The following is a 56,602-nucleotide window of genomic DNA, read 5'->3' as shown; positions in this document are numbered from 1 at the left end:
CCGACAGCTCGTACATGCAGCCCAGGTCCAGGTCGACGTTGACCATGCCCTGGGTGTGCGCCTGGACCACGTCCGGCTTGAAGAGCTTCATCGGCCGCAGCAGCCGGCCGCTCTGCTGCGGCCGTCCGCCGATGTCCGAAGTCCGCATCCGCCACGACAGGTTGACGCGCAGATTGCCTGACAGCGCGCCCTGCTTGGTCAGCGAGACCGTCGCGTTGCGCTTGGAGAGCACGATCGAGCTCGTCGCGGAGTTACCCGACTCGAACTGCGTCGCCCGCCGCGGAAACAGGCCGTCCCAGAAGGCCATCCCAACCCCCACACGTATCGGTAGTACCGTCCGGCCCCGCACATACGGCCCACACGTCACTGCGGGGCAGCCGTCGGGCCGGGTCCGGGTGTTCCCGGAGAACCGCCACCGTGGGCCGCCCCGCAGAGAGAGCGTTCCGCAATCCCTACCGGGTCACACCCCGGAGGACACTTCTGCCTTGGAATCGGAGCCGCCGCCGCCCTCGCCGCCTGCCGCCGCGATGGCCTTGTTGCGCCGCACGGAGGACCAGAAGGACCAGGCGATCAGGATGACCCCGACGGAACCGGTGATCAGCTCGTGGATCTCGTACTGGATGGTGACGAGCAGGATGATCGACAGGGCGCCGATCGCGTAGTGCGCGCCGTGCTCCAGGTAGACGTAGTCGTCCAGGGTGCCCTGGCGGACCAGGTACACGGTGAGCGAACGGACGTACATGGCGCCGATACCGAGGCCGAGGGCCATCAGGACGATCTCGTTGGTGATGGCGAAGGCGCCGATGACGCCGTCGAACGAGAAGGACGCGTCGAGTACCTCGAGGTAGAGGAACATGAAGAACGCGGCCTTGCCCGCGAGGACCACCGAGGAGACCGACTTCCCGGACTTCTTGGCCTCTTCCTCGGCCTCGTGCTCGCGCTCCTCCTCCTCTTCGAGCTTGTTCTCGAAGAATCCGGAGAGACCGCCGACCACGAGATAGGTGATCAGACCCGCGATACCGGAGAGCATGACGGTCGACGCCTTGTCGGCGTGCGCGCCACCGTGCTGGTGTGCGTGAGTGGCGAACGTCATGGCCGAGATCAGCAGGACGATCAGCGCAACGCAGACCGACAGCATGTCGATCTTGCCGAGCTTGGCGAGCGGACGCTCGATCCAGCGCAGCCACTGGATGTCACGGTCCTCGAAGATGAAGTCGAGGAAGATCATGAGCAGGAACATGCCACCGAAGGCGGCGATCGACGGATGGGCGTCCGTCACCAGTTCCTTGTACCTGTCAGGGTCGTTGAACGAGAGGTCGATGGCCTCGATCGGACCCAGCTGGGCGCTGATGGCCACGATCACGACGGGGAACACCAGCCGCATGCCGAAGACCGCGATGAGCACGCCGACGGTGAGGAAGATCTTCTGCCAGAAGGCACTCATCTTCTTCAGGATCCCGGCGTTGATCACCGCGTTGTCGAAGGACAGCGAGATCTCCAGGATCGACAGGATCGCGACGATGCCGAATGCCTGCCACCCCCCGTAGAGCACCGCTGCGACCAGGCCGACCGCGGTAACCGCGAACGACCAGCCGAAGGTTTTCAGAAGCACTGGCTACCCCATTGTGTATGTACGGGTCTCCCCCGACTGAGTACGGGGCTCCCCCGCGCCGAGCGCGGCTTTACGAAACGTTGACCCCGAAGTCTAGAGCGATGCCCCGGAGCCCTGACGCGTACCCCTGCCCGACTGCACGGAATTTCCACTCACCGCCATAGCGGTAGAGCTCACCGAAGATCATCGCGGTCTCCGTGGACGCGTCCTCACTGAGGTCGTACCGCGCCAGCTCCTGGCCGTCCGCCTGGTTCACCACCCGGATGAAGGCATTGGCCACCTGGCCGAAGGTCTGACCGCGGTTGTCGGCCTCATGGATCGAGACCGGGAAAACGATCTTGTCGCAGTGCGCCGGCACCTGCGTGAGGTTCACGATGACGGACTCGTCGTCGCCATCCCCCTCGCCCGTGAGGTTGTCGCCGGTGTGCTCGACGGAGCCGTCCGGGCTGGTGAGGTTGTTGTAGAACACGAACCACTCGTCGCCGAGCACCCGGCCCGACTGGCACAGCAGCGCGCTGGCGTCGAGGTCGAAGTCGGCTCCGGTCGTGGATCGTGCGTCCCAGCCGAGCCCGACCAGCACCTGAGTGAGATTGGGTGCGGCCTTGGAGAGGGAGACATTGCCTCCCTTGGCGAGCGTGACGCCCATGGTGTGTCCTCCCCGAGTCGATGGACGGTCGTTCGGCCCGGCAGCGGCGCCGATGGACGCGGGGTGCCCTGCCGAGCGCGTCCGGCGCCGCACAGGGTGCGACGCCGGACGCGGTGGAGCTGAGAGTGTCCGGGGGGTCCCCCGGACCGGCTCAGACGTTGACGCCGAAGTCCTGCGCGATGCCGCGCAGACCGGAGGCGTACCCCTGGCCGATGGCACGGAACTTCCACTCCGCGCCGTTGCGGTAGAGCTCGCCGAAGACCATGGCGGTCTCCGTCGAGGCGTCCTCACTCAGGTCGTAGCGGGCGAGCTCGCTGTTGTCCGCCTCGTTCACCACGCGGATGTACGCGTTGCGCACCTGGCCGAAGCTCTGCTGGCGTCCCTCGGCCTCGTAGATCGAGACCGGGAAGACGATCTTGTCGACGTCGGCCGGGACGCCGGCCAGGTTGACCTTGATGACCTCGTCGTCGCCCTCGCCCTCACCGGTGAGGTTGTCACCGGTGTGCTCGACCGAGCCGTCGGGGCTCTTGAGGTTGTTGAAGAAGACGAAATTCCCGTCACTGCCGACCTTGCCCTCGGCGTTCGTCAGCAGCGCGCTGGCGTCGAGGTCGAAGTCACCGCCGGTAGTCGTCCGGGCATCCCAGCCCAGACCGACGATGACCGCCGTCAGGTTCGGTGCGGCCTTGGTCAGCGAGACGTTGCCGCCCTTGCTGAGGCTGACTCCCACGAGTCCTCCAAAAGTTTTGAGAGGGCCGGCAGACACCAGCGCCCCCGTCGTGCGTTGGCATAGGATCAACGTTTGGATCCTAGTGACCGGTTCCCGGCCAAAACAGGCTTTTGGCCGGTCGCCGCCAGGAGATCCCCGGATCCGGTGGTTCGCAAACCCCGGACCTGCCCGATCCCACCGGATCCCACCGGATCAGATCGAGTCGAGCGCCTTGATGTAGTCGTTCAGGTCGCGCGCGTCCGGCAGCCCGTTGACGACGGTCCAGCGGACCACGCCCTCCTTGTCGATGATGAACGTGCCGCGCACCGCGCAGCCCTTGTCCTCGTCGAAGACGCCGTACGCCCGCGAGGTCTCGCCGTGCGGCCAGAAGTCCGAGAGCAGCGGGTACTCCAGGCCCTCCTGCTCGGCGAAGACACGCAGGGTGTGGATGGAGTCGTTGGAGACGGCGAGCAGCTGGGTGTCGTCGTTCTCGAACCTGGGCAGCTCGTCGCGGAGCGCGCAGAGCTCTCCCGTGCAGACACCGGTGAAGGCGAAGGGGTAGAAGAGCAGCACCACGTTCTTCTCACCACGGAGGTCAGAGAGCTTCACGGTGCGTCCGTGGTTGTCCTTGAGCTCGAAATCCGGAGCCTTGGTGCCGACCTCGATCGCCATGTACACGCATCCCTTCACGAACGTCACACTTCCCCGGCCTGGGCCGTCCGGGTGACACCCACCCTACGCAGCGCCGCCCGGAGGCCCCGGGCAGGCCCGCGCCGGCGCATACGAAGGCCCCCGCCGGCAGGATGCCGTCGGGGGCCCGGGTCGTGATGTAAAGAGCTCAGCGCTTGGCCGGGGCCCCCTTGGGGGTGACCAGACGGCTGCCCGTCCAGTCCTTGCCCGCGTTGATGCTCTTGGTCTGGGCAAGACCAGCTGTCTGGGCAGCCTCGTTGATGTCGCTCGGCTCGACGTATCCGTCGCGGCCTGTCTTGGGCGTCAGCAGCCAGACCGCCCCGCCGTCCTCGATCAGACCAATGGCATCCACCAGCGCGTCCGTAAGGTCGCCGTCCTCGTCGCGGAACCAGAGCAGGACGACGTCAGCGACGTCGTCGTAGTCCTCGTCGACGAGTTCCTGGCCGATTGTGGCCTCAATGCCCTCACGGAGCTCCTGCTCGACGTCGTCGTCGTAGCCGATCTCCTGGACCACCTGTCCGGGTTCGAACCCAAGCCTTACGGCCGTGTTGGTCCGTTCCTCCGCGTGGTCCGCGGTCGCGCTCACGGGTTGCCTCCTGATCATGTTTCGGAAAATGCTTCAGCCACGCGCGTGCGCGGGGCATTGGCCGTAGTCCACACGGGCTCGGCGAATCGCGCAAGTACCCGGCGTCCGAGACCGCCTAAACGGTGACGTTCCCTGCCACGTCGCCGCAACGTCCGGCATGTCTCCTGCGGGGCCGGAAATGGTGTCCGGACCCTTTGGACCGACCAGCGTCCTTCATCAGCTTATGCCGTTTCGCTCCGACATTCGGATTCGAACGGGCTTTGGGAACGCTTGGCCGGGTTGAGCGTATGGTTGCGGTTTGGGCAGGACCGCCCTCGCGCCGCTGGTACTCGTGCCCGGACACGGCGTCCGGGAACCTTGCGTTACCCCACGGTAGAGATGACGTTTGGGTACGCGCGGTACACGATGGAGGCGGCGTACAGCCGCCACACCGGGGTACGTTCCCCGCAACCAAGCAGCGAAGAGCAGCACCGAACAGCGAAGGAACAGCGTGGCTTCCGCATCCGATCGCAACCCGATCATCATTGGCGGCCTTCCGAGCCAGGTCCCGGACTTCGATCCTGAAGAGACCCAGGAATGGCTCGACTCCCTCGACGCCGCCGTCGACGAGCGCGGGCGTGAGCGGGCCCGCTATCTGATGCTCCGGCTCATCGAGCGCGCGCGGGAGAAGCGCGTGGCCGTGCCCGAGATGCGCAGCACGGACTACGTCAACACGATCGCCACGAAGGACGAGCCGTTCTTCCCCGGCGACGAGGAGATCGAGCGCAAGGTCCTCAACGCGACCCGGTGGAACGCCGCGGTGATGGTCTCCCGCGCCCAGCGTCCCGGGATCGGTGTCGGCGGTCACATCGCCACCTTCGCCTCCTCCGCCTCGCTGTACGACGTGGGCTTCAACCACTTCTTCCGGGGCAAGGACGACGGCCTCGGCGGCGACCAGATCTTCTTCCAGGGACACGCCTCCCCCGGCATCTACGCCCGCGCCTTCCTGCTCGACCGGCTGAGCGAGGAGCAGCTCGACGGCTTCCGCCAGGAGAAGTCCAAGGCGGGTCACGCGCTGTCCAGCTACCCGCACCCGCGGTCGATGCCGGACTTCTGGGAGTTCCCGACCGTCTCGATGGGCCTCGGCCCGCTCGGCGCGATCTACCAGGCACGGATGAACCGCTACATGGAGGCGCGCGGCATCGCCGACACCTCCAAGTCGCACGTCTGGGCCTATCTCGGCGACGGCGAGATGGACGAGCCGGAGTCGCTCGGCCAGCTCTCCATCGCCGCCCGCGAGGGCCTGGACAACCTCACCTTCGTGGTGAACTGCAACCTCCAGCGCCTCGACGGCCCGGTGCGCGGCAACGGCAAGATCATCCAGGAGCTGGAGTCGCAGTTCCGCGGCGCCGGCTGGAACGTCATCAAGCTGGTCTGGGACCGCACCTGGGACCCGCTGCTCGCCCAGGACCGCACGGGCATCCTGGTCAACAAGCTGAACACCACCCCGGACGGCCAGTTCCAGACCTACGCGACCGAGACCGGGGCGTACATCCGCGACCACTTCTTCGGTGACGACCCGCGGCTGCGCGACATGGTCAAGGACATGTCCGACGACCAGATCCTGCACCTGGGCCGCGGCGGGCACGACCACCGCAAGGTCTTCGCGGCGTATGCGGCGGCCAAGGCGCACAAGGGCCAGCCGACGGTGATCCTGGCGCAGACGGTCAAGGGCTGGACGCTCGGACCGAACTTCGAGGGCCGCAACGCGACCCACCAGATGAAGAAGCTCACGGCCGACGACCTCAAGCGCTTCCGTGACCGCCTGCACATCCCGATCGCGGACAAGCAGCTGGAGGACGGCAACCCGCCGTACTACCACCCGGGCCGGGACTCGGAAGAGATCCAGTACATGCACGACCGCCGCCAGGGTCTGGGCGGTTACGTCCCGACGCGTGTGGTGCGGGCGAAGCCGCTGCCCCTCCCCGACGACAAGGCGTACGCGACCGCGAAGAAGGGTTCGGGTCAGCAGTCGATCGCCACGACCATGGCGTTCGTCCGTGTCCTGAAGGACCTCATGCGGGACAAGGAGATCGGCAAGCGCTTCGTGCTGATCGCGCCCGATGAGTACCGCACCTTCGGTATGGACGCGTTCTTCCCGAGTGCGAAGATCTACAACCCGCTCGGTCAGCAGTACGAGTCGGTGGACCGTGAGCTCCTCCTCGCGTACAAGGAGTCGCCGACCGGCCAGATGCTGCACGACGGCATCTCGGAGGCCGGCTGCACGGCCTCGCTGATCGCCGCGGGTTCGGCGTACGCCACGCACGGCGAGCCGCTCATCCCGGTCTACGTCTTCTACTCGATGTTCGGTTTCCAGCGCACGGGAGACCAGTTCTGGCAGATGGCCGACCAGCTCGCGCGCGGTTTCGTGCTGGGTGCGACCGCCGGACGTACGACGCTGACCGGTGAGGGTCTCCAGCACGCGGACGGCCACTCGCAGCTGCTCGCGTCGACGAACCCGGCCTGTGTCGCCTACGACCCGGCGTTCGGGTTCGAGATCGCGCACATCGTGAAGGACGGTCTGCGCAGGATGTACGGCGGGTCTCCCGAGGAGAACGAGGATGTCTTCTACTACCTCACCGTCTACAACGAGCCGATCCAGCACCCCGCCGAGCCCGAGGACGTCGATGTCGAGGGCATCCTGAAGGGTGTGCACCGCTACCGCAGGGGCGAGCAGGGCCAGATCCCGGCGCAGATCATGGCGTCCGGTGTGGCGGTCCCGTGGGCGGTCGAGGCCCAGCGGATCCTCGCCGACGAGTGGAACGTGAAGGCGGACGTCTGGTCGGCGACCTCCTGGAACGAGCTGCGCCGCGAGGCCGTGGAGGTGGAGCGGCACAATCTCCTCCACCCGGAGGAGGAGCAGCTCACCCCGTATGTGACGCGGAAGCTGTCCGGCTCCGACGGCCCGTTCGTGGCGGTCTCGGACTGGATGCGTTCCGTGCCCGATCAGATCGCGCGCTGGGTGCCCGGCCCGTACCAGTCGCTGGGTGCGGACGGCTTCGGCTTCGCCGACACCCGGGGTGCGGCCCGCCGCTTCTTCCACATCGACGCGCAGTCGATCGTGCTGGCGGTGCTGACCGAGCTGGCGAAGGAAGGCAAGATCGACCGTTCGGCGCTGAAGACGGCGCTCGACCGCTACGAGCTGCTGGACGTGGCCGCCGCGGGCCCCGGCCCGGCGGGCGGCGACGCGTAAGAAGCACGACGCACGAGGACCACGACGCGTAGGAACACGGTTCGCCTGAGGGCGGCGGGGCTTCACGGCTCCGCCGCCCTCCGGCGTTCGCCGGTCGCTCAGTTCTCCCAGATCTTGAAGGCGCGGACGGTATACGGCGACCTGGGCACCCAGGTGCCGCCGCCCGGGTACGTCTCGAACTCGCCGGTCTCAGCGCACTCGGCCGACTGGTAGGTGGTGACGGGACGCCCGGTGCGGTTGACGAGCGCCTGGGCCCGGCCGCCGGCCGGCAGCGGGACACAGCTCTCGATGTCCACGGTGGACAGCTCGTGGGCCTGCCTGGCCCCGGTGAAGTCGGGCTTCGCCCAGAGGCAGAGCTGTCCCGCTCCGCAGGGCGCGAGCCCCGCAGGAGCGGCCTGCGGGGCACTGCGGGTGCGCTGGAGTCCGGTGGGTTCGTGACGGGTGGCCGGTGCGGCGCCGGAGGACGGGGCCGTGGCCGGGACGAGTGCGGTGGCCGCCAGGGTGGCGGCGAGAACGGTCGTGCGCATGGTGGATCAACCCCCGTGGTCGAGCGAGCCGGGCGGCTCGCATGTCCGCACTCTGACCCGCGCGCGTACGGGCCGGAAAGGGGCCGGGCGGCGGACCACCCTGATAGGCGACAGCCCCGCCGGAAGGGTCCGGCGGGGCTGTCGGATGCGCTGTGTTGACGCCTGGGGCCCCGGAGCTGAAGGGGCGGGACCAGGTGTCCATCGAGGGATCAGATGTGGCCTGCGCCCGCTCCGGCCTCGGCGTTCGCACCGCGCTTGGTGAGCGTGGCGACGAGGGCGGCGATCACCGCGACGATGCCGGCGACCATGAAGGCGGTGCTCATGCCCGACACGAACGTGTCATGGGCGACGCCGGTGATCTTCGCCGCGACCTCCGGCGGGGTGCCGGGCGGGACCGGCGGCATGCCGACCTTGATGGCGGCCGACGCCTGGTCGAGCTGCGCCGGGTCGGTGGGCGGAAGCTTCGCGGCCGCCCAGTTGTCTTCGAGCTTCGCGTCGACCCTGGCCGCCATGACAGCGCCCAGGACGGCCGTCCCGAGGCTTCCGCCGACCTGCATGGCGGACTGCTGGAGTCCACCCGCGACGCCGGAGAGCTCCATCGGGGCGTTGCCCACGATGACCTCGGTGGCGCCGACCATGACCGGTGCGAGGCCGAATCCGAGCAGCGCGAACCAGAGCGACATGGTGAGCGTGCCGGTGCCGATGGTCAGCTGCGACATGCCGAACATGGCGATGGCGACGGAGACCATGCCGCCGACCAGCGGCACACGCGGGCCGAACCGGGTGATCGCGGCGCCGGCGAGCGGCGAGCCGACGATCATCATTCCGGTCAGCGGCAGCAGGTGAAGACCGCTGTCGACCGGGCTCATGCCGTGGACGTTCTGCAGGTAGAAGGTGACGAAGAACAGACCGCCCATGAAGGCGAACGCCATCAGCACCATCAGCACCACACCGGCCGACAGCGGCACGGAACGGAACATGGCCAGCGGGATCAGCGGCTCCCTGACCTTCGTCTGGGTGAACGCGAACAGGGCGAACAGCACGATGGCGCCGACGAGGAAGCCGATCGTCTTCGGGTCGCCCCAGCCCCACTCGGAGCCCTTGATCAGCGCCCAGATCAGGCAGAACATGGCCAGCGACAGCAGGACGATGCCGCCGATGTCGAAGGACCTCGGCGCGTTCTTGGCGCGGTGGTCCTTGAGGATCACCAGACCGAAGACGAGCGCGAGCACGCCGACGGGCACATTGATGAAGAAGACGGACTGCCAGCTGACGTGCTCCACGAGCAGGCCGCCGACGATGGGGCCGCCCGCGGTCGAGGCGCCGATCACCATGCCCCAGATGCCGATCGCCATGTTCAGCTTCTCGGCGGGGAAGGTGGCGCGCAGCAGACCGAGCGCCGCCGGCATCAGCAGTGCGCCGAAGATGCCCTGGAGCACCCGGAAGACGATGACCAGGGTGACGCTGCCGGAGAGGCCGATGGCCGCCGAAGCGGCGGCGAATCCCGCGATGCCGATCAGGAAGGTCTGGCGGTGGCCGAAGCGGTCACCGAGCTTGCCCGCGGTGATCAGCGAGACCGCGAGGGCGAGCATGTAGCCGTTGGTGATCCACTGGACGTCGGCCAGCGAGGCGCCGAGGTCCTTCTGGATGGCCGGGTTGGCGATCGCGACGATCGTGCCGTCGAGCGCCACCATCATCACGCCGATGGCGACGGAGAAGAGCGTCAGCCACGGGTGGCCGCGCAGCCCTTTCGCCGGTGCGGGAGCAAGGTCGTCTTCAGGCTCCCGCGGCGCCTTGTCGACAGTGGTCTGACTAGTCATACGACAGGACGTTATGGCAGCTACTGACAGTTGACAAACCAATTCACCGACCAGTAACTGTCACGTAGCTCACAGGCATTCCGAACAGGTGAAAGCAGGGAAATGGAGTCCGGTACGTGACACGCAGGCAGACATCCGGGGCCCCCGCGCCGGAGGCTCCGTACGGATTGCGCGAGCGCAAGAAGCGGCGCACCCGTGAGGCCCTGCTGCACGCCGCGCTCAGGCTCTTCACCACCCAGGGCTACGAGCGGACCACGATCGACGAGATCGTCGGCGCCGTCGACGTCTCCCAGCGCACCTTCTTCCGCTACTTCGCCAACAAGGAGGCCGTCGCCTTCGCCGCCCAGGAGGAGGTGGACGCGCGCTTCCTCACGGAGCTGCGTCAACGTCCCGCCACGGAGACCCCTTTCGAGGCATTGCGCCGGGCCGTTCTGAACGCCTGGACCGCACGTGCCGAAGCCGACGACGACGACATCACCGCCGAACTCCAGATGCGCGCCTACCGGATGATCGAATCGACCCCCGCGCTCCACGCCGCGCACATGCGGCGCCATATCGACCTGGAGCGGCAGACCGCCCTCCTGATCGCGGAGCGTGAGGGGCTTGACCCGGAGGCGGATCCGCGTCCCCTGGTGGCCGTCGCCGCGTTCTCCGGGGTGATCCGGATGACCGGACAGCTGTGGGGCCGGCGGAACGACCCCGGGGTCGACGCGCTCCGGGAGCTCACCGAACTCCACCTGGACCAGCTCGGACCTGCGCTCTCCGGAAGCTGGCACGCCGCCTGAGGCGCTTGTTCACGGGAACCTGACAGGTGTGCCGCAGCCCTCATCGGCCACGCATGGCCGAAGTCACAATGGCCCGGCATCGCGGGCGGATTCGAGTGCCCCGCGGGCTCCGGCCGCGCCTGATCGTGGATCCGGAGCTCACGGAGCGTAAGAGACGGACAGTCAATTCCCCGTGGTCGAGTGATCCCTGTCACCCCTCCCCCGACGTCACGTGCGCGTCTCCTAGGGTGGGGCGCAGTGACTTCCTTCGATTCGTCCCCCACTCTCACCGCATGGCGCGCGCTGCTCGCCATCGCGGTCGTGTTCGTGATGCTGGCGACCACCGGCTGGACCGCCGTGCGTCAGCAGCACTCCAGCTCGCCGCGCGAGACCGCGCTCGCTTCCTGGGCGAAGGACCGCATAGCCGGTCACGCCCTCCCGGACGCGAGTGCTCCCGCGTACCGGCTGGCGCACTTCTTCGCGACGCTCACGGCGGGCCAGCGGGTCGCCCTGGCCGACAAGTACCCACTGGTGGTGGGCAATCTGAACGGCGCGCCGGTCACCCTTCGCTACCGGGCCAACCGGCATGCCCTGGCGCAGGCCGAATCGGCCGAGGAACAGCGGACGAAGGACCCACGACTCTCGCCTGACGGGCGCCATGAGGCCACGCTCCGGCTGGAACGCTTCCGTTCGATGCTCGCCGGTGACCGCCAGATCCTCGCCTTCGACCCGTCGGGCCGTGGCCGGGCGGCCGAGGTGCTCGGCGACCTGGACCGGGCCGAGCGGGTCTCGGTCGTGGTGCCCGGGGTCGACACGAACCTTCTGACACTGGAGCGCACCGGCTCCAAGAAGAACGCCGCGCCCGTCGGCATGGCGCAGTCACTGTACGAGGCCGAGCGCTCGGCGAGCCCCGGTTCGCGTACAGCGGTCATCGCGTGGGCCGACTACACGGCGCCCGCCGGGATCGGGATGGACTCCGCGCTGGGCGGTCTCGCGTCGGAGGGCGCGGTCCGGCTGAACTCCCTGCTGGAATCGCTGCCCGGCTCGTCGGACGTCTCGCTGTTCTGCCACAGCTACGGCTCCGTGCTGTGCGGTGTCGCCGCGCAGGGCCTGCCGTCCAGGGTGTCCGACATCGCGGTCGCCGGCAGTCCCGGGATGCGGGCGGACAATGCCGGCGCCCTGCACACCGGGGCCAGGGTGTGGGCGATGCGGGACAGCGACGACTGGATCGCGGACGTGCCGAACATGGCGCTCGGCGGGCTCGGCCACGGCGCCGACCCGGTCGACCCGTCCTTCGGCGCGCGGATCGTGTCGGCGAGCGGCGCGATCGGGCACAGCGGCTATTTCGAGCCGGGCACGGAGAGTCTCAGCAACTTCGCCGCGATCGGCGTGGGCGCCTACGACTCGGTCAGTTGTGCGAGTTCCGGCAGCGCGTGCAATGGCCGCGGGGAGTTTTCCGGCGAGTCGGAGAACTGACGCGCGTAGAGAGACGTCTTACGCGCGAGGAGAGCGGCGAACGACCTGTCTGCCTGGTCGTGATTCCGCCTGTACCGAAGGGGGACGTGCGGGCCTGTGCCACATACGATGAGGCACATGGGTGATGCGCTGGCTGGAATTCATGCCACCTGGGAGTTCGACACCGACTCCGTGCTCATCCGCTTCGAACGGGGAATCCGCACGCCGAGGCTCTTCCAGAGCCTGCGTGAACGCCGCATTCCGTACGCGGCGTTGTCGTCGGTGACGCTGACCCCTGGCAAGCGGGGCACGGTGGTGCTGCGTGCCGTACCGAGACCGGGTGCCGATCCGCTGCTGGAGGCCGCCGCCGGTCAGCTCAAGGAGAGCCTCGACCCCTACCGTCTGGTGCTGCCCGCCGAGCGCGGGACGCTCGCGGAGTACTACGCCGACGAGCTGCGCACTCTACTCGGATCCGATGCCTCGCTGCCCGCCGAACGCTTCCTGGTGACGGCCCCCGAAACACCGATGCACTTCAAGGCGTACGACGGCAGGGCCGGTTTCGACGGCACCCTGGTCTCCTTCCGGTGGTTCTGGACGGGGGCGTCGAGCGCCAAGTGGAAGGCCGGCGACCAGACGTTTCCCGTGGCGGACCTGGGCGGGATCGAGTGGCGTTCGCCCGAGGCCTTCGAGGGGTATCTCCGGCTGCTGCCCCGTGGCGCTGCGGCGGACTCCGACGCGGACGGTCCGGGGCCGGAAACCGTCCCCGGTGGCGGACAGACGTCCGCGGGGCAGATCCAGCCGGACCAGGATCCCTCCGCCGTCGTGTTCGGCCTGGGCTACGGGCCGGTGCACGAGTCGCTGCCCTTCGCCGCCGCGGTCCTGGAGTCCGTCCGCCGGACCCAGTCGGTGCCGGTCGCGACCGCTCCGGTCCCGGTGGGTGGCGCGCGGCGCGACCCGGCGGACATCGCGGAGCGGATACGCCACCTCGGGGACCTGCACCAGGCGGGCCTGGTGACGGACGCGGAGTACAGCGCGAAGAAGGCGGAGCTCCTCGCCGAGCTGTAGGGCGGGCGGGGAACGCTGAGTTGCAGGGCGGGCGGGGAGCGTCGAGTCGCAGGGCGGGCCCGGGCGCCGGACTGCGGGGCGGGCCGCCCCCCATCGGTATGACGCCGCCCCGCCCGTTCCCCGCCTACGCTGGCCCGATCATGCCCCCGTCTCCCGCCGGGCTCCCGCCCGTCGACGGTCTGCTGAGCGCCGCCCGCCGCAACCTGCGCGAGCTCGCCCACGGGCTGTCCCACGCGTCCCACCCGCCGACCCCGCTGTTCGCCGAGTCCCGGAGGCTCTGGCTGCGGCTGCTGCCGTACGCGGTCGTGCTCGCCCTCGCCGCGATCTTCATCCCGGTCACGATCCAGGTGCTGACCGGCGACTACGGGGTGCCCGGCGGACCGGCCGGAGCCCTGGCCGTGTGCCAGGCCGCCCCCTTGCTGATGCTGGCGCACCGGCCACTACAGGCCTGGTGGATCGTCCTGGTCGCCGACATCGTGGGCGCGCTGGTGGTGCTGGGGCAGGACGGGCGGACGAACACCATCTGGCCGTGGACCGCGCCGGGCATGGTCGGCTATCTCTTCGTGCTGCTCGCCCTCGGCTTGCGGGAGAGCCGGCGGACCGTCATCGGCGTCTGGTTGGTGACGGGCGCGGCCGGGCTCGCGCTGCATCTGGTCTCGCCCTCGCACAGCGACGGCAGCGCCCTCCTGCTGTTCATCCTCGGCGGCCTGGTGCTGGTGATCGGGGCGGCGGTACGGGAGCGGAGCGAGGCCCAGCGCCGGCTCGTCGAGCAGGAGACGATCAGCGAGGCCGAGCGGGCGCAGCGCACACTGCTCGAAGAGCGCACCCGGATCGCCCGTGAGCTCCACGACGTGGTCGCGCACCACATGTCGGTGATCACGGTGCAGGCCGACTCCGCGCCGTACCGGGTCGGCGGGCTGTCCGAGGAGGCACAGGCGGAGTTCACCTCGATCGCGGCCGCGGCCCGGGAGTCGCTGGCCGAGATGCGCCGGCTGCTGGCCGTGCTGCGCAGTGACGGCAGCCGGGGCGAGCTCGACCCGCAGCCGGGACTCGACCGGGTGCAGCAGCTGGTGGAGGCGACGGTCAGGGCGGGGCTCCCGGCCGAGCTGTCGCTGGCGACGGACGTGCGGGAGGCGGTGGAGCGGGGCGAAGTCCCGCAGGCGGTGGACCTGTCGGCGTACCGCATCGTGCAGGAGGCGCTGGCCAATGTGGTGCGGCACGCGCCGGGTGCGCGGACGACGGTGTCGGTCACGGCGCGCGACGGCCATCTCACGGTGCTGGTCGTCAACAGCAGGCCGGACAAGCAGAGTTCACCGCTGGAGACCTCGGGGACGGGCCACGGGCTGGTCGGGATGCGGGAACGCGTACGGTTGACCGGCGGCACACTCGACACCGGCCCGCTGCCGGACGGGGGCTTCCGGGTGGCCGCGCGGCTCCCCCTGCCGCCGTCCCAGCCGCCCTCGCTGTCCGCGACTCCGGAGGACCCGTGACCATCCGTGTGATCATCGTCGACGACCAGGCCATGGTGCGGGCCGGGTTCGCCGCGTTGCTGGCGGCGCAGAGCGACATCGATGTGGTGGGCGAGGCCCCGGACGGGCGCAAGGGCGTCGAGGTCAGCAGGTCGGTGCATCCGGACGTGGTCCTGATGGACGTCCGGATGCCGGAGATGGACGGACTGGCCGCAGCCCGCGAGCTGCTGAGCCCCCCGACAGGGGTGATCCACCGGCCGAAGGTCCTGATGCTCACCACGTTCGACGTCGACGACTACGTGTACGAGGCGCTGCGCGCCGGGGCGTCCGGGTTCCTCCTGAAGGACGCACCGCCGGCGGATCTGATCTCGGCGGTGCGGGTCGTGGCGTCGGGGGACGCGCTGCTCGCGCCGTCCGTGACGCGGCGGCTCATCGCGGACTTCGCGCGTCAGCGTCCTGCGACACCGTCCGGCGGCCCTTCGCTGCGGCTGAACGCCCTGACCCCGCGGGAGCGGGAGGTCCTGGAGCTGATCGCCCGGGGACTGTCGAACCAGGAGATCGCGGCGCGGCTGGTACTGGCCGAGCAGACGGTGAAGACGCACATCGGCAAGGTGCTGGCCAAGCTCGACCTGCGGGACCGGGCGCAGGCCGTGATCTTCGCCTACGAGTCGGGTCTGGTGGCGCCGGGCGACGCGTAGGCGGTCCCCGTGTGACGTGTGGGCGGTCCCCCGTGTGACGCACAGGCGGTCCCCGGGCGATCCGTAGCCTCGCGGTATCCCCAGGGCCGGCGTGGGGATTTCCCCCCGTACGCCCCCTACCCCGGTATCACCGGACAGTTGGCCCCCCGGTGTGACGCCCGGTCGCCCACCGTCTTCCTACCTTCCTCTCCGGCACACCGCACGGTGTGCGCACGCCGGAAGGGGAGGGCACGATGCGCCGATTCACGAGGACGCTGGCCGCTGCCGCGATGACGGCCACCATGGTGGCGGGCACGGCCGGCTGGGCGTCAGGGAACACCCAGCACGCGGTGACGGGGCCACCGCCGGGCAGTGCCTCGTGGCGCGCCGACGGGGTGCTGGGGCGGGAGCTGCCCGACCCGGCGCACACCACCCCGCGTCAAGTGGCGGCGTTCTTCCGTGCGTTGAGTGCAACGGAGCAGCAACAGCTGCTGGAGCGGCACCCTTCGGTGGTCGGCAATCTGGACGGCGCCCCACTGGAGCTGCGTTACCGCGCCAACGCCCAGGCGCTGCGGGCCTCCCACGATCCTCGGTACGCCGGGCTCGCCGCGTCCGGCCGGCAGATCCTCGCGTTCGACCCGCGGGGGCGCGGCCAGGTCGCCGAGGTGTTCGGGGACCTGCGCACCGCGCGTCATGTGTCCGTCGTGGTGCCCGGGTCGGACATCGACGCCGGGACCTTCGACCGCGACGGCGATGTGTACGGCACCCCGGCGGGCATGGCGAAGTCGCTGTACGCCGGCACGGGCGAGGGCAGCGCGGTGATCGCCTGGGCCGGCTACACCACCCCGGTCGGCGTCGGCCTCGACGCGGCGACCGGGGGGCTGGCCGAGGCGGGCGCGAAGCGGCTGACCCGGTTCACCGCGGGTCTGGCCGCCGACGGGCTGCCGGCGCCCGTGGTGTTCTGCCACAGCTACGGCTCGGTGGTGTGCGGGCTCGCGGCCGCCCGGCTCGGCGCCACGGACCTGGTGGTGCTCGGCTCCCCCGGGATGCGCGCCGACGACGTGAGCGGGCTGCACACCACAGCCCGGGTCTGGGCGGCCAAGGACGACACCGACTGGATCGACGACGTACCGAACGTCCAGGTGGCGGGGATCGGGCACGGCGCCGACCCGGCCGACGAGAAGTTCGGCGCGCGCCGGGTGCCGGCCGAGGACGCCGAGGGGCACACCGGTTACTTCGCTCCCGGCACGGACTCGCTCCGCGCCTTCACCGCCATCGCCGATGGAGTCTCCCGATGAGTGCCCGACAGCTGGTCTCCCGCATCGACGCGAGCACCCCGGCCCACCGCGACCGCGCGGTCGACGGACTGCGCGCGCTCGCGCTGATGGCCGTGCCGACAGGCCACTGGCTGCTCGGCGGCTTCAGCCTGGACGACGAGGGCGCACTGCACAACGCCAGCCCGCTCTCCACCTTCGCCACGCTCTCCCCGATGAGCTGGGTGCTCCAGATGCTGGGCGTCTTCTTCCTGGTCGGCGGCTACGCCTCCGTCCTCTCCTACCACCGCAGGCCCTCCACCACCGGCGCCTGGCTGCGCGGCCGGATGGTCCGCCTGGGCAGGCCCGTGCTCGGTGTGACCGCCGTGTGGGCGCTGATGATTCCGGTGCTGTACGCCCTCGGCGTGCCCGAGGACACCTTGCGCACGGGGGCGACGCTGGTGATCCAGCCGCTCTGGTTCGTCGGGGTGTACGTGGTGGTCACGGCACTCACGCCGTACTGCGTACGCATGGCCGGGCGGCTCGGCGGCTGGGCAGCCGCCCCGCTGATCGCCTCGGTCGCCGCGGTCGACCTCCTGCGCTACGGGCCGTACGCGGACGCCGTGCCGTCCTGGCTGAGCCTGCTGAACATCCTTCCCGGCTGGCTCTTCGCCTACCAACTCGGCGTCAGCTGGGGCGAGGGCCGCATCTCCCGGCGCGGCGCCAGGCTCCTGCTCATCGGCGGCACCGCCCTGTTCGCCGTGCTGCTGCTCGTCTTCCACTACCCGGCGTCGATGGTCGGCGTACCGGGCGAGGCGCGGACCAATTCACATCCGCCGTCGCTGCTGGTCCTGGCACTGGCATCGGCGCAGAGCGGTGCGGCGATCCTGCTGCACGGCCGGATCGGCCGGGCGCTGCGCCGCCCCGCCCTGTGGGCCCCGGTCGTCGTCATCAACCTGTCGGCGATGACGATCCTGTGCTGGCACCAGACGGCGATGCTGGCCGCGGCCGTCCCGGCCTCCTTCGCCGGAGCCCTGCCGGGACTGACGACGGCCCCGGACTCGGCCGGCTGGATCCTGGCGCGGCTGGCGTGGATGCCGCTCTTCGTCGGCCTGCTGGTGCTCATCACCCGCTACGCACGCCGGTTCGAGACGCCCGGGGAGAAGGCCGGCCGCACCGGAAACGCCCGCCGGGCAGTCGCGGCACTGCTCGCGGCGGGCTTCGCGGTCTTCGCACTCCGGCTGGCGTGACGGCGACCGGCGAACCGTGCCCCTTGATCCCCGGACAACTCCCGCCTACTTTCGGGTAACCACTGCGGACCAGGAGCGATACCGAATGCCTCATCCCACCGGCGGCCATCGCCCGCGCATCGTCGTGTTCGGCGCGGGCAGCATCGGCTGCTACCTCGGCGGCCATCTCGCGCAGCACGCGGACGTCACACTGATCGGGCGTCCCTCGGTGCTGGACGGGCTGCGCGACGGGGTGACCCTCAGCGGTGGGGGGCGCCCCACCGTTCGCGTCCCACGACAACTGCTGACGCTCACACAGGAGCCCGACGCGGTCGCCGAGGCCGATTTCGTACTGGTCACCGTCAAGTCCGCCGCCACGATTCCTTCCGGACGGGAGCTGGCCGGAAGGCTCCGTCCGGACGCCGTCGTCGTCAGCTTCCAGAACGGGCTGCACAACACCCGGCTACTGCGGGACGAGCTCCCGGCCGTCACCGTGCTCGCGGGGATGGTCCCGTACAACGTCGCGCGGACCGCGCCCGACACCTTCCATCAGGGCACGGGCGGGGCCTTGATGATCGACGGCCGCTCCGGCTCGGCCCCTCTCGTGGCGACTCTGACGGCCGCCGGGCTGCCGGTCGAGCCACGCGACGACATGCGGCAGGTACAGCACGCCAAGCTGCTGATGAATCTCAACAACGCGGTGAACGCGCTGTCCGGCCTGCCGCTCCGCGACCAGCTGAGCGCACGCCCGTACCGGAGGTGCCTCGCGCTGTGCCAGGAGGAGGCACTGACGGCGTTCGCCGCGGCGGGAGTCCGGCCGGCCCGCCTCGGCCCCGCGCCTGCCCGGATCATGCCAGGGATCCTGCGCTTGCCCGACGCCCTGTTCCGCCGTGTCGCCGCAGCCGGCCTCCAGGTGGACGCGCACGCGCGCTCCTCGATGTGGGACGACCTGGAACACGGCCGGGCCACCGAGATCGACGGCCTCCAGGGCGAGGTCGTCGCCATGGCGGAACAGCACGGCCTCACGGCACCGGTCAACGCACGGCTCGCCGCCCTGGTCCACGAGGCCGAACGCCCGGGCGGCCGTCGATCCTGGCCGGGCCCCGAGTTGCTGGGCGCGGTGGTACGCCGGCCGTGAGCCGGCCGGCTCCCTCTTGACGCGCTACTCGCGCGCGGTGGCCGTGTTGCTCATGTCCGGGTACCGGTCCCCCGCAACCTTGCCCGCGATGGGATCCAGCTGCTCCAGCTCCTGGTCGGTCAACGTGAGCCGGGTAGCGGCCACGTTCTCCAGCAGCCGGCTGCGCCTGCGCGTACCGGGGATCGGGACCACGGTCAGGCCGTGCACCTGTGCCCGCTGCTGCACCCAGGCCAGGGCGACCTGCGCGGCGGTCACGCCGTGCGCCGCCGCGATCTCGCGCACCGGCTCCAGCAGCGCGGCGTTGGTCCTGGCGTTCTCACCGGTGAAGCGCGGCTGGTGCTTACGGAAGTCGTTCTCCCCCAGGTCCTTGGCCGCGTCCGCGAACGCACCGGTCAGGAACCCACGGCCGAGCGGCGAGTACGGCACGAGCGCCACCCCGAGCTCGACGGCCGCGGGCACGGCGCTGCGCTCCGCGTCCCGGCTGAACAGCGACCACTCCGACTGAAGGGCCGCGATCGGATGCACGGCGTGCGCGGCACGCAGCTCGTCGCCGGTCACCTCGCTCAGGCCGAGCTTCTTGACCTTGCCCTGCCGCACCAGCTCGGCCATCGCCCCCACCGACTCCTCGAACGGGATGAGCGGGTCGCGGCGGTGCATGTAGTACAGGTCGATGACATCGGTGCCGAGACGGCGCAGGCTGGCCTCGACGGCCTGGCGGATGTACGCGGGATCGTTGCGCACGCCCCGGTAGTGCGGGTCGTCGTCCCGGCGCTCGATGGCGTATTTGGTCGCCAGCGTGATCTCGTCACGGTGCGCCCCGACGAAGGGCGCGAGGAACGACTCGTTGGCCCCGCTGCCGTAGATGTCGGCGGTGTCGAAGAGGGTGACACCGACCTCCAGTGCCGCCTCCAGGGTGTCCCGGGCGGCGGGCTCGTCAGTGGTTCCGTAGAACTCGCTCATCCCCATGCAGCCGAGTCCCTGCACACCGACCCGCGGACCGCCTTCGGCGAGCTCCACGGTCGCGATCTTCTCGGTCTCGCTCATGGTCAGACCCTTTCCGTCTCCGGCGCCATCGCACGGGCGCCGCCATAGAAGTCGATCTTGTAGTCGAGTACGGCCAGAGTCCCCTGGAGCTCCTCGATCCGCGTCTTCACATCGCGGCGGGTCGCCTCCAGCAGCTCCTGCCGCTCGACGAAGGTCCGGTCGCCCTCCCGCACCAGTTCGGCGTACCTGACCATGTCCGCGACCGGCATTCCGGTCAGCCTCAGCTTCCCGACGAAGGCCAGCCAGTCCAGATCGCTGTTGCTGAAGCGGCGCTGGCCCGTGTGCGAGCGGTCGACGTGCGGCATCAGCCCGATCCGCTCGTACCAGCGCAGGGTGTGGGCGGTGAGCCCGCTGTAGGCGACGACCTCGCTGATGGTGTAGTTGTCCCGGCCCTCGGGGCGCGGATGCGGCTTCGGAGCCGAAGCGCAGGTGTCCGTACGTGCGGAAATGCTTTCCATCACCGTCATGTCCTCCACGCTAGAACCTTGGAGTGCGCTCCAAGCAAGCGTAATCGCGTGGTGATCCCCGCACCGGCTCCCGTTAGGCTCGGCTCATGACCATGCAGAGCCTGGCGCTGATCGAGAACTGGCCCGTCCCCACCGCGGCAGCCGCCGTCGTCGCCTCGGACGGCACGCTCCTGGGTACCCATGGTCCCACCGCGCACCGCTTCCCGCTCGCCTCCGTGAGCAAGCCGCTCGCGGCCTACGCGGCACTGGTGGCCTACGAGGAGGGCGCCGTCGAGCTGGACGAACCGGCCGGCCCCGAGGGCTCGACCGTCCGCCACCTCCTCGCCCACACCAGCGGCCTCGCCTACGACGAGCACCGGGTCACGGCCGCCCCCGGTACCCGCAGGCTGTATTCCAACGCCGGATTCGAGGTCCTCGGCGACCACATCGCGAAGGCCACCGAGATCCCCTTCCCGGAGTACGTGCACCAGGCGGTCCTCGACCCCCTGGGCATGACGTCGACGACCCTGGAGGGCTCACCCGCCAAGGACGGCGTCTCCACCGTCGACGACCTGGCCCGGTTCGCCGCGGAGGTCCAGGCCCCGCGGCTCCTCGACCCCCGCACGGTCCTCGAAGCCCAGACCGTCGTGCACCCCGGCCTCAAGGGCGTACTCCCCGGCTACGGTCACCAGAACCCCAACGACTGGGGGCTCGGCTTCGAGATCCGCGACTCCAAGTCACCGCACTGGACCGGTCTTTCCTCGTCCCCGGCCGCTTTCGGCCACTTCGGGCAGTCCGGCACGTTCCTGTGGATCGACCCGGTGGTGGGCGCGGCCTGCGTCGCGTTGACGGACCGGGTCTTCGGCCCCTGGGCGGCCGACGCCTGGACGCCGTTCACGGACGCGGTGCTGGCGGAACTCGCCGCCGCCTCGTCCTCCCGCTGAGCGGCCCTGGCCCTGCGGCCCAGGCACTCGAACCAGACGGTCTTCCCGCCCCCGTCACCGCGCTCGGCCACACCCCAGGCGTCGGCGACGGCGTCCACGAGCAGCAGCCCGCGCCCACCCTCGTCCAGCACGTCCCCCACGACGGGGCGCGGCAACCGGGCACACGCGTCCGCCACCTCGACGCGCACACCACCTGCGGGGAGCAGGAAGATCAGCGTCTGACAGCGGCGCCCGGGAACATGCCGCACGACGTTGGCGATCAGCTCCGTGAGAGCCAACTCCGCCGCGTCCGCCACATCGAGCAGACCCCAACGAGTGAGGTAGAGCCGCAGAATGCGGCGCAGATGACGGGCGGAGTGGGCGCCCATCGACAGATCGGCGCGATAGACGGCAGCCTCCGCGTCACCGATCCGGGTGTCGGATACGTGATTCATGTCACCAGGATGCATGGAGTTGATTACTCTCGGCTACGACCCGAAACGAACGCCGCCAGGCGTTGAAGCGAGAGGCACCCGCCGTGGCCAACGTGCAGTCACTCGATCCCAGCGCTTCCCCCTTGGACTACTACGGCTGGGAACTGCGCCGCCAACGCGAGGCCAACGGCCTCCGGCAGGGCCAGCTCGGCGAGATCATCTTCTGCACGGGCTCGCTGATCGGCCAGATCGAGACGACGAAGAAGGTCCCGACCCGCGACTTCTCGGAACGCCTGGACGCCGCGCTCGGCACGGACGGCGTGTTCTCACGGCTGGTCGGCCTGGTCCTGCGGAGCCAGCTGCCGACGTGGTTCCAGCCGTACGCGGAACTGGAGGCGCGGGCGACGTACATCTCCACGTACCAGGCGCAGTTGGTGCACGGGTTACTCCAGACGGAGGAGTATGCGCGGGCCCTGCTCGCTGTTGACCACCCCAGCAGAGTCGAGGAGATGGTGGCAGCCCGCCTGGAACGCCAGCGCATCCTTCAGGGCGACAATCCACCGGCTCTGTGGATCGTCCTGAGCGAAGCGGCACTGCTCCAGGGGGTGGGTGGGCGACGCGTCATGCGCAACCAACTGGGACGGCTGTTGGACTTCTGCGACAGCCCATGGGTACAGATTCAGGTGCTCCCATTCTCCGTCGGCCAACACACGGGCATGATGGGATCGTTCACGTTGCTGCGGTTCGAGGACGATCCCGATCTGTTCTACGTGGACAGCTACGACCAGGGCCACATGACCGCCAATCCGCAGGTGATCAAGGAACGTTCGGTCGGCTACGCTCGATTGCAAGCCACAGCCCTCTCCCCCGAGGACTCGGTGACACTGATCGCTCGCGTGATGGAGGAACGGTATGGAAACCAGCCATGACCTGGCCGCAGCGCAGTGGCGGAAGTCCTCGTACAGCGGCACCAACGGCGGCGAATGCGTCGAGTGCACGGTCACCGGCACCGCGACGTGGCGCAAGTCCTCGTACAGCGGCAGCACCGGCGGCGAATGCGTAGAGGTCGCCGCCGACGGCTGCTCCGCCTCCGTCCCGGTCCGGGACAGCAAGAACCCGTCCGGCCCCGTACTCATCATGAGCACCACCGCCTGGCAGGCCTTCGTGGACGGGCTGCGCTGACGCCCAGCACGGCCCGGCCTGAACCCGCCACGCCCGGTGGGCCTTTCGCGATCCGCCTCCGATAGGTTCGGCGACCATGCGAACCCGTGACTACGACACCGATTTCCTCGACCGGGCAGGAAAGACGCGCGCCTGGGGCATCGTCCTGCTGGCCGCGGCCTCGTTCCTCTGGCTCTGGGGCGCCGCGCTGCTGGTGTTGCCGAACGGTCTCTGCGAGTCCCGCTTGTTCACGGACGGCGCCACGGCCAACACGGGAGACAGGTCGGATCAAAGTTGCCAGAGGGCCCGTGACTGGCCGAAGACAGTGGCCCTGTTCGCGTCCTCCATACCGGTCACGGCCGGCGGCGTGACGCTCTTCACGCTCGGCACGGTGACAGGCCGGATCAGCGCGCACAGCCAGGCCGTTCGCGAACTGGACCGGCAGGCGGCCAGGCGGAAGGAATGAGGGGCCACCGGCTCCGGTAGATTCGGCCGCTATGCGATCACGTGATTTCGACCTCGAATTCCGCGAGCGGGCCGCCCGCACACGCTCCTGGGGCCTCGGCCTGCTCGGTGCCGCCGCGGTGCTGTGGATCTGGGCCGCCAAGGAGCTGTTCATACCGTACGAACCCGACCTCCAGGAGATCGTGACCGTGCTCGGCGCCTCCGTACCGGTCTCGGTCGCCGGCGGGTCGCTCTTCACGATCGGCACCGTGTCGCGCCGCATGAGCGCCCACGGTCAGGCCATGCGCGAACTGGACAAGCTGGCAGCCCAGGACAGGTGATGGGTGGAAGACCTGCCGCTCGGGTGAAGAGGTTGTGCCGCGGGTGACGTTCAAGGGGCTGCCCGTCACGGAACCGTCCCAGCGCGCGGCCGCTCCGTAATCGCATGTAACAGGCATGTATTAGGGGGCGGCCGGGCGGAACGGCCCACGGGCCGGCGCGGGTCCTACTGAGCAGCAAGGCTCGCTCGTACCGGGCAGAACGCACCGACCGCAAGGAAGACACCATGCGCACCAAGAACCTCACCCTCGCCGCCCTGGTCCTCACCGCCGGTCTCTCGCTCACCGCCTGCCAGGGCGGCGACTCCGACGCCGCCACCACCACGAACGACTCCGGATCCTCGTCCTCCTCCGCCGCGTCCGACGACAGCAGCGCGAGCGCGTCCGACAAGGACACCTCGGCCGCCGGCAACGACTCGACCACGACGAAGTCCGCGAAGGGCAGCGGCGACGGGCAGGTCACCACCGGCGCCTGCAAGACCGCAGACCTCGGCTTCAGCACCACGCACGGCATGGGCGAGGGCAACCTGACGGTCCGGCTCAAGAACAACGGCGACGACACCTGCTCGCTCAAGGGCTTCCCCGGTGTCGACCTCAAGTCCCAGGACGCCTCCGGGCCCCTCAGCGCCAAGCGCACCGACCTCGCCGCGCCGGCCGTCGCCATCAACCCCGGCGAGACGACCCGCTTCACCCTGCACTACCCGTCGGCCGAGGGCTCCGGCGCGTACGTCAGCGCCATCGAGGTCACCCCGCCCAACGAGACCCACTCCAAGTCCCTCTCGGTCTCCCTCCGCCTCCAGATCTCCGAAGGCGCCGACCAGGAGGTCACTGTGGACCCCGTCGGCACCGGCAAGCAGTAGGGCATCGTCACGGGGAAGCTACGGACGGTCCAGCCCCTTCAAGGGGCCGGATCGGGGTCCGTAAGCTCCCCTGACGCCTCGGCCCGACTACGGCTGGCCCCACCCCCCTTGTCCACCGGTCGGTGGACGGCAGGTTCAACCGGGAGGTCGTGTCGGGGGCGGCACCTTCGCGGCCAGGATTCCTGGCATGAGACAACTATCTGTGCGCATGGCACGATGGAGCGCCCTGCACGCCGGGCGCGCGATCGCCGGCTGGTTCGTGTTCGTCATCCTGTGCCTCGTGGCCGGCATCGCGGCAGGTACCAACCAGGCGACCACCGAGGACTTCCGGGTCGGTGAAGCAGGACGCGCCGAAGCGATGGCGACCGAGGGCGGACTTCAGCGGTCCCCCACGGAGCACGTCGTGATCCGGGCCAGGTCGGGACAGCTGGACATGGCCGCGGCCGGATCGGCGGCCCACGACGTGACCGCGCGGATGCGGGACCTGCCCGAGGTGAAGAGCGTGGCGGCTCCCGTCCGCTCGGAGGACGGCAAGGTCCTGCGGGTCTCGGTGGTCCTGAACGGCCCCGAGCTGGAGGGGAAGAAGAACGTCGTCCCGCTCCTGGAGCAGACGGCGGAGGTCGGCGCGAGCCACCCGGGCGTGGTGGTGGAGGAGACCGGTTCTCCCGCCATCAGCAAGGGCGTCAACGACCAGCGCGGCGAGGATCTCGCGCTATCCGAACGCATCAGCCTGCCCGTCACCGTCATCACCCTGCTGATCGTCTTCGGCTCGGTGGTCATGGCGGGTGTGCCGCTGCTGTTGGCGCTCTCCTCGATCGCCGCGGCGATCGGGCTGTCCATGGTCGCTTCGCACGTCCTGCCCGACGCAGGGGTCGGGATGAACCTCATCCTGCTCATCGGCCTTGCGGTGGGCGTCGACTACACCCTCTTCTACCTGAAGCGTGAGCGTGAGGAACGGGCCCGCGCAGGCGGCCGGCTCGGCCCTGAGGCCCTCGTGGAGCTGGCGGCGGCCACGGCGGGCCGGGCCATCGTGATCTCGGGTCTCGCCGTGATCGTCTCCACGGCCACGCTGTATCTGGCCACCGATGTCATCTTCTCCTCATTGGCGACCGGCACCATCCTCGTCGTGGCGGTCGCCGTGGCCAGCTCGCTCACGGTGCTCCCCGCGCTGCTGGTCACCATCGGCCGGCGTACGGAGCGTCGCGCCGCCCGTCGGGCGAAGCGCGGTAAGCCGGCCCGGGTCGCGAAGCCCGAGACCGGGAGGGTGTCCGGCGCCCTTCTGCGCCCTGCGCGGACCCGCCCCGCCCTCACCCTGTGTCTGTCGGTCCTCGTCATGCTCGGCCTGGCCGCGCCCGCGCTCGGCCTGAAGCTCATCGACCCGGGCAAGGACACCTTCTCCCGCGACATCCCGGCCATGCAGGTCTACGACCGGCTGACCGGAAGCTTCCCGGAACTCCTGGTCACGCACGAGGTCGTGGCACGCTCCACCCCGGAGCGGGCCCCCGAGGTGAAGCAGGCGCTGGTGGACCTCGGCCGGCGGGCCCAGTCGGATCCGCTGTTCGCGAAGGGCGCGAAGGGCGCAAAGGACACGGAGCCGGAGGTCCGTACGTCGTCCGACGGCCGGATCAGCGTGCTGGAGCTCGCCGTCCCGCACCCCGCACCCTCCTCCCAGGCGATCGAGTCGCTCGTCCGCCTCCGCCAGGACCACATCCCCGCGACCGTCGGCCGGCTGGGCGGCGTGGAGACAGGCGTGAGCGGCGATGTGGCCAGGGGCCGTGACTACGTGGCGCACGAGAGCGACAAGCTGCCGCTGGTCATCGGGTTCCTGCTGCTGATGACCTTCCTGATGACCGTGTGGGCGTTCCGCTCGGTGGTGATCGGCGTCATCGGTGTGCTGCTCAATCTGCTGTCCGCCGGTGCCTCGCTCGGCATGCTGGTCGTGGTCTTCCAGGGGACCTGGGCACAGGACCTGCTGGCCTTCGACTCCCTCGGCGCGATCGCGTCCAGAGTGCCGCTGTTCCTCGTGGTGATCCTCTTCGGCCTGTCCATGGACTACCAGGTGTTCGTGGTCAGCCGGATCCAGGAGGCCAGGCAGAACGGGGTGCCGGCCCGTGAGGCGGTGCTCGACGGCATCAACCGGTCGGCCAAGGTGGTGACCAGCGCGGCGATCGTGATGGTGACGGTGTTCGGCGCCTTCGTGGCCCTGCACCTCACCGAGATGAAGCAGATGGGCTTCTGCCTGGCCGTGGCCGTCCTGCTGGACGCCGTGATCATCCGGCTCATGGTCCTGCCCTCGGTCCTGCTGCTGCTCGGCGAGCGTGCCTGGTGGCCCGCCCGCCCGGTGCGGAGCCGGCATGCCGGTGCGCCTGCCGCCGGGGCCCTGGCGGACGTAGGCTGACGCGGTGAAACCACGGCCGCAGCCCGCCACCGAGCCGACCGTACCCTCGCTGCACCGGTGGAACGCCGTCTTCTGGGTGCTGCTGGGCGTGGTCCCGCCGGCCATCGCGGTCGCTGACGCACCGGGCACGACGAGGCTCCCGGTGCTGGTGCTGCTCGCCGTGCTCGCCCTGTCCTACGGCGCGGTGGGGCTGTTCCCCGGCAACCCCGTCCTGCGCCCCCTGCCCTACCTGTACGTACTCGTCGTGGGCCTGGGCGCGATGTCGTACCTGCTCGACGGCAGCGCCGCGCTCTTCGTGGTGACGCTGCCGCACTTCTGGATCTACACCGCGAGCGCGCGTGCCGCGATCAGCTTCAGCGGTCTCGCCGCCGCGGGGGTCGTGGCCGGCAACGTCGTACGGCAGGGCTGGGACGGGGAGTTCCTCACCGGCAACGTGATCTTCACGCTCATCGGCTACGCGGCGGGCGTGTCGATCGGACTGGTGGTCCACCACATCACCGAGGACTCCGACGAGCGTGCCCGCCGGCTCAGCGCCGAGCTGGAGGGCGCCCGGCTCCGGCTGGTCGAGGCGCACCAGCGTCAGGGGGCGGCGGACGAGCGTGAACGGCTGGCGCGGGAGATCCACGACACGCTCGCCCAGGGCTTCGCGTCCATCATCGTGCTCGCCGAAGCGGCCAGGTCCGGCCTGGAGGCCGACCCCGGCAGAAGCGGCAAGCAGCTGCTCGCGATCGAGAACACCGCACGCGAGAACCTGGCCGAGGCGCGCGTACTCGTCGGTTCGGCCCCGCGGAGCGGCGTCGCCGCCGGCTCGGTCGCGGACACCCTGCGCCGGACCCTGGACCGGTTCACCGAGGACACCGGCGTGGGCGTCACCTCGGAACTGCCGGACGTCGACTGCGACCAGCGGACCCGGATCGCTCTCCTGCGCTGCACCCAGGAGTCCCTCGCCAACGTCCGTAAGCACGCGGCGGCCTCCGACGTGCAGGTGGTCCTCACCGCGCTGCCGTACGGCGTGGAGCTGGAGATCACCGACGACGGCCGTGGTTTCGTGACCGAGGAGTCCCACGGCTTCGGCCTGAACGGCATGCGCGAACGCCTGGCCGAGCTCGGCGGTGAGCTCACCGTCACCAGCTCGGTCGGCGACGGAACAAGGGTCCTCGCCGTGATCCCCACCGACGGGCAGGTATGACATGACGGACGGCGCAGCGGAGGGACGAAGGCTCAGGATCGTCGTGGCGGACGACCATGCGGTGATGCGTGCAGGAGTCATCGCCCTGCTCGCCGACGAACCCACCATCGAGATCGCCGGTGAGGCCGAGGACGGCCGGGCGGCCGTCGCTCTCGTCGAGCGGCTTGAGCCCGATGTGGCGCTGATGGATCTGCGGATGCCCGTCCTCGACGGGACGAACGCCACCGCGGAGATCGTCGCCGGACGCGCCTCGACCAGGGTGCTGATCCTGACCACGTACGACACCGACACGGAGATCGAGCACGCCGTCGAGGCCGGTGCCATCGGCTATCTGCTCAAGGACGCCACCCGCGAGCAGCTGGTGGACGCCGTCCACTCCGCGTCACGCGGCGAGACCGTCCTGGCCCCGCGCGTCGCCGCGCGGCTGGTGGCCCGTATGCGAAAGCCCGCGCGGGTGACGCTGACGAGAAGAGAGGTGGATGTGCTGGGCGCGGTGGCCGACGGGCTGTCCAACGTGGAGATCGGCCGGCGGCTGGTCATCACGGAGGCGACGGTGAAGACGCATCTGCTGCGGGTCTTCGCCAAGCTCGACGTCGCCGACCGCACGCACGCGGTGGTCACGGCACTGGAGCTCGGGCTGCTGGACCGGCGTGCCTGAGCCCGTGTTCCGCGAGGCCACCTCACAACACCCCGGCCAGCTCCCAGAGCAGCACCTCGGCCGGCTCCAGCGCCTCCAGTTCGAGACCCCGGGGCTCGGTGACGCGCGCGGAGTCGCCCGGGGCCAGCTCCTCGCCGGCGAGGAGTACCCGGCCCCGCACGACGTGGACGTAGGCGCCCGCCGCGTCCGGCACCGCGGTCCGCTCGCCCTCGGACTGCCGCCGCACATGGAGCATCGCGCCCGCCTCTGGGAGGGCGTACGGGGTGGAGTCGGCGATCCCGGCGACATGCGTGTAGGCGGGGTCCCCTCCGGGGTGCACGGGGGCCAGCCACATCTGAATGAACGTCAGCGGGTGTTCCCCGTCGTTGCGTTCGACATGCCGCACCCCGCCGGCCGAGCTGAGGTGCTGGACGTCACCGGCGCGTACGACCGTGGCGTGCGAGGCGGAGTCGCGGTGGGTGAGCTCGCCCTCCACCACCCAGGTGACGATCTCGGTGTGGCTGTGCGGATGCTCGTCGAAGCCGGCGCCCGGGGCGAGACGCTCCTCGTTGCAGGCAAGGATCGGCCCGAAGCGCAGATTGTCCGGGTCGTAGAACCGCCCGAAGGAGAATGCGTGCAGCGTCTCGATGCCCGCGGAGTCGCCCGTGGCCGGGTCTCCGCCGCGGAAGCGGTCCCCGGAGCGGCGTACGTCCATCACACCCCCAAGGTATCCCCACCGGCCGGTCTTCCGCCCCGCCCCTTCGTGCGCCTGTCCCGATAAGGCAGTCTTGTGTGCGTGCCCCGACCCGATCCTGAGCAGCCCGCCTCCCACGACGCCCATCTCCACGCCGCGACCCTGAAACGCCTGGAGCAGTCATCCGGCCGGCTGGCGGCCAACGCCATCGCCCGCATGGACGAGACGCTGCCGTGGTACCGGGCGATGCCACCGGAGAACCGGTCCTGGATCGGCCTGGTCGCCCAGGCCGGTATCGCCGCGTTCACCGAGTGGTTCCGGCATCCGGAGACACCGCAGGCGATCTCCACCGATGTGTTCGGCACGGCTCCGCGCGAGCTGACGCGGGCGATCACCCTGCGGCAGACCGTCGAGATGGTGCGTACGACGATCGAGGTCATGGAGGCCGCGATCGAGGAGGTCGCGGCGCCGGGCGACGAGTCGGTGCTGCGCGAGGCGCTGCTCGTCTACGCGCGCGAGATCGCCTTCGCGACCGCCCAGGTGTACGCGCAGGCCGCCGAGGCACGCGGCGCGTGGGACGCCCGGCTGGAGTCGCTCGTGGTGAACGCGGTGCTGTCGGGCGAGGCCGACGAGGGCGCCGTGTCCAGGGCCGCCGCGCTCGGCTGGAACTCCCCCGAGCATGTGTGCGTGATCCTCGGTACGGCTCCCGAGGGCGACAGCGAGCTCACCGTGGAGGCGATCCGTCGGGCCGCCAGGCACGCCAAGCTCCAGGTCCTGACGGGCGTGCTCGGGCACCGGCTGGTCGTGATCGCGGGCGGCAGCGACAATCCGCTGAACGTCGCGAAGTCGCTGATCGGCCCCTATGCGGCGGGGCCCGTCGTCGCCGGGCCCGTGGTGCCCGACCTCCTCGCGGCCACCAGGTCCGCACAGGCCGCCGCAGCAGGACTCAAGGCCTGCTCGGCGTGGCAGGACGCTCCGAGGCCCGTCCTGTCGGACGATCTCCTTCCTGAGCGTGCGATGGCAGGAGACCCGGCCGCTCGCGATCAGCTGGTGGAGGAGATCTACAGACCGCTCGAAGAAGCGGGTTCGGCACTTCTGGAGACGCTGAGTGTCTATCTGGAGCAGGCAAGCAGTCTTGAGGGAGCGGCGCGGATGCTGTTCGTGCACCCCAATACCGTCCGCTACCGGCTACGACGTGTGACCGACGTCACCGGCTGGTCACCGTCCGATGTCCGATCCGCGTTCACGCTACGGATCGCCCTCATCCTGGGGCGCTTGGCCGCCGGGGACACTCAGTCCTAGACTTTTGTCGAACTTCAACAATTCCCCCGACGGTTCTTCGTCCCTGTCCCCACGGGTCTCCAGGGCCGTCCACAAGAGAGAGTGTGAGGGTGCTCGTACTCGTCGCTCCCGGCCAAGGCGCTCAGACGCCCGGCTTCCTGACTCCCTGGCTCGAACTCCCCGGTGCCGCCGACCGCATCGCGGGATGGTCCGAGGCCATCGGGCTCGACCTTGCCCACTACGGCACGAAGGCCGACGCGGACGAGATCCGCGACACGGCGGTGGCCCAGCCGCTGCTGGTGGCCTCGGGCCTCCTCTCCGCCGCCGCGCTGGACGCCTCGCCCGGCGTCGTCGCGGGACACAGCGTCGGTGAGATCGCCGCCGCCGCGCTCGCCGGCGTCATCGACGAGGAGGCCGCGCTCCGTCTCGTGCGCACCCGGGGGCTCGGCATGGCCGAGGCCGCCGCGGTCACCGAGACCGGCATGGCCGCGCTCCTCGGCGGTGACCCGGAGGTCACGATCCCGCACCTGGAGAAGCTGGGGCTCACCCCGGCCAACGTCAACGGCGGCGGACAGATCGTCGCCGCCGGCACCGCGGAGCAGATCGCCGCGCTGGAGGCGGACAAGCCCGAAGGCGTACGCCGTGTCGTCGCGCTGAAGGTGGCCGGCGCCTTCCACACGCACCACATGGCCCCGGCCGTGGAGAAGCTGCGTGCCGCCGCCGACTCCCTGACGGTCTCCGACCCGAAGGTGACGTACGTGTCGAACGCCGACGGGAAGACGGTCGCCACCGGCGACGAGGTCATCTCGCGGCTCGTCGGTCAGGTCGCCAACCCGGTCCGCTGGGATCTGTGCATGGAGACCTTCGCCGCGCTCGGTGTCACCGCGCTCATCGAGGCCGCGCCGGGCGGGACCCTGGTCGGGCTCGCCAAGCGCGCGCTGCCCGGTGTGAAGACCCTCGCGCTCAAGACCCCCGACGACCTCGACGCTGCCCGCGCGCTCATCTCCGAGCACGCAGGCGCCTAAGGAGCCCGAGAGCATGTCGAAGATCAAGCCCAGCAAGGGCGCCCCGTACGCACGGATCATGGGTGTCGGCGGCTACCGCCCGACCCGTGTCGTGCCCAACGAGGTGATCCTCGAGACGATCGACTCGTCCGACGAGTGGATCCGCTCCCGCTCCGGTATCGCCACCCGTCACTGGGCCTCCGACGAGGAGACCGTGTCGATGATGTCCGTGGAGGCCGCCGGCAAGGCGATCGCGGACGCCGGGATCGCTCCCGAGCAGGTCGGCGGAGTGATCGTCTCCACCGTCTCGCACTTCAAGCAGACCCCCGCCGTCGCGACCGACATCGCGTACAAGGTCGGCGCGGGCAAGCCCGCCGCCTTCGACATCTCGGCCGGCTGCGCGGGCTTCGGCTACGGCCTCACGCTCGCCAAGGGCATGATCGTCGAGGGCTCGGCAGAGTACGTACTCGTCATCGGCGTGGAGCGGCTGAGCGACCTCACCGACCTGGAGGACCGCGCGACGGCCTTCCTGTTCGGCGACGGTGCCGGCGCGGTCGTCGTCGGACCGTCCCAGGAGCCGGCCATCGGCCCCACGGTATGGGGTTCCGAGGGTGACAAGTCCGACACGATCAAGCAGACCGTCTCGTGGAACGACCTCCACATCGGCGATGTCTCGAACCTTCCGCTCAACGAGCGGGGCGAGGTCAAGTTCCCCGCCATCACGCAGGAGGGCCAGGCGGTCTTCCGCTGGGCCGTCTTCGAGATGGCGAAGGTCGCCCAGCAGGCGCTGGAAGCGGCCGGGATCTCCCCGGAGGACCTCGACGTCTTCATTCCGCACCAGGCGAACATGCGGATCATCGACTCGATGGTGAAGACACTCAAACTGCCGGAGCACGTCACGGTCGCCCGTGACGTGGAGACCACCGGCAACACGTCGGCCGCCTCGATTCCGCTCGCAATGGAGCGGCTCCTGGCGACCGGTCAGGCCAAGAGCGGCGACACGGCGCTCATCATCGGCTTCGGGGCGGGTCTCGTCTACGCCGCGACGGTCGTTACCCTCCCCTAGGAGGGAGCTGAAGATCGTGGCTGGGCTCGCGACGCCCGGTACGCGCATCCGCGGCGTACCGGACACCGCTCCCTGATCCAGCCGAGATCTTCAGCACCCTCCTTGACACACCGGACCTTTCGGTCCGCACGCCCGAACCCCGCATAAACACATCGAAGGAGCGCCACCATGGCCGCCACTCAGGAAGAGATCGTCACCGGTCTCGCCGAGATCGTCAACGAGATCGCCGGTATCCCGACCGAGGACGTCCAGCTGGACAAGTCCTTCACCGACGACCTGGACGTCGACTCGCTGTCCATGGTCGAGGTCGTCGTCGCCGCCGAAGAGCGCTTCGACGTCAAGATCCCCGACGAGGACGTCAAGAACCTCAAGACGGTCGGCGACGCCGCCGAGTACATCCTGAAGCACCAGGGCTGATCCCAGCCCGTCCTGTGTGTCGCCACCCGGCGGTGGCGCCGCTGATTCACGACCCTCTACACGTGGAGAAGATTTTCCAGTGAGCCCGACCAATCGCACCGTGGTCGTCACCGGTATCGGCGCAACCACTCCGCTGGGTGGCGACTCCGCATCGACCTGGGAAGGTCTGATGGCCGGCCGGTCCGGCGTCAAGCCTCTCGAGGGCGAACGTTTCGCCGAACTGCCCGTCCGGATCGCCGCCCTCGCGGCCGTCGATCCCGGCGAGGTCCTGCCCCGGCCGCTCGCCCGCAAGCTGGACCGCTCGGCGCAGTTCGCGCTGATCGCCGCGCGCGAGGCGTGGGCGGACGCAGGCTTCACCGGCAAGGCCGGTGAGGACGAGAAGATCCAGCCCGAGCGTCTGGGCTCGGTCATCGCCTCCGGTATCGGCGGCGTGATCACCCTGCTCGACCAGTACGACGTGCTGAAGGAGAAGGGCGTACGCCGCGTCTCCCCGCACACCGTTCCCATGCTCATGCCCAACGGCCCGGCGGCCAACGTCGGCCTGGAGGTCAATGCCCAGGCCGGTGTCCACACCCCGGTCTCGGCCTGCGCCTCGGGTGCGGAGGCCATCGGGTACGCCGTCGAGATGATCCGCACCGGCCGTGCCGATGTGGTCGTCGCCGGTGGCACCGAGGCGGCCATCCACCCGCTGCCGATCGCGGCGTTCGCCAACATGATGGCGATGTCCAAGAGCAACGACGAGCCCGAGAAGGCCTCGCGTCCCTACGACACGGGCCGTGACGGCTTCGTCCTCGGTGAGGGCGCCGGTGTCGTGATCCTGGAGTCCGCGCAGCACGCCGCCGCGCGGGGCGCCAAGGTCTACTGCGAGGTGCTGGGCCAGGGCCTGTCCGCGGACGCCCACCACATCGCGCAGCCCGAGCCCACCGGGCGCGGGATCGCCGCCGCGATGCGGAATCTGCTGGACTCCACGGACCTGAAGCCGTCCGAGGTCGTTCACCTGAACGCGCACGCCACGTCCACGCCGCAGGGTGACATCGCGGAGATCAAGGCGCTGCGCGCGGTGCTGGGCGACGACCTGGACCATGTCGCGATCTCCGCCACGAAGTCGATGACGGGTCACCTGCTGGGTGGCGCGGGCGGTATCGAGACCGTGGCGACGGTGCTGGCGCTGCACCACCGGAAGGCTCCGCCGACCATCAATGTCGATGAGCTCGACGAGGCGGTCGACGCGGATGTCGTGCAGGGTGAGCCGCGGGTGCTGCCGGAGGGGTCGGTTGCCGCGATCAACAACTCGTTCGGCTTCGGTGGCCACAACGTGGTGCTGGCGTTCCGGTCTGTCTGACCCGTCCGACTGCTGTGAGGCCCGCTTTCCCCGGGGGAGAGCGGGCCTTTCGCATGCCGCGGGCCGTTCCCGGGAGCTCCGGTCCCGCTTGGTGAAAAAACGTTTCGGCGAGGGGGGAGGCATGGGGTCGGGGAGGGCCTGGCGCCGTCACACCACCTGGTGGAGCCAGCGGACCGGGGCGCCCTCGCCCGCGTGGCGGAAGGACTCCAGTTCGTCGTCCCACGGCTTGCCCAGGAGTTTGGCGACCTCCGCCTCCAGGTCCGACTCGCCGTGCAGGGACCGCGCCAGCGCGGCCCGCAGCCGGTCCTCCGGGACCAGGATGTCGCCGTGCATGCCGGTGACCGCGTGGAAGATGCCGAGGCCGGGTGTGGAGCTGTAGCGCTCGCCCTCCGCCGTGGGGCAGGGCTCCGCCGTCACCTCGAAGCGCAGCAGGTCCCAGCCGCGGAGGGCGGAGGCCAGCTCGGATGCCGTCCCGGCACGGCCCTTCCAGGAGAATTCGGACCGCCAGGTGCCAGGGGCGGCCGGCTGTCTGATCCAGTCGAGCTGGACCCTCACACCGAGTACACCCGCTACCGCCCATTCGACGTGCGGGCACAGCGCGCGCGGTGCGGAGTGAACGTAAAGAACTCCACGTGTCGTCACCGGGACCTCCAGTGTGGGACGAGGTTCGCCTTCCCCAGCGGCCTCGCGCCCGTACCGTCTCTTCCCGGCCGGCTCCCGAGGTTGTCTTCAGTAAACAGCATCGGGAGTGAATCTCCTGAAAAGGGACAGTATGTGACGTGAGATAACTTAGCCGACCCACCGATACCCGCCGATTCGTCCGCGGGCCGGTCGGGCGCCACTGGTTCGACGGGGAAAAGCTACCGTGCGCCAGGGCCGGGTGTGTGACGTACGGTCGGTCCCGGGCCCATGATTCGCCCAGCATTCACCCGCGAGTGCGCGAGGGCCCGCCACCTGGGGCTGTCCAGGTGTGCCAGGGGCACAATCACCCGTGCGACCGGAGGGGAAAGAGGGATGCCTGAGCGTTCGACACGCCTCCGCGTGCGGGGTGCCGCCGCCGCGGGCGCCGTCGCGCTGGCCGGTGCCGTAGCGCTCACAGGGTGTTCGTCCGACGGAGGCACGGGGCCCCGGAGCACCGCGGGCGCCCCGAGCCCCTCGCCGACGTCGGTGTGGAACGCGAGCCCCGCCTCCGTCGCGGCCGTCGGGGACTCCATCACCCGGGGCTTCGACGCCTGTTCGGTGCTGACCGACTGCCCCGAGGTGTCCTGGGCCACCGGGACCGACGACGGGGTGCGCAGTCTCGCCGTACGTCTTCTGGGGGCGTCGAAGGTGGCCTCGCACAGCTGGAACCACGCCGTGTCGGGCGCCAGGATGGCTCAGCTCCCCGAGCAGATGGCGCAGGCGGCGAAGGACGGTCCCGAGCTGGTCACGGTGATGATCGGCGCGAACGACGCCTGCCGCGACTCGGTGCGGCTGATGACTCCGGTGGCCGGTTTCCGCTCCTCCTTCGAGGCGTCGCTGCGGCAGCTGCGTGCCTCGGCCCCCGAGGCCCAGGTCTATGTGTCGAGCGTGCCGGACCTCAAGAGGCTCTGGTCGACCGGGCGGGGAAGCCCGCTGGGCAAGCAGATCTGGAAGCTGGGGATCTGCCGGTCGATGCTGGGCGACGCCGACGACATGGGACCCGAGGCGGTCGCGCGGCGCGACGCGGTGCGGGAGCGGGTCGTCGCGTACAACGACGTGCTGCGGGAGGTCTGCGCCGAGGACGAGCGCTGCCGTTACGACGGCGGGGCGGTCTTCGACTACCGGTTCACCGGGGCGCAGCTGAGCAGATGGGACTGGTTCCATCCGGGCCGCGACGGCCAGGCCAGGCTGGCCGAGATCGCTTACCGCAAGGTCACGGCGGCAGGACCCGCCGCGTAAGGAGGGCCGGCCCCTCTGGTCCCCCGTACGCCGGGTGCGCTCAGCGTTCCTCGCGCCTGAGCGCTTCGGCGATGATCTGGACGAGGTGGCGGCTGTCGAGGCCGGCCAGGTCGCGTACCTGGGTGCGGCAGGAGAACCCGTCGGCGAGGATCCGCCGGTCGGGGCCCGCGGACGCCTTGGCGAGGATGCCGTCCTGTGCGATCTTCTCGGAGATCTCGTAGTGGCCCTTCTCCATGCCGAAGTTCCCGGCGAGCCCGCAGCATCCCGCGGAGGTCTCCACGTCGCAGCCCATCGCCTCCAGGAGCGCCCGGTCCGGGCCGTATCCCATGACGGAGTAGTGGTGGCAGTGCGGCTGTACGAGCAGCTTCTCCGCGGCCCGCGGCGGGGTCCAGCCGATGGAGGTGAGGAACTCGGCGACGGTTCTGACCGAGCGGGACAGCTCGGCGGCGCGGGGGTCGTCGGGGAGGAGCTCGACGAGGTCCGAGCGGAGCGTGGCGGTGCAGCTGGGTTCGAGACCGACGACGGTCCTCCCGTCCCTGACATGGGGGTGGAGGAGGTCGAGCGTTCCGCGGAGCGCGGTCTTGGCGGCGGTGAGCTGGCCGGTGGAGACGAGGGTCAGTCCGCAGCAGGCCCCGGGGCCCGCGATCTCGATGTCGCACCCGGCGGCGGTGAGGACCTCGATGGCGTCCCGGGGGATCTCCGGGGCCAGGGCGTCCGAGAAGGTGTCGACCCACAGCAGCACCCGGTGTCCGTCCGGCCTCCTCCTGACGCCCTCGCCCGTCCCGCTCCGGCGGAACGGTGCCCTGGGCAGCCGCGGCAGCGACCTGCGGGTGTCCGCGCCCATCATGCGCATCATCGCCTTGCGGAGCAGGGGGACCCGGCCGGTGACATTGACGAGCGGGGCCAGCGGCGCGGCGAGCCTGAGCCACCGCGGGAGCCGGCCGAGGGTGTAGTGGCTGATCGGACGCAGGCGTCCCTTGTAGGTCTGGTGCAGCGCCTCGGCCTTGTACGTCGCCATGTCGATGCCCGTGGGGCAGTCGTTCGCGCAGGCCTTGCAGCTCAGGCACAGGTCGAGGGCCTCGTGGACCTCCGGCGAGCTCCAGCCGCGCGTGAGGACTCCGCCGTTCAGCATCTCCTGGAGGGCGCGCGCCCTCCCTCGGGTGGAGTCCTTCTCCTCCCGTGTGGCGAGGTAGGAGGGGCACATGAATCCGCCCTGCTCGCCCAGGTCGGCTCGGCACTTGCCCACGCCGACGCACCGGTGGACCGTCCCGGTGATGCTTCCCGCGTCGTGCGGGAAGGCGAAGCCGTCGGTGGCCAGGAGCTCGACGGCCTGCGGGCGGCGCAGGTCGGCGTCGAGCGGCGCCGGGCGGACGACGACGCCCGGGTTCATGACGTCCCCGGGGTCCAGGAGCGCCTTGAAGGCCTCCATCGCGCGCAGGGCCCCTGGGCTGTACATGGTGGACAGCAGCTCGGAGCGGGCACGCCCGTCCCCGTGTTCGCCCGAGAGCGAGCCACCGTGCTCGGCGGCCAGGGCCGCGGCACGTTCGAGGAACCTGCGCATGAGCGCGCCGCCGGTCTCCAACGGGAAGTCGATGCGCAGGTGGACGCACCCGTCGCCGAAGTGGCCGTAGGCCAGCCCGGAGACGCCCTCGTCGGCCATCAGGGCCTCGATCGCGCGCAGATAGTCCCCGAGCCTCTCCGGGGGCACGGCCGAGTCCTCCCATCCTGGCCAGGCCTGCTCGCCGTCGGCGGTGCGTCCCGCCAGGCCGGCGCCGTCGGCGCGGATCTGCCAGAGCCTGGTCGCCTCGGGGCCCGTGGGCAGGACGACGGCGTCGGACGATCCTGAGGCGGCGACGAGCCGGTGCCCCGCGTCGACGGCCTCCCGCGCGGTGGCGCCGCCGATCTCCGCCATGATCCATCCACCGCCCGCGGGCAGCGTGGGAACCGAGGCGCCGCCGTGCGCCCGGCGCACGACATCGACGAGCTGTGCGTCCAGGCCCTCCAGGGCGAGCGGGCGGAAGGGGAGCAGCCTCGGGACATCGTCCGCGGCGGCGGCCATGTCCCGGTAGCCGAGGACGGCCAGCGCCGGCGCCGCTGCCCGGGGGACGAGCCTCACCGTGGCTTCGAGGAGGATTCCGCAGCTGCCCTCGGTGCCCGTGAGGGCGGCGGCGAGGTTGTGGCCGTTCTCGGGCAGCAGGTGTTCGAGGGAGTAGCCGGAGATCTGGCGTCCGAAGCGCCCGAACTCGGTGCGCAGCACGGCCAGGTTCTCCGTCACGAAGGCGTCGAGACCGGGTACCGCGTCGAGCGCCCCGGTCCCTGAGCCGGCCGTGATGATCTCGCCGTGCCCGGTCAGCCAGGTCATCGACACGACGTTGTCGGCGGTGCGCCCGTAGGAGAGGCCGTGCGGACCGCAGGCGTTGTTGCCGATCATGCCCCCGATCGTGCAGCGGTCGGCGGAGGAGGGGTCGGGCCCGAACCGCAGCCCGGCGGGCAGCGCAGCGCTCTGCAGGGTGCTGAGGACGGTCCCCGGTTCGACGACGGCCGTCGAGGATTCCGGGTCGACCGACAGGACCCGGTTCATGGAGCGGGAGAAGTCGATCACGAGCCCGGGGCCCACGGCGTTACCCGCACAGGAGGTGCCTCCTCCCCTGACGGTGACGGGGACCCGGTGGGCGCGGGCGACGCCGACAGCCGTGACCACGTCGCCCTTCGACCCGGGCATGACCACGGCCTGGGGGACGACGCGGTAGTTCGAGGCATCGGTCGAATAGAGCGCCCTGGTCAGTGCCGAGGCGTCGACGAGATCGCCGAGGCGGGCGCGGAGGTCGTCGAGGAACACCTCGGCGGAGGCCTTCGGGGAATCTGTCACGTTCGACGCCATGTCGCGCTCGCTCCTCCGTCAGTCCTTGCGCAGGGTGTACGGCGACGAAGGGGACGGTTCCGCATCCGGCGCGGGCGGAGGCGCGAGCTCGCGGGCCAGCAGCGTGGCCCCGGCGACGGCGCCCGGCATCAGGAAAACGGCGACGAAGGGGACGACGAAGGCGAGCGCGAGCGGGACGCCGAAGCCCAGGACCATCATGCGGCGGCGGCGCAGCAGGGCGAGCCTGTCCTTCAGGACCATGCCGCGGCGCTGGAGGGCGACGCCGGTGAGCTCCTCGGACAGGAAGTAGCCGGAGACGCAGAAGCCGAGGGCGGGGATCACGGTCTGCCCGACGGCGGGGATGAAGCCGAGGGCGAAGAGCAGCACCCCGTAGACCGCGACGCGCAGCAGGATGCGGACGGAGTCCCGGGCGGAGATCCACAGCTCGCGCCAGAGCGGCAGGTCCGACTCGGGCACCTCGCCGCCCTCGCCTCGCTCGACCTCCTCGGAGAGCGACTCGTAGAACGGCTGGCCCACCAGCAGGGTCACCGCGGTGAAGGTGATGACCGCGAGGAACATCCCGAGGAGGAAGACCAGGACGACCAGGGTGCCTCGCAGGAGACCCGGCCAGGGCGAGGACCAGTCGTCGGCGAAGGGGGTGGCCCAGGCGACCAAGTCGTCGGCGCCGTAGGCCAGTCCGACCAACGCGCCCGCGTAGACGACCAGGGTGACCAGCGCGGGCAGCAGGCCGAAGCCCAGCCACCGGCCGTGGCCGAACACCCAGCGCTGGCCTTTCATCAGGTATCCGAAACCAGCGCCGAGATCATTCATGGCGACAGAGTACGTGCGAGAACCATTGACATGCCCTCCGGCCCGTCCTACCGTCACGCCAGCATTTCGAACGAGCGACGAAATACCGAACACGTGGAGAGGCAACACCCGTGCGCATCACCGGAATCAGCACGCATGTCGTCGGCACGCCGTGGCGCAACCTCACCTACGTCCAGGTGCACACCGACGAGGGCCTCACCGGGGTCGGTGAGACCCGGATGCTGGGCCGCACGGATGCGCTGCTCGGCTATCTGCACGAGGCGTCGGTCAACCACATCACCGGCTCGGACCCGTTCGCGGTCGAGGACCTCGTCCGCCGGATGAAGTACGGCGACTACGGCAGGGCCGGCGAGATCGTGATGTCCGGCATCGCGGTCGTCGAGATGGCCTGCTGGGACATCAAGGGCAAGGCGCTCGGGGTCCCCGTCTGGCAGTTGCTCGGCGGGAAGGTCACCGACCGGGTCAAGGCGTACGCCAACGGCTGGTACACCACCGAGCGCACCCCCGAGGCGTACCACAAGGCGGCGCAAGGGGTCGTCGAGCGGGGTTACCGGGCGCTGAAGATCGACCCCTTCGGTACGGGGCACTTCGAGCTCGGCCAGGAGGAGACCCGTTACGCCGTCTCCCTCATCGAGGCCGTACGGGACGCCATCGGGCCCGACACCGAGCTGATGCTGGAGATGCACGGACGGTTCAGCCCGTCGACGGCGGTACGGATCGCCCGCGAGATGGCGCCGTTCAGGCCGGCCTGGCTGGAGGAGCCGGTGCCGCCGGAGAACCTCAAGGCGTTGTCCAAGGTCGCGGAGAAGGTCGACGTGCCGATCGCGACCGGTGAACGCATCCATGACCGGATCGAGTTCAGGGAGCTCTTCGAGTCGGGGGCCGCCGACATCATCCAGCCGGACGTCGGCCACATCGGCGGCATCCTGGAGACCCGCAAGCTGGCGGCGACCGCGGAGACCCACTACACGCTGATCGCCCCGCACAACGTGGGCGGCTCGGTGCTGACCGCGGCCAGCCTCCAGGTCGCGGGCTGCACCCCCAACTTCAAGATCCTCGAACACTTCAACGACTTCGCGGACGCGGACATCAAGAAGGTCGTCAAGGGCGCCCCGACGGTCGACGCCGCCACCGGCTGCTTCGAGCTCTCCGACGCACCCGGGCTCGGTGTGGAGCTGGACGTGGACGCGGCGGCGGAATTCCCGCAGCAGCAGGCGCGGTTCGACCTGTGGGCGGACGGCTGGGAGAAGAGGCAGCCCAAATGAGCACCTTCTCCCGTGCGTTGACGATCGACGAGCCCGGTAGCCATCGGCTGACCGAGGGGCCGCTCCCTGAGCCGGGTCCGGGTGAGGTCCGGGTGCGGGTCGCCGCGGCCGGGATCTGCATGAGCGACCGCGAGGTGTACGACGGCCACCGCGACCCCGCCTATGTGCGCTATCCCGTGGTGCCGGGGCACGAGTGGTCGGGGACCGTCGACGCGGTGGGCGAGGGCGTCGACCCCGCGCTGACCGGCCGGCGTACGGTCGCCGAGGGCTTCCGGGCCTGCGGGCGCTGCGAGCGGTGCCGGTACGGGGAGACTTCCCTGTGCACGGCGGGGTACGACGAGACGGGGTTCACCCGGCCCGGCGCGTTCGCCGACCATGTGGTGGTCCCGGCGCGACTGCTGCACCCGCTGTCCGACGACGCGGATCTGCGCGCGGCCGCCCTGCTGGAGCCCGCCGCGGTGATCTCGGCGGCGGTACGGGCCGGGGCGCCCGAGCCGGGTGAGCGGATCGCCGTCGTGGGGGCGGGCACGCTCGGTCTGCTCGCGGTGCAGCTGCTGGCGGCGGTGTCGCCCGCGGAGCTCACCGTGATCGACCCGAGGGAGCAACGTGCCGCCCAGGCACTGGACTTCGGGGCGAGCGAGGCCCTGGTGCCCGAGGACTCCGAGAAGGTGGGGGGCCGCTACGACCTGGTCGTGGAGACGGCCGGGGCGCCGTCCACCGCCGCTGACGCGTGTCTGCTGGCGCGGCGCGGCGGGCGGGTGGTGCTGACCGGGATGTTCACCCCGGGCGCCGTGGGCATCGACCCGGTGCATCTGTCGCTGAGCCAGCTCACCGTGCGCAGCGTCTTCGGCGCGCCGTCGGCGGCCTGGTCCTACGCGGTGCGGGCGTTCACGGCCGGGCTGCTCGATCCGGCACCGCTGATCACCCATGAGTTCCCGCTGGAGCGGTTCGCCGAGGCGGTGGCGCTGGTGGGATCCGGGGCCCCGGAGACCGGGAAGGTGCTGCTGCGGCCCTGACCCACGCCGCATCGGCTTCACGGCCGCTGCCCGAGATCCCGTCCATAGAGATCCGAACCTCGTCCGAAATACCGAACATGAAGGACCAGTCGTGAACGACGCCCCTGCCTCTTCCCCCGGTACGGCCGGCCCCCGCCGCCCCGGCGACGCCGCGCTCACCGCCCTCGGCCTCGGCCCGGCACTCCTCTCCCCCGCCGACGCGTCCCCGCACTCCTTCCCCGACGGCGGGAGCTGGCGCACCGAGGTGCCGTCCGTGGAGGGTCCCGAGGCCCTCGGTGTCGTACTGGAGGAGTCCGCGAGGCTCGACGTCCCGGTCCACCGCGTCAGCCAGGGCAGCGGCATCTGGATGCTGACCGACGCGGAGATCACCGAGATGGTGGACGGCTGCGCCGAACGGGGCATCGAGCTCTGCCTGTTCACGGGCCCGCGCGGCACCTGGGACACCGGCGCGTCCGTGCGTACCGACTCCGGCGGCGCCGGGCTGCGCTCCCGGGGCCATGACGCCCTGGCCGGCTGCGTGGAGGATGCCCTGCGGGCGGCGGCGCTGGGGGTGAAGTGCCTGCTCGTGGCCGATGAGGGGGTGCTGTGGACCCTGCACCGGCTGCGTGCGCAGGGCGTGCTGCCCGAGGACACCACCTTCAAGGTGTCGGCGCTCATCGGGCCGGTGAACCCCGCCTCGTACGCCGTGTTCGAGCAGCTGGGCGCCGACTCGGTCAACATCCCCTCCGACCTGACGCTCGCCCAGTTCACCGAGATCCGGCGGGTCTCCCGGGCTCCGATGGACCTCTACATCGAGGCACCGGACGACCTCGGCGGCTATGTGCGGATGTACGAGGCGGCGGAGCTGATCCGGCGCGGCGCCCCGATCTACCTCAAGTTCGGCCTCTCCAAGGCCCCCGGCATCTACCCCTACGGCCACCATCTGCGCGACCTCGCGCTGAACTCGGCCCGCGAGCGCGTCCGGCGTGGACGCCTCGCCCTCGATCTGCTGGCCAGGCACGGAGCCGACGGAGACATGTCTCCGCTCGGCTCCCGACTCCCGGGCCCGCTCAACCGGTTCGCCCTCTCGTCATAACGTTCCGGAAACTCCCCGCTCAAAAGAAGACACAGCCGCGCACAATCCCACACAACTGTTCTCGGTCGATCCGCCCCGGGCGTTCCGGCGCCATCGGACCGGGCCCTGACCCACATCAAGGATGATGACTATGCGCAACCGCAGAGCCGCACTTGCCGCCATAGCCTCCACCGCCTCCCTCGCCCTCGCTCTGACCGCCTGCGGTCAGAACAGCGACGGCGGCGGTGAGGAGAAGAAGGGGGGCTCCGAAGGCGCCACCGTCGGCGTCGCCATGCCGACCAAGTCCTCCGAGCGCTGGATCGCCGACGGCGCCAACGTCGTGAAGGAGCTGAAGGCCAAGGGCTACAAGCCCAAGCTGGTCTACGGCGAGGACGACCCGGACCAGCAGGTCTCGCAGATCGAGAACATGATCACGCAGGGTGTGGACGCCCTGATCATCGCGGCGATCGACAACAAGTCGCTCAACAACGTGATGCAGCAGGCGAAGGAAGCCGACATCCCGGTGATCTCCTACGACCGGCTGATCCTGGGCACGGAGAACGTCGACTACTACGCCTCGTTCGACAACGAGAAGGTCGGCGAGCTCCAGGGCGGCTACATCGCGGAGAAGCTCGGTCTGAAGGACGGCAAGAAGGGGCCCTTCAACATCGAGCTGTTCGCCGGATCCAACGACGACAACAACACCCGGTACTTCTTCCAGGGCGCGATGAACGTCCTGAAGCCGTACGTGGACAAGGGCGAGCTGGTCGTCAAGTCCAAGCAGACCAAGCTCACCCAGATCACCACCCTGCGCTGGGACGGCGGCGCCGCGCAGCGCCGCATGGACGACCTGCTGACGTCCACCTACCGCAGCGCCAAGGTGGACGCGGTGCTCTCGCCGTACGACGGCATCTCCATCGGCATCCTCTCCGCCCTGAAGTCGGACGGTTACGGCTCCAAGTCCAAGCCCATGCCCGTGGTCACGGGCCAGGACGCGGAGCTCGCCTCCGTGAAGTCGATCATCGCGGGTGAGCAGACGCAGACCGTCTACAAGGACCTGCGCAAGCTCGCCAAGGTCGCCACGAACATGGTCGAAGCCTCCCTGAACGACAAGAAGCCCGAGGTGAACGACACCAAGTCCTACGACAACGGTGTCAAGGTCGTCCCCGCGTATCTGCTCCAGCCGGTCAGCGTCGACAAGTCCAACTACAAGGAAGCGCTGATCGACGACGGCTACTACACCGAGAACGACCTCAAGTAACCGGGCTCCCTCAAGGATTGGAAGGCAAGACCATGGCGGGACCCGTCCTGGAAATGCGCTCGATCGTCAAGACCTTCCCCGGTGTGAAGGCGCTTTCGGACGTCACGCTGACTGTCCGTCAGGGCGAGGTCCACGCCATCTGCGGTGAGAACGGCGCCGGCAAGTCGACCCTGATGAAGGTCCTCTCCGGCGTCCATCCGCACGGCAGCTACGAGGGGGACATCCTCTTCGAGAGCGAGACCTGCCGGTTCAGGGACATCAGGGCGAGCGAGCAGCACGGCATCGTGATCATCCACCAGGAACTGGCGCTGGTGCCGTATCTGTCGATCGCGGAGAACATCTTCCTCGGCAACGAGCACGCCAAGCGCGGGCTGATCAACTGGAACGACACCCTGCGGCACGCGAGCGAACTGCTGCGCAGGGTCGGACTCGACGAGCACCCGGAGACCCGCGTCGCCGACATCGGCGTGGGCAAACAGCAGCTGGTGGAGATCGCCAAGGCGCTGTCCAAGAAGGTGAAGCTGCTCATCCTCGACGAGCCGACGGCAGCCCTCAACGACGAGGACAGCGGGAAGCTGCTGGACCTGATCCTTTCGCTGAAGGAACAGGGCATGACCTCGATCATCATCTCGCACAAGCTGAACGAGATCCGCCGGGTCGCCGACTCGGTCACGATCCTCCGCGACGGGCGCTCCGTCGAGACGCTCGATGTGAAGGCCCCGGAGACGACCGAGGACCGGATCATCAGCGGGATGGTCGGCCGCGACCTGGAGAACCGCTTCCCCGACCGGACCCCGCACCACCCGGAGGAGGGGAGCGCTCCCGCCCTGGAGATCCGCAACTGGACCGTGCACCACCCCATCGACCAGCAGCGCAAGGTCGTCGACGACGTCTCGATCGAGGTGCGGCGGGGCGAGATCGTCGGCATCGCCGGGCTCATGGGCGCGGGCCGCACCGAGCTCGCGATGAGCGTCTTCGGCCGGTCCTACGGCCGGTACGCGGGCGGCACCGTCCTCAGGGACGGCAAGGAGATCCGTACGAAGACCGTCCCCGAGGCGGTCAAGCACGGCATCGCCTACGCCACCGAGGACCGCAAGCACTACGGCCTCAACCTCATCGACACCATCAACCGGAACATCTCGCTGACCGCGCTGGGCAAGGTCGCGAAGCGGGGTGTGGTCAGTGAACACGGGGAACAGCAGGTCGCCGAGGACTTCCGCAGGTCCATGAACATCAAGGCGCCGACGGTCTTCGAGCCGGTGGGCAAGCTGTCCGGCGGCAACCAGCAGAAGGTCGTCCTCAGCAAGTGGATCTTCGCGGGTCCCGAGGTGCTGATCCTGGACGAGCCCACGCGCGGCATCGATGTGGGCGCCAAGTACGAGATCTACACGGTCATCGACCGGCTGGCGGCCGACGGCAAGGCGGTCGTCTTCATTTCCTCCGAACTGCCGGAGCTGCTCGGCATGTGCGACCGCATCTACACGATGGCCGCGGGACGGCTGACGGGTGAGTTCTCGCGGGCCGAGGCCTCGCAGGAAGCGCTGATGCGTCAGATGACGAAGGACAAAGAGGTAACCCGATGAGCACCGATGTGACCGCCAAGACCCCGCCGTCGCCGCCGGGCAAGGACGGACCGGCATCCGGCGGCGGCCTGCTGCAGCTGATGATCGGCGGCATGCGCCGCAACATGCGCCAGTACGGCATGCTGATGGCCCTCGGTCTGATCGTGGTGCTGTTCGCGGTGTGGTCGGGCGGCGACCTGCTGCTGCCGCGCAACGTCTCCAACCTGGTGCTGCAGAACAGCTACATCCTGATTCTCGCCATCGGGATGATGCTCGTCATCATCGCGGGCCACATCGATCTCTCGGTCGGCTCGCTGACCGCGTTCATCGGCGCGATGTCCGCCGTACTGATGGTCGAACACGATCTCTCCTGGCCGCTCGCGGTGGTGCTGTGCCTGGCCATCGGTGCCGTCGCGGGATCCCTTCAGGGATTCTTCATCGCCTATCTCGGCATACCGTCGTTCATCGTGACCCTCGCGGGCATGCTGCTCTTCCGCGGTCTGACCGAGATCGTCCTGAAGGGCCAGACCCTCGGCCCCTTCCCGAAGGGTCTCCAGAAGGTCGCCAACGGCTTCCTGCCCGAGGTCGGACCGAACACCAACTACCACAACCTCACCCTGCTGCTGGGCCTCGTACTGATCGCCTTCGTGGTGCTCCAGGAGGTCCGCGACCGCAGGCGGCAGCAGGAGTTCGCCCTGGAGGTTCCCCCCTTCAACCTGTTCCTGCTGAAGCTGGTCGCCCTGGTCGCGGCCGTCCTCGTCGTCACGCTGCTGCTCGCCAGCTACAAGGGCGCCCCGGTCGTGCTGCTCATCCTGGGTGTGCTGGTCGTCGGGTTCGGCTACGTGATGCGCAACGCGATCATCGGTCGCCACATCTACGCGATCGGCGGCAACCTGCCCGCGGCCAAGCTGTCGGGCGTGCGGGACAAGAAGGTCACCTTCCTGGTCTTTCTGAACATGGGCATGCTCGCTGCCCTGGCGGGTCTGGTCTTCGCCGCCCGCTTCAACGCGGCCTCGCCCAAGGCCGGCCTCAACTTCGAACTGGAGGCCATCGCGGCTTCGTTCATCGGCGGCGCGTCGATGAGCGGCGGCGTCGGCACGGTCCTCGGCGCGATCATCGGTGGTCTGGTCCTGGGCGTGCTGAACAACGGCATGAACCTCGTCGGGATCGGCACCGACTGGCAGCAGGTCATCAAGGGAGCGGTGCTGCTGGCAGCGGTCGGCTTCGACGTCTGGAACAAGCGCAAGGGCAGCTCGTAACGCCCCCCGCTCCGCGCGACGGCGCCCTTTCCCCGCGGGGGAAGGGCGCCGTCGGTCTGCCGGTGTGCGTCAGGCCAGCCTGATCATGTTCCAGGACAGCGGTTCGAGGACGGCCCGCACTGTGCCGCCGGTCAGCTCCGTACCCTTCGCGGCGTGCGGGACGACCCGCTCGGGCGCGGCGAGGGTGTTGGTGGCCTCCGGGTCGGCGTCCGCGACGACCAGGTGTTCGACGACCCGGTCCAGGTCCAGTCCCGTCAGGGCCACTTCGAGCGGCAGCGCGGCGTCCTGGCCACGGTTGACGGCGAAGACGGTGACGGCGCCCGTCTCCGGGTCGCGTACGGCGGTGGCGTGCAGCAGGTCGGTCTCGCCGTGCTTCGCCGTCCCGTACGTGGGCGAGTCCACCCGTACGTCCAGGACCTGACCCTGTCCGTACCGGGCGGCCTGGGCGAAGGGGAAGAAGGTGGTCTGGCGCCAGGCCGGGCCGCCGGGCTCGGTCATGATCGGCGCGATGACGTTGACCAGCTGCGCGAGACAGGCGATGGTCACCCGGTCCGCGTGGCGCAGCAGCGCGATGAGCAGGGAGCCGAAGACGACGGCGTCGGTGACGCTGTAGTTGTCCTCCAGCAGCCGGGGCGCCTCGGGCCAGTCCAGGGGGTTCTCCGCCGTCTCCTGCTGGAAGCGCCTCTGGTACCAGACGTTCCACTCGTCGAAGGAGAGGTTGATCTTCCTGGTGGACTTGAGGCGCGCCCCCACGTGGTCGCAGGTCGCCACGACGCTCTCGATGAAGGACTCCATGTCCACCGCGGAGGCCAGGAAGGAGTCCCGGTCTCCGTCGGTCTCCTCGTAGTAGGCGTGCAGCGAGATGTGGTCGACCAGGTCGTAGGTCTCGGCGAGCACCGTCGCCTCCCACGCCGCGAAGGTCGGCATCGCGCGGCTGGACGACCCGCAGGCGACGAGCTGGACGGTGGGGTCGATCTGGCGCATCGCGCGCGCGGTCTCGGCCGCGAGCCGCCCGTACTCCTCGGCGGTCTTGTGTCCCGTCTGCCACGGGCCGTCCATCTCGTTGCCCAGGCACCACAGCCTGATCCCGAAGGGGTCCTGGTCGCCGTGGGCGGCGCGGCGGTCGGAGAGTTCGGTGCCGGACGGGTGGTTGGCGTACTCCTGGAGCCGGATGGCCTCCTGGACGCCGCGGGTGCCGAGGTTGACCGCGAGCATCGGTTCGGCCTGCGGGCCTATCTTCCTCAGGAAGCCGATGTACTCGGAGAGACCGAAGCGGTTCGTCTCGGTGGAGCGCCAGGCGAGGTCGAGCCGGCGGGGCCGTTCGTCGGCGGGGCCGACGCTGTCCTCCCAGCGGTAGCCGGAGACGAAGTTGCCCCCGGGGTAGCGGACGGCGGTGACACCGAGTTCACGGATCAGGTCCAGGACGTCGGTGCGCAGTCCGGCCTCGTCCGCCGAGGGGTGGCCCGGCTCGAAGATGCCGTCGTACACACAGCGGCCGAGGTGCTCGACGAAGGAGCCGTAGAGCCGGGGATCGACGGCGCCGACGGTGAAGGCAGGGTCGAGGGTGAAGCGCGCGATGCGGGTCATGGCTTCCTTACTCGTTCGACATTTCGAATGTTGCTCGGAACCTCGAACGGGACCGTAGAGTTCAACCTCCTCGGCCGTCAATGCCTCTGCGCGCCTCCCCGGACAGGGCCGCACCCCCGGCCGCGCACGGCGAAGGGCCGCACCCCCCGTGGAAGGGATGCGGCCCTCGGGCCCACGCGATCAGGTCCGGTCTCAGCCGGCGGAGAGCTCCACCTTGATGTTGCCCCGGGTGGCGTTCGAGTAGGGGCACACCTGGTGCGCCTTCTCGACGAGCTCCTGGGCGGTGGCCGTGTCGACGTTCGGGATGGAGGCGCTGATCGCGACCTCCAGGCCGAAGCCGCCCGCCTCGGTCCTGCCGATGGAGACCGAAGCGGTCACCGTCGAGCCGGAGATGTCGGCCTTCTCCTGACGGGCGACGACGCCGAGCGCGCTCTGGAAGCAGGCGCTGTAACCGGCGGCGAAGAGCTGCTCGGGGTTGGTCCCCGCGCCGCTCCCGCCCATCTCCTTCGGCGGGTTGACGACGACGTCGAGCCTGCCGTCGTCGGTGGAGACACGGCCGTCACGGCCGTTCTCCGCGGTGGCGACGGCGGTGTAGGCCACGTCGATGCGCTGGATGGTCATGCGGATACTCCTCCTGCTGTGCGCCGCGACTCGCGCCCACGATCGCGACGGCCTGCAGGGAGCATAGGCCTCTCGTCCGGATCAGGAGTCCAGCGAAACGATCATCTTGCCGGTGTTCTCGCCGCGCAGCAGGCCGGCGAAGGCGTCGTAGCCGTGCTCGATGCCCTCGACCTTCGTCTCGCGGTACTTGAGCTCACCCGAGGCCAGCCAGCCGGCCACGTCCTGGACGAACTGCGGCTGGAGCGCCGAGTGGTCGCCGACGAGCATGCCCTGGAGGCGCAGCCGCTTGCCGACGACGAGCACCAGGTTGCGCGGGGCCGGGGCGGGCTCCGTCGCGTTGTACTGGGCGATCATCCCGCAGAGGGTGGCGCGGCCATGGACGTTGAACGAGGAGATCGCCGCCTCCAGGTGCTCTCCGCCGACATTGTCGAAGTAGACGTCGATCCCGTCGGGCGCGGCCTCGGCGAGCTGGTCCTTCACGGGGCCGTTCTTGTAGTTGAAGGCCGCGTCGAAGCCGTACTCCTCGACGAGGAGCTTGACCTTCTCGTCGGAGCCGGCCGAGCCGATGACGCGGGAGGCGCCCTTGATCTTCGCCAGCTGGCCGACCTGGCTGCCGACGGCTCCGGCCGCGCCGGAGACGAAGACGGCGTCACCCTCCTTGAAGGACGCCACCTCGAACAGCCCGGCGTAGGCGGTGAGCCCGGTCATGCCGAGCACGCCGAGGTAGGCGGAGAGCGGGGCGAGCGAGGCGTCGACCTTCACCGCGAACCTGGCGGGCACCTCGGCGTACTCGCGCCAGCCGAGGCTGTGCAGGACGTGGTCACCGACGGCGAAGCCCTCGGCGTTCGACGCGACGACCTCGCCGACCGCGCCGCCGTCCATGGGGTGGTCGAGCTTGAACGGCGGGGTGTACGACTTCACGTCGTTCATCCGGCCGCGCATGTAGGGGTCGACCGAGAAGTGGAGGTTGCGCACGAGTACGCGGCCCTCACCGGGAGCGGTCACCGGCGCCTCGCGCAGCGCGAAATCCGAGGCCTCGGGCCAGCCGTGCGGGCGGGCGACGAGGTGCCATTCGCGGCTGGACGTGGGAAGTGCAGACATGGGCTCGGGTTCTCCTCGATGACGTACGGGGTGGTCTCGCACGGGCGGGAAGCGAAAAGCTTCAGGACATGAAACAACCATGCGTCCAGATATTTCACGTTGTCAAGTAATTCGGTACGCTGGACGCCATGGCCACCCACTCGCGCACGGATCCGCTCACGCTGGACGTCATTCAGCTCATCGGCGGGGTCGTGGCGCGCTACCACGAGGAGTACGACCGGGCCGCGGCCACACACGCGCTGACCGGCGCGCAGGCGCGGGTGCTCGGACTGCTCTCCCTGGAACCGATGCCCATGCGCAAGGTCGCCCGGAAACTGAAGTGCGAACCGTCCAACATCACCGGCATAGTCGACCGGCTGGAGCTCCGTGGCCTGGTGGAACGCCGCCCGGACCCGGCCGACCGGCGGGTGAAGCTCGCCGCCCCGACCGATGAGGGCATCCGGATGGCGGGGCAGCTGCGGGACGCGCTGGACTTCGCACGGGAGCCGCTCGCCGAGCTCTCGGACGCGGAGCGCACGGTGCTGCGCGACCTGCTGCGGCGGATGCTGGGCGATGACGCCGACGGTGGCGGCGCCTGACCTGCCGCCTACCACCCCGGAAGCGCTTGGCGCCCCGTAAGCGCCGGGTGCCTCAGCGGCAGAAGAACCACCAGCAGTCGTCGGACGGCGAAGGCGTGGGCTCCGGGTCCGGGTCGTCCGACGGCTCGGGCGACGTGGGGTCCGCCGTCGGCTTCCCCGAGCCGGAGGGCTCGGCCGGCGGGTCGGTGTCGCCGGGGTCCGTGGGCGCCGTCCCGGGCGCGGAGGCGGACGGCGAGGCGGCGGCGGGCGCGGACGACGAGGGCCCGGCCGGCGCGGACGACGACGGGGGCCCGGCCGCGGCGGTCGCGGAGCCGGACTCGGTGACGGGCACGACGGTGGGCTCGTCCACAGGACCCGCCCCGTCGGGCTCCGTGCGGGACGAGGAGGACGGGGCAGGCTCCGTCGGGGCGGACGTGGCCTCGCGTACGTACTCCGACGCGCCGCTGTCTCCCCCGGGCTCCATGGCCAGCTCGGCCAGGCTCAGCGCGCCCAGCGCCAGCACCACTCCCACCGCTGTCAGCAGCAGCGCACGGCCGCGCCGGCGGTGCCCTCTGCGGCGGCGTCCCGTGTCGCCCCTGGCGCGGCGTCGGTGACCGGCGGCCCCCGATGTCTCCAGGGTCTCGGTGGCGGGTTCCTCCGTACCGTCGCCGGAGGGGGCCGCGGCGGCATAGGGGTCCAGCGCGTCGGCGGGGGTCCCGCAACCGGCGCACGCCAGCGCCCCGTTGAGGTGCCGTTGGCACGGGTGGCAGTAATCCATCGCGCCCGCAGACTAGACGTGCAGGGAACAACACAGGAAGCCCCGCAGGTGAGGATCCTGTGTGGAATCGAGGACTCCGGTGCGCGCCGCCCCCCGCGCATGGCACCCGGCAGGATGGATCCATGACCGCTTCCGCCCCGTTCGGGCCGCTCCAGTTCCAACTCGTCCTGCTGCGCCGGATGGCCGACCACCAGCCGGACCTCGTCGAGGACGCCCGTCATGAACTGAGCGCCTCACTCGCCGACATGCGCGAGGCGAACCGCCGCTGGCAGGCGATGCTGCGCGCCCCGCGCGGCCGGGGCGCGCTGCGCCGCTACCGCTCGGTGCTGGGCGAGCCCGAGACCTCCGTACGCCGCAAGGTCGGCGACCTGGAGTGCGACGCGCTGCTGTGGCCGCTGCCGCTCTGGCCCGATCTGCGGTTCGAGGTGATGGCGGGTCCCGGCGGAGCCGTATGGAACGAATGGCTGGTCCGCGCCCCCGGCGCCGCCGGCCCCGAGCTGCGTACGGCCGCCGACCTGCGCCCGTGGTCCTGCACCGTGGACGAGGTGGCCAGGGCCTTCGCCCCGGCACGCCCCATGGAGGGCAGCGCCCCGACCCGCTGGGCGCTGGCCTTCACCGACCCTGCCGACGGCAGGACCCGCGTCGCGGAGTTCACCTGGGGGCTGTTCCAGCGGCTGCCGGACGACGGCGCCCGGTGACGATCTGGCGCCCCGTCAGCCGAGGGTCCCTCCTACGGCTCACCCAGCGCGCGCCGCCCCCGCCGTGGCGCGACGATGCCAGGAGAGCCGGCTGCCGCCGGTGCCCCTCCGTCCGCGCTCTCGGGAGAACCTGCCGTGACCGTCAGCCTCGAACAGCTGCGCCGTTGCCATGTCGCCGTCGATCTCGGGGCCGCGAGGACCCGTGTGTACATCAAGGGAGTGGGGCTCGTCGTCGACGAGCCCAGTGTCGCCGCCGTGAACACGCGCACCGGCTCGCTCATCGCGGTCGGCGCGCTCGCCGAACAGATGACCGGCCGTACACCCGCGTACATCCGGGTGGCCCGCCCGGTCTCCGGCGGAACCGTCGTCGACATCGACATGGCCCAGCGCATGCTGCGCCATCTGCTCGGTGAGAAGCTCCGCCGCCAGTTGCGCCGCAAGCCCCGGCTGCGGGCCGCCGCCTGCGTCCCGCACGACGCCGATCCGCTGGCCCAGCGCGCGGCCGTCGAGACCCTCGTGGGACTCGGCGCGCGTCGGGTGGAGCTGGTCGACACCCTGATCGCCGCGGCCGTCGGCTGCGGCCTTCCGGTCGAGCAGCCGACCGCCACCATGATCATGGTCTGCGGGGCCGCCACCACCCAGATCGCGGTGCTCTCGCTCGGCTCGATCGTGCGGGCCGTGCGCATCCCGATCGGCGGCGAGGCCATCGACAACGCGGTCATCCAGCATCTGCGTCAGCACCATGAGCTGATGCTGCCGAGCCAGTCGGTGCGCCCTCTGCAACTGGCGCTCCGGGGCAACGGCCTCACCCTCAACGGCCCGGCGACGACGGAGATCCACGGCCGCGACGTGGCCACGGGACTGGCCCGTTCGGTGCAGGTCGACACCGCCGCCGTACGCCAGGCGATCCACACCCCGCTCACCGCGGTGCTGGACGGTCTGGGCAAGGTGCTGCGCGACTGCCCGCCCGATCTGGTGGCCGACATCGCCGAGTCCGGGATCATGATGGTCGGCGGCAGCGCGCTGCTGCCGGGGCTCGACCAGATGCTGCGCGACGCGACGGGTGTGCCGGTGCGCATCGCCGAGCGACCCGACGTGTGCTCCGTGCTGGGGCTCGGCGCGATGCTGGACGGCACGGTCCAGCCGCTGGACCTCGCCCCGCTCGTCAGCCGATAGCCGACGGCCACCGGTGACAGCGGGGACGGACCTCGACCTGCGGACCACGCTCCAGCACATCGTGGACACCGCCACGGCGCTGGCCGGGGCGCGCTACGGCGCCCTGGCCCTCCTGCACGGCAGGGACGGCCGCGTCACCGACCTGTTCACCACCGGGATGTCCGACAGCGAACGCCGGGCGGCGGGCCCGCTCCTGGACGGGCGTACGGGGATGTTCGGGGCTCTCGTGGACGAGACGCAGGCCGTGCGCGTCCAGGATCTGACGGCGGGCCCGCACCCCCGCGCGATGCCGGCTCCGCTCCTCCCGATGCGCTCCTTCCTCGGGGCGCCCGTCCGGGTCCACACCGAGGTGCTCGGCAGTCTCTGCCTCACCGCCGAGGAGCCGGGGCGCTTCGCCGACACCGAACCCGCGCTCCTGCGGCTGCTCGCCTCCCAGGCCGCCGCCGCGATCGGCGGCGCCCACCTGTACGAGGCCGCACGGCAGCGGGAGCACTGGATCGAGGGGGCGGCGGCCGTCACCCGGGCGCTGCTGACCGGAGCGGGGACCACGGACGCCCTGATGACCGTCGCCGAGCGTGCCAGGGTGCTGGCCGGCGCGGCGGCCGGGGTCATCCTCCAGCCGATCCCGGGCGGCGGGATGGAGATCGTCGCCGCTTCCACCCTCGACGATCCGGCCGGCCTCGTCGGCACGACCATCGCGCCCGGCTCCCCCGTCCTGGTCCAACTGCTGGGCGGCGAGGCGGTCTTCATCGAGGACTCGGCGACGGACGTCCGGATGACGACGCACGTACGCTCCCGGTTCGGCCCCAGCATGATGCTGCCGCTGCAGAACGGCGGCAGGCTCATCGGCACGCTCGCCCTCCCCCGGCGGCGCGGCGAGGCCCCGTACACGGCGCTGGACCGGCAGCTCGCCTCGCAGTTCGCCTCCCAGGCGGCGCTTGCCCTGGTGATGGCCGACGCGCAGCACTACCGGGAGCAGCTGGCGGTCTACGAGGACCGCGACCGCATCGCCCGCGATCTGCACGACCTCGTCGTCCAGCGGCTGTTCGCGACGGAGATGATGCTGGAGTCGACCCGCCGCAAGGACCTGGCGGGGGACGCGGGGACCGCCGAGCTGCTGGGACAGGCTGTCGACGAGCTGGACTCCACCATCCAGGAGGTCAGGACCGCGATCTTCGCCCTTCAGCAGCCGCCCGCCGACGCGCCCACGGCCTTCCGCGGCCGGGTGCTGCGCGAGACGGCCGGCGCGGCGCCGCTGCTCGGCTTCCAGCCGTCGGTGCAGTTCACCGGCGCGGTGGACGCCCTGGTGACCGAGCCGGTGGACGGCGAGCTGCTGGACGTGCTGCGTGGCGCCCTGGCCGCCGCGCACCGGCGTACGGGGGTGTCGGCCGTCGAGGTCGAGGTGGACGCGACAGCGCGGCTGCCCGACGGGCGCCCCGCGGTGCGGCTCGCGGTCGCGGACGACGGGCGCGCCGAGGACGGCAGCCGGTCGCCGACCGTTATCTGGCAGGCGCCGCTCTGAGGGCGATCCTGGTGTTGGAGTGGGCGACGCCCGCGTCCTTCTTCAGCCGTCGCAGCAGCGCGTCCAGGGAACCGGGGTCGGCTGCCGTGGCGCGTACGAGGTAGTCGTGGCCACCCGTCACATGCACCACCTCGGTGATGCCGGGCAGGGTGAGCACCGAGCGTTCGAACTCCTCGTTCGTCGTGTCGAGACGCAGCGACACGTCGATGAAGACGACGAGGCCCGAGCGGGTGTCGGCGGCCGGGTCGACGACGACCGTGAAGCCGCGGATCACCCCGTCGCGGCGCATGCGGCGCACGCGGTCCCCCGCCGCGTTGGCACTGAGCCCCACGCGTGCGCCGAGATCGCGGTACGAGATCCGGGCGTCCTCCTGGAGAATTCCGAGGATCTCTCTGTCCAGCCGTTCCATACCGGCGATTGTCGCAGCCCGGAGCGGGAAACGGCGGTCGACAGGCCCTCCGCGGGGGCCCCTGAGAGGCCCTTCGCCCATGGGACGTCTGCCGAGCGAGGGCTTTACCCGGATGGCTCAGCCCGCCGTGCCACGCCCGGATTCACGCTCACCTTCTGGGCACGGAACCTGATCTCCCCGCTGTCGGGCGACTTCAAGGACCGTCTTGGCCTCAGCTCCCCCCTCCCCCCTGGCGCACCGGCTGGGCACTGCGGGCAGGCTGCGGGTGACCTGGGAGCTGTCCGCGCTGTACGCGATCGGCTTCGGCGGCATCGTCGCGTTCGGGGTGTATCCGCCGACGTACTTGAAGACCGGGAGAGCTGACGGCCTCAGGGGGGCAGAGCCTAGGCTTCGGCGTGTGACCTCTCTTCTGCCCGCGTTGCGCGGAGCGTCCGGCCGGACGGACTCGCCCGAGGCTGTCCGGTTCGGCGAACACGTCCTGACCTACGCACAGTTGGCCGATGCCTCCGCCTCCCTGGCCGCCCGGATCGCGGGGGCGGGGCGCGTCGCCGTCTGGGCCACCTCCACCCCGGGGACGG

The 56,602-nt window shown here is 70.3% G+C and carries 54 protein-coding genes and 2 pseudogenes (2 of these 56 only partly in view); 36 read left to right on the top strand and 20 right to left on the bottom strand.

Annotated features, from left to right (window positions below; all coding sequences use genetic code 11):
- The 6 genes from AB0C75_RS07520 to AB0C75_RS07495 form a co-directional block, all read right to left on the bottom strand.
- Positions 1–307, bottom strand: the start of a protein-coding gene (locus AB0C75_RS07520; RefSeq protein WP_362888026.1) for a Tellurium resistance. 428 nt of this gene lie to the left of the window's left edge; the window shows 307 of its 735 coding nt (coding positions 1–307); its start codon is at positions 305–307; its stop codon lies beyond the left edge, outside the window.
- A 153-nt stretch (positions 308–460) separates the two neighbouring features.
- Positions 461–1,612: a DUF475 domain-containing protein gene (locus AB0C75_RS07515; protein WP_362888024.1), complete on the bottom strand. Its 1,152-nt coding sequence runs from the start codon at positions 1,610–1,612 to the stop codon at positions 461–463.
- A gap of 70 nt (positions 1,613–1,682) precedes the next feature.
- Positions 1,683–2,258, bottom strand: coding sequence for a TerD family protein (locus tag AB0C75_RS07510; RefSeq protein WP_362888022.1), 576 nt, complete (start codon positions 2,256–2,258; stop codon positions 1,683–1,685).
- A gap of 151 nt (positions 2,259–2,409) precedes the next feature.
- Complete coding sequence (locus AB0C75_RS07505; protein ID WP_362888020.1) at positions 2,410–2,985, bottom strand: TerD family protein; 576 nt, start codon at positions 2,983–2,985, stop codon at positions 2,410–2,412.
- 192 nt (positions 2,986–3,177) lie between these two features.
- Positions 3,178–3,636 (bottom strand): peroxiredoxin, encoded by a 459-nt coding sequence (locus AB0C75_RS07500; protein ID WP_362888018.1) that lies wholly within the window; start codon positions 3,634–3,636, stop codon positions 3,178–3,180.
- 166 nt (positions 3,637–3,802) lie between these two features.
- A complete protein-coding gene (locus AB0C75_RS07495; protein WP_362888016.1) occupies positions 3,803–4,240 on the bottom strand; it encodes a DUF3052 domain-containing protein in 438 nt (145 codons plus the stop codon).
- Positions 4,241–4,730: 490 nt separating this feature from the next.
- On the opposite strand from AB0C75_RS07495, the gene aceE reads away from it, so the two are divergent.
- Positions 4,731–7,472: a pyruvate dehydrogenase (acetyl-transferring), homodimeric type gene (gene aceE, locus AB0C75_RS07490; protein ID WP_362888014.1), complete on the top strand. Its 2,742-nt coding sequence runs from the start codon at positions 4,731–4,733 to the stop codon at positions 7,470–7,472.
- Positions 7,473–7,570: 98 nt separating this feature from the next.
- Here aceE and AB0C75_RS07485 read toward each other — a convergent pair whose 3' ends face one another.
- The gene (locus tag AB0C75_RS07485) at positions 7,571–7,999 is read right to left on the bottom strand and encodes a peptidase inhibitor family I36 protein (RefSeq protein ID WP_362888012.1); all 429 of its coding nucleotides are present in this window, start codon (positions 7,997–7,999) and stop codon (positions 7,571–7,573) included.
- Positions 8,000–8,208: 209 nt separating this feature from the next.
- Positions 8,209–9,819 carry an MFS transporter gene (locus tag AB0C75_RS07480; RefSeq protein ID WP_362888011.1) on the bottom strand — a complete coding sequence of 537 codons (1,611 nt, stop codon included), beginning with the start codon at positions 9,817–9,819 and terminating at the stop codon, positions 8,209–8,211.
- 116 nt (positions 9,820–9,935) lie between these two features.
- Here AB0C75_RS07480 and AB0C75_RS07475 point away from each other — a divergent pair, with 116 nt between their 5' ends.
- The 8 genes from AB0C75_RS07475 (at position 9,936) to AB0C75_RS07440 (ending at position 18,869) form a co-directional block, all read left to right on the top strand.
- Positions 9,936–10,604, top strand: a complete 669-nt coding sequence (locus AB0C75_RS07475) for a TetR family transcriptional regulator (protein WP_362888009.1) — start codon at positions 9,936–9,938, stop codon at positions 10,602–10,604.
- Positions 10,605–10,841: 237 nt separating this feature from the next.
- Positions 10,842–12,059, top strand: coding sequence for an alpha/beta hydrolase (locus AB0C75_RS07470; RefSeq protein ID WP_362888007.1), 1,218 nt, complete (start codon positions 10,842–10,844; stop codon positions 12,057–12,059).
- A 117-nt stretch (positions 12,060–12,176) separates the two neighbouring features.
- A complete protein-coding gene (locus tag AB0C75_RS07465) occupies positions 12,177–13,103 on the top strand; it encodes a DUF4429 domain-containing protein (protein WP_362888005.1) in 927 nt (308 codons plus the stop codon).
- 140 nt (positions 13,104–13,243) lie between these two features.
- Entirely contained in the window at positions 13,244–14,593 is a 1,350-nt protein-coding gene (locus AB0C75_RS07460) for a sensor histidine kinase (protein WP_362888003.1), read from the top strand.
- Positions 14,590–15,270: a response regulator transcription factor gene (locus tag AB0C75_RS07455; RefSeq protein ID WP_362888001.1), complete on the top strand. Its 681-nt coding sequence runs from the start codon at positions 14,590–14,592 to the stop codon at positions 15,268–15,270. Before AB0C75_RS07460 ends, AB0C75_RS07455 begins: the two co-directional genes overlap by 4 nt.
- Before the next feature lie 233 nt (positions 15,271–15,503).
- Entirely contained in the window at positions 15,504–16,547 is a 1,044-nt protein-coding gene (locus AB0C75_RS07450; RefSeq protein WP_362887999.1) for an alpha/beta hydrolase, read from the top strand.
- Complete coding sequence (locus AB0C75_RS07445; RefSeq protein WP_362887997.1) at positions 16,544–17,752, top strand: acyltransferase; 1,209 nt, start codon at positions 16,544–16,546, stop codon at positions 17,750–17,752. The genes AB0C75_RS07450 and AB0C75_RS07445 overlap by 4 nt, the downstream gene beginning before the upstream one ends.
- An 85-nt stretch (positions 17,753–17,837) precedes the next feature.
- On the top strand, positions 17,838–18,869 hold the full coding sequence (locus AB0C75_RS07440; RefSeq protein ID WP_362887995.1) for a 2-dehydropantoate 2-reductase: 1,032 nt from the start codon (positions 17,838–17,840) through the stop codon (positions 18,867–18,869).
- 24 nt (positions 18,870–18,893) lie between these two features.
- Here the strand turns inward: AB0C75_RS07440 and AB0C75_RS07435 are convergent, their stop codons facing one another.
- Complete coding sequence (locus tag AB0C75_RS07435; RefSeq protein ID WP_362887993.1) at positions 18,894–19,913, bottom strand: aldo/keto reductase; 1,020 nt, start codon at positions 19,911–19,913, stop codon at positions 18,894–18,896.
- Positions 19,914–19,915: 2 nt separating this feature from the next.
- A complete protein-coding gene (locus AB0C75_RS07430) occupies positions 19,916–20,380 on the bottom strand; it encodes a MerR family transcriptional regulator (protein ID WP_362887991.1) in 465 nt (154 codons plus the stop codon).
- Between the two features lie 92 nt (positions 20,381–20,472).
- On the opposite strand from AB0C75_RS07430, the gene AB0C75_RS07425 reads away from it, so the two are divergent.
- Complete coding sequence (locus tag AB0C75_RS07425; RefSeq protein ID WP_362888114.1) at positions 20,473–21,303, top strand: serine hydrolase domain-containing protein; 831 nt, start codon at positions 20,473–20,475, stop codon at positions 21,301–21,303.
- 20 nt (positions 21,304–21,323) lie between these two features.
- Here the strand turns inward: AB0C75_RS07425 and AB0C75_RS07420 are convergent.
- Positions 21,324–21,737 (bottom strand): annotated as a pseudogene (locus tag AB0C75_RS07420) (ATP-binding protein); the annotation flags it as partial.
- A gap of 83 nt (positions 21,738–21,820) precedes the next feature.
- On the opposite strand from AB0C75_RS07420, the gene AB0C75_RS07415 reads away from it, so the two are divergent.
- From AB0C75_RS07415 to AB0C75_RS07380, 8 genes are all read left to right on the top strand, one after another.
- Positions 21,821–22,645, top strand: coding sequence for a helix-turn-helix transcriptional regulator (locus AB0C75_RS07415; protein ID WP_362887989.1), 825 nt, complete (start codon positions 21,821–21,823; stop codon positions 22,643–22,645).
- Complete coding sequence (locus AB0C75_RS07410) at positions 22,629–22,898, top strand: DUF397 domain-containing protein (protein WP_362887988.1); 270 nt, start codon at positions 22,629–22,631, stop codon at positions 22,896–22,898. The genes AB0C75_RS07415 and AB0C75_RS07410 overlap by 17 nt, the downstream gene beginning before the upstream one ends.
- A 76-nt stretch (positions 22,899–22,974) precedes the next feature.
- Complete coding sequence (locus AB0C75_RS07405; protein WP_362887986.1) at positions 22,975–23,343, top strand: hypothetical protein; 369 nt, start codon at positions 22,975–22,977, stop codon at positions 23,341–23,343.
- Positions 23,344–23,374: 31 nt separating this feature from the next.
- Complete coding sequence (locus tag AB0C75_RS07400; RefSeq protein ID WP_362887984.1) at positions 23,375–23,662, top strand: hypothetical protein; 288 nt, start codon at positions 23,375–23,377, stop codon at positions 23,660–23,662.
- 224 nt (positions 23,663–23,886) lie between these two features.
- Positions 23,887–24,519, top strand: a complete 633-nt coding sequence (locus tag AB0C75_RS07395) for a DUF4232 domain-containing protein (RefSeq protein WP_362887982.1) — start codon at positions 23,887–23,889, stop codon at positions 24,517–24,519.
- A 187-nt stretch (positions 24,520–24,706) separates the two neighbouring features.
- On the top strand, positions 24,707–26,917 hold the full coding sequence (locus AB0C75_RS07390) for an MMPL family transporter (protein WP_362887980.1): 2,211 nt from the start codon (positions 24,707–24,709) through the stop codon (positions 26,915–26,917).
- 4 nt (positions 26,918–26,921) lie between these two features.
- On the top strand, positions 26,922–28,106 hold the full coding sequence (locus tag AB0C75_RS07385) for a sensor histidine kinase (RefSeq protein ID WP_362887979.1): 1,185 nt from the start codon (positions 26,922–26,924) through the stop codon (positions 28,104–28,106).
- Between the two features lies 1 nt (position 28,107).
- Entirely contained in the window at positions 28,108–28,764 is a 657-nt protein-coding gene (locus AB0C75_RS07380; protein WP_362887977.1) for a response regulator transcription factor, read from the top strand.
- 22 nt (positions 28,765–28,786) lie between these two features.
- Here the strand turns inward: AB0C75_RS07380 and AB0C75_RS07375 are convergent, their stop codons facing one another.
- Complete coding sequence (locus tag AB0C75_RS07375) at positions 28,787–29,461, bottom strand: pirin family protein (protein WP_362887975.1); 675 nt, start codon at positions 29,459–29,461, stop codon at positions 28,787–28,789.
- 78 nt (positions 29,462–29,539) lie between these two features.
- Between AB0C75_RS07375 and AB0C75_RS07370 the strand changes: the two genes are divergently transcribed.
- The 5 genes from AB0C75_RS07370 to fabF all read left to right on the top strand — a co-directional run bounded on the left by AB0C75_RS07370 (position 29,540) and on the right by fabF (position 34,547).
- The gene (locus AB0C75_RS07370; RefSeq protein ID WP_362887973.1) at positions 29,540–30,739 is read left to right on the top strand and encodes a helix-turn-helix domain-containing protein; all 1,200 of its coding nucleotides are present in this window, start codon (positions 29,540–29,542) and stop codon (positions 30,737–30,739) included.
- Between the two features lie 89 nt (positions 30,740–30,828).
- Complete coding sequence (locus AB0C75_RS07365) at positions 30,829–31,743, top strand: ACP S-malonyltransferase (protein ID WP_362887971.1); 915 nt, start codon at positions 30,829–30,831, stop codon at positions 31,741–31,743.
- A 13-nt stretch (positions 31,744–31,756) separates the two neighbouring features.
- Positions 31,757–32,788 (top strand): ketoacyl-ACP synthase III, encoded by a 1,032-nt coding sequence (locus AB0C75_RS07360; RefSeq protein WP_362887969.1) that lies wholly within the window; start codon positions 31,757–31,759, stop codon positions 32,786–32,788.
- 168 nt (positions 32,789–32,956) lie between these two features.
- Positions 32,957–33,205 carry an acyl carrier protein gene (locus AB0C75_RS07355; protein ID WP_362887967.1) on the top strand — a complete coding sequence of 83 codons (249 nt, stop codon included), beginning with the start codon at positions 32,957–32,959 and terminating at the stop codon, positions 33,203–33,205.
- 79 nt (positions 33,206–33,284) lie between these two features.
- Positions 33,285–34,547 carry a beta-ketoacyl-ACP synthase II gene (gene fabF, locus AB0C75_RS07350; RefSeq protein WP_362887965.1) on the top strand — a complete coding sequence of 421 codons (1,263 nt, stop codon included), beginning with the start codon at positions 33,285–33,287 and terminating at the stop codon, positions 34,545–34,547.
- Positions 34,548–34,694: 147 nt separating this feature from the next.
- Here the strand turns inward: fabF and AB0C75_RS07345 are convergent, their stop codons facing one another.
- Positions 34,695–35,189, bottom strand: coding sequence for a DUF3145 domain-containing protein (locus tag AB0C75_RS07345; protein ID WP_362887963.1), 495 nt, complete (start codon positions 35,187–35,189; stop codon positions 34,695–34,697).
- 372 nt (positions 35,190–35,561) lie between these two features.
- Between AB0C75_RS07345 and AB0C75_RS07340 the strand changes: the two genes are divergently transcribed.
- Positions 35,562–36,467 carry an SGNH/GDSL hydrolase family protein gene (locus AB0C75_RS07340; RefSeq protein ID WP_362887961.1) on the top strand — a complete coding sequence of 302 codons (906 nt, stop codon included), beginning with the start codon at positions 35,562–35,564 and terminating at the stop codon, positions 36,465–36,467.
- A 40-nt stretch (positions 36,468–36,507) separates the two neighbouring features.
- Here AB0C75_RS07340 and AB0C75_RS07335 read toward each other — a convergent pair whose 3' ends face one another.
- Together AB0C75_RS07335 and AB0C75_RS07330 are read right to left on the bottom strand one after the other, a co-directional pair.
- Positions 36,508–39,348, bottom strand: a complete 2,841-nt coding sequence (locus AB0C75_RS07335) for an FAD-binding and (Fe-S)-binding domain-containing protein (protein ID WP_362887959.1) — start codon at positions 39,346–39,348, stop codon at positions 36,508–36,510.
- Positions 39,349–39,366: 18 nt separating this feature from the next.
- Positions 39,367–40,158: an EI24 domain-containing protein gene (locus tag AB0C75_RS07330; protein WP_362887957.1), complete on the bottom strand. Its 792-nt coding sequence runs from the start codon at positions 40,156–40,158 to the stop codon at positions 39,367–39,369.
- A gap of 110 nt (positions 40,159–40,268) precedes the next feature.
- Here AB0C75_RS07330 and AB0C75_RS07325 point away from each other — a divergent pair, with 110 nt between their 5' ends.
- The 6 genes from AB0C75_RS07325 (at position 40,269) to mmsB (ending at position 47,575) form a co-directional block, all read left to right on the top strand.
- Positions 40,269–41,423, top strand: a complete 1,155-nt coding sequence (locus tag AB0C75_RS07325; RefSeq protein WP_362887955.1) for a mandelate racemase/muconate lactonizing enzyme family protein — start codon at positions 40,269–40,271, stop codon at positions 41,421–41,423.
- Positions 41,420–42,439: an alcohol dehydrogenase catalytic domain-containing protein gene (locus AB0C75_RS07320; RefSeq protein ID WP_362887953.1), complete on the top strand. Its 1,020-nt coding sequence runs from the start codon at positions 41,420–41,422 to the stop codon at positions 42,437–42,439. The genes AB0C75_RS07325 and AB0C75_RS07320 overlap by 4 nt, the downstream gene beginning before the upstream one ends.
- Before the next feature lie 91 nt (positions 42,440–42,530).
- Positions 42,531–43,514: a hypothetical protein gene (locus AB0C75_RS07315; RefSeq protein WP_362887951.1), complete on the top strand. Its 984-nt coding sequence runs from the start codon at positions 42,531–42,533 to the stop codon at positions 43,512–43,514.
- Between the two features lie 130 nt (positions 43,515–43,644).
- On the top strand, positions 43,645–44,754 hold the full coding sequence (chvE, locus tag AB0C75_RS07310; protein WP_362887949.1) for a multiple monosaccharide ABC transporter substrate-binding protein: 1,110 nt from the start codon (positions 43,645–43,647) through the stop codon (positions 44,752–44,754).
- A gap of 32 nt (positions 44,755–44,786) precedes the next feature.
- Complete coding sequence (gene mmsA / locus AB0C75_RS07305) at positions 44,787–46,337, top strand: multiple monosaccharide ABC transporter ATP-binding protein (protein WP_362887947.1); 1,551 nt, start codon at positions 44,787–44,789, stop codon at positions 46,335–46,337.
- Positions 46,334–47,575: a multiple monosaccharide ABC transporter permease gene (mmsB, locus tag AB0C75_RS07300; RefSeq protein ID WP_362887945.1), complete on the top strand. Its 1,242-nt coding sequence runs from the start codon at positions 46,334–46,336 to the stop codon at positions 47,573–47,575. The genes mmsA and mmsB overlap by 4 nt, the downstream gene beginning before the upstream one ends.
- A gap of 69 nt (positions 47,576–47,644) precedes the next feature.
- Here mmsB and AB0C75_RS07295 read toward each other — a convergent pair whose 3' ends face one another.
- The 3 genes from AB0C75_RS07295 to AB0C75_RS07285 all read right to left on the bottom strand — a co-directional run bounded on the left by AB0C75_RS07295 (position 47,645) and on the right by AB0C75_RS07285 (position 50,884).
- A complete protein-coding gene (locus AB0C75_RS07295) occupies positions 47,645–49,162 on the bottom strand; it encodes an alpha-N-arabinofuranosidase (protein WP_362887943.1) in 1,518 nt (505 codons plus the stop codon).
- Between the two features lie 192 nt (positions 49,163–49,354).
- A complete protein-coding gene (locus AB0C75_RS07290) occupies positions 49,355–49,783 on the bottom strand; it encodes an organic hydroperoxide resistance protein (protein WP_362887941.1) in 429 nt (142 codons plus the stop codon).
- A gap of 81 nt (positions 49,784–49,864) precedes the next feature.
- Positions 49,865–50,884: an NADP-dependent oxidoreductase gene (locus AB0C75_RS07285; RefSeq protein WP_362887939.1), complete on the bottom strand. Its 1,020-nt coding sequence runs from the start codon at positions 50,882–50,884 to the stop codon at positions 49,865–49,867.
- Between the two features lie 128 nt (positions 50,885–51,012).
- Here AB0C75_RS07285 and AB0C75_RS07280 point away from each other — a divergent pair, with 128 nt between their 5' ends.
- The gene (locus tag AB0C75_RS07280) at positions 51,013–51,462 is read left to right on the top strand and encodes a MarR family transcriptional regulator (RefSeq protein WP_362887937.1); all 450 of its coding nucleotides are present in this window, start codon (positions 51,013–51,015) and stop codon (positions 51,460–51,462) included.
- A 52-nt stretch (positions 51,463–51,514) separates the two neighbouring features.
- Here the strand turns inward: AB0C75_RS07280 and AB0C75_RS07275 are convergent, their stop codons facing one another.
- Complete coding sequence (locus AB0C75_RS07275) at positions 51,515–52,219, bottom strand: hypothetical protein (RefSeq protein WP_362887935.1); 705 nt, start codon at positions 52,217–52,219, stop codon at positions 51,515–51,517.
- A 122-nt stretch (positions 52,220–52,341) separates the two neighbouring features.
- Here AB0C75_RS07275 and AB0C75_RS07270 point away from each other — a divergent pair, with 122 nt between their 5' ends.
- From AB0C75_RS07270 to AB0C75_RS07260, 3 genes are all read left to right on the top strand, one after another.
- Complete coding sequence (locus AB0C75_RS07270; protein ID WP_362887933.1) at positions 52,342–52,917, top strand: hypothetical protein; 576 nt, start codon at positions 52,342–52,344, stop codon at positions 52,915–52,917.
- 135 nt (positions 52,918–53,052) lie between these two features.
- Complete coding sequence (locus tag AB0C75_RS07265) at positions 53,053–54,093, top strand: rod shape-determining protein (RefSeq protein WP_362887931.1); 1,041 nt, start codon at positions 53,053–53,055, stop codon at positions 54,091–54,093.
- A 13-nt stretch (positions 54,094–54,106) separates the two neighbouring features.
- On the top strand, positions 54,107–55,615 hold the full coding sequence (locus tag AB0C75_RS07260) for a GAF domain-containing protein (RefSeq protein ID WP_362887929.1): 1,509 nt from the start codon (positions 54,107–54,109) through the stop codon (positions 55,613–55,615).
- Here AB0C75_RS07260 and AB0C75_RS07255 read toward each other — a convergent pair.
- Positions 55,593–56,024 carry an Lrp/AsnC family transcriptional regulator gene (locus AB0C75_RS07255; RefSeq protein WP_362887927.1) on the bottom strand — a complete coding sequence of 144 codons (432 nt, stop codon included), beginning with the start codon at positions 56,022–56,024 and terminating at the stop codon, positions 55,593–55,595. The two genes, AB0C75_RS07260 and AB0C75_RS07255, sit on opposite strands and share 23 nt — an antisense overlap.
- A gap of 229 nt (positions 56,025–56,253) precedes the next feature.
- Here AB0C75_RS07255 and AB0C75_RS07250 point away from each other — a divergent pair.
- Together AB0C75_RS07250 and AB0C75_RS07245 are read left to right on the top strand one after the other, a co-directional pair.
- Positions 56,254–56,376 (top strand): annotated as a pseudogene (locus AB0C75_RS07250) (MFS transporter); the annotation flags it as partial.
- Between the two features lie 45 nt (positions 56,377–56,421).
- Positions 56,422–56,602 carry the 5' portion of an acyl-CoA synthetase gene (locus AB0C75_RS07245; RefSeq protein WP_362888112.1) on the top strand. The gene runs 1,316 nt beyond the window's last position, so only the first 181 of its 1,497 coding nucleotides appear in the window; it begins with the start codon at positions 56,422–56,424; its stop codon lies off the right edge, out of view.

The organism is Streptomyces sp. NPDC048565, assembly GCF_040650935.1.
GTDB lineage: Bacteria > Actinomycetota > Actinomycetes > Streptomycetales > Streptomycetaceae > Streptomyces.
The sequence above is the reverse complement of the archived record's forward strand: the minus strand, read 5'-3'. Positions and strand labels throughout refer to the sequence as shown.

Excerpts from the sequence above, each read along its gene's own strand:
- AB0C75_RS07435 (WP_362887993.1), bottom strand. The coding sequence starts at position 19,913 with ATGAGCGAGACCGAGAAGATCGCGACCGTGGAGCTCGCCGAAGGCGGT.
- AB0C75_RS07395 (WP_362887982.1), top strand. The coding sequence starts at position 23,887 with ATGCGCACCAAGAACCTCACCCTCGCCGCCCTGGTCCTCACCGCCGGT.
- AB0C75_RS07390 (WP_362887980.1), top strand. The coding sequence starts at position 24,707 with ATGAGACAACTATCTGTGCGCATGGCACGATGGAGCGCCCTGCACGCC.
- AB0C75_RS07360 (WP_362887969.1), top strand. The coding sequence starts at position 31,757 with ATGTCGAAGATCAAGCCCAGCAAGGGCGCCCCGTACGCACGGATCATG.
- mmsA (WP_362887947.1), top strand. The coding sequence starts at position 44,787 with ATGGCGGGACCCGTCCTGGAAATGCGCTCGATCGTCAAGACCTTCCCC.
- AB0C75_RS07405 (WP_362887986.1), top strand. The coding sequence starts at position 22,975 with ATGCGAACCCGTGACTACGACACCGATTTCCTCGACCGGGCAGGAAAG.
- AB0C75_RS07485 (WP_362888012.1), bottom strand. The coding sequence starts at position 7,999 with ATGCGCACGACCGTTCTCGCCGCCACCCTGGCGGCCACCGCACTCGTC.
- AB0C75_RS07425 (WP_362888114.1), top strand. The coding sequence starts at position 20,473 with ATGCAGAGCCTGGCGCTGATCGAGAACTGGCCCGTCCCCACCGCGGCA.
- AB0C75_RS07285 (WP_362887939.1), bottom strand. The coding sequence starts at position 50,884 with ATGTCTGCACTTCCCACGTCCAGCCGCGAATGGCACCTCGTCGCCCGC.
- AB0C75_RS07280 (WP_362887937.1), top strand. The coding sequence starts at position 51,013 with ATGGCCACCCACTCGCGCACGGATCCGCTCACGCTGGACGTCATTCAG.
- AB0C75_RS07290 (WP_362887941.1), bottom strand. The coding sequence starts at position 49,783 with ATGACCATCCAGCGCATCGACGTGGCCTACACCGCCGTCGCCACCGCG.
- AB0C75_RS07295 (WP_362887943.1), bottom strand. The coding sequence starts at position 49,162 with ATGACCCGCATCGCGCGCTTCACCCTCGACCCTGCCTTCACCGTCGGC.
- AB0C75_RS07270 (WP_362887933.1), top strand. The coding sequence starts at position 52,342 with ATGACCGCTTCCGCCCCGTTCGGGCCGCTCCAGTTCCAACTCGTCCTG.
- AB0C75_RS07255 (WP_362887927.1), bottom strand. The coding sequence starts at position 56,024 with ATGGAACGGCTGGACAGAGAGATCCTCGGAATTCTCCAGGAGGACGCC.
- AB0C75_RS07460 (WP_362888003.1), top strand. The coding sequence starts at position 13,244 with ATGCCCCCGTCTCCCGCCGGGCTCCCGCCCGTCGACGGTCTGCTGAGC.
- AB0C75_RS07410 (WP_362887988.1), top strand. The coding sequence starts at position 22,629 with ATGGAAACCAGCCATGACCTGGCCGCAGCGCAGTGGCGGAAGTCCTCG.
- AB0C75_RS07330 (WP_362887957.1), bottom strand. The coding sequence starts at position 40,158 with ATGAATGATCTCGGCGCTGGTTTCGGATACCTGATGAAAGGCCAGCGC.
- AB0C75_RS07500 (WP_362888018.1), bottom strand. The coding sequence starts at position 3,636 with ATGGCGATCGAGGTCGGCACCAAGGCTCCGGATTTCGAGCTCAAGGAC.
- AB0C75_RS07465 (WP_362888005.1), top strand. The coding sequence starts at position 12,177 with ATGGGTGATGCGCTGGCTGGAATTCATGCCACCTGGGAGTTCGACACC.
- AB0C75_RS07380 (WP_362887977.1), top strand. The coding sequence starts at position 28,108 with ATGACGGACGGCGCAGCGGAGGGACGAAGGCTCAGGATCGTCGTGGCG.
- AB0C75_RS07320 (WP_362887953.1), top strand. The coding sequence starts at position 41,420 with ATGAGCACCTTCTCCCGTGCGTTGACGATCGACGAGCCCGGTAGCCAT.
- AB0C75_RS07430 (WP_362887991.1), bottom strand. The coding sequence starts at position 20,380 with ATGACGGTGATGGAAAGCATTTCCGCACGTACGGACACCTGCGCTTCG.
- AB0C75_RS07510 (WP_362888022.1), bottom strand. The coding sequence starts at position 2,258 with ATGGGCGTCACGCTCGCCAAGGGAGGCAATGTCTCCCTCTCCAAGGCC.
- AB0C75_RS07275 (WP_362887935.1), bottom strand. The coding sequence starts at position 52,219 with ATGGATTACTGCCACCCGTGCCAACGGCACCTCAACGGGGCGCTGGCG.
- AB0C75_RS07355 (WP_362887967.1), top strand. The coding sequence starts at position 32,957 with ATGGCCGCCACTCAGGAAGAGATCGTCACCGGTCTCGCCGAGATCGTC.
- AB0C75_RS07445 (WP_362887997.1), top strand. The coding sequence starts at position 16,544 with ATGAGTGCCCGACAGCTGGTCTCCCGCATCGACGCGAGCACCCCGGCC.
- AB0C75_RS07340 (WP_362887961.1), top strand. The coding sequence starts at position 35,562 with ATGCCTGAGCGTTCGACACGCCTCCGCGTGCGGGGTGCCGCCGCCGCG.
- AB0C75_RS07335 (WP_362887959.1), bottom strand. The coding sequence starts at position 39,348 with ATGGCGTCGAACGTGACAGATTCCCCGAAGGCCTCCGCCGAGGTGTTC.
- AB0C75_RS07440 (WP_362887995.1), top strand. The coding sequence starts at position 17,838 with ATGCCTCATCCCACCGGCGGCCATCGCCCGCGCATCGTCGTGTTCGGC.
- AB0C75_RS07450 (WP_362887999.1), top strand. The coding sequence starts at position 15,504 with ATGCGCCGATTCACGAGGACGCTGGCCGCTGCCGCGATGACGGCCACC.
- AB0C75_RS07400 (WP_362887984.1), top strand. The coding sequence starts at position 23,375 with ATGCGATCACGTGATTTCGACCTCGAATTCCGCGAGCGGGCCGCCCGC.
- chvE (WP_362887949.1), top strand. The coding sequence starts at position 43,645 with ATGCGCAACCGCAGAGCCGCACTTGCCGCCATAGCCTCCACCGCCTCC.
- mmsB (WP_362887945.1), top strand. The coding sequence starts at position 46,334 with ATGAGCACCGATGTGACCGCCAAGACCCCGCCGTCGCCGCCGGGCAAG.
- AB0C75_RS07480 (WP_362888011.1), bottom strand. The coding sequence starts at position 9,819 with ATGACTAGTCAGACCACTGTCGACAAGGCGCCGCGGGAGCCTGAAGAC.